The organism is Rhizobium sp. B21/90, assembly GCF_019355815.1.
Taxonomy (GTDB): domain Bacteria; phylum Pseudomonadota; class Alphaproteobacteria; order Rhizobiales; family Rhizobiaceae; genus Rhizobium; species Rhizobium rhododendri.
In genome coordinates this window covers 1,917,336-1,975,006 of the sequence record NZ_CP072162.1, presented here as the reverse complement: position 1 = coordinate 1,975,006, position 57,671 = coordinate 1,917,336, and the positions used below count along the sequence as shown (strand labels likewise).

Annotated in this window: 51 protein-coding genes, 3 tRNA genes and 1 pseudogene (2 of these 55 cut by a window edge); 19 read left to right on the top strand and 36 right to left on the bottom strand. The window is 61.4% G+C overall.

Annotated features, from left to right (window positions below):
* The 6 genes from phaC to sthA all read left to right on the top strand — a co-directional run.
* On the top strand, positions 1-1,586 hold the 3' portion of the coding sequence (phaC, locus tag J5278_RS09360; protein ID WP_209183925.1) for a class I poly(R)-hydroxyalkanoic acid synthase. Its footprint begins 259 nt before the window's first position; 1,586 of the gene's 1,845 nt are visible here — the last part of the coding sequence; its start codon lies beyond the left edge, outside the window; the stop codon is at positions 1,584-1,586.
* A 56-nt stretch (positions 1,587-1,642) separates the two neighbouring features.
* A complete protein-coding gene (gene sfsA / locus J5278_RS09355; RefSeq protein ID WP_209183926.1) occupies positions 1,643-2,386 on the top strand; it encodes a DNA/RNA nuclease SfsA in 744 nt (247 codons plus the stop codon).
* Between the two features lie 9 nt (positions 2,387-2,395).
* Positions 2,396-3,232: a type I methionyl aminopeptidase gene (gene map, locus J5278_RS09350; protein ID WP_111221770.1), complete on the top strand. Its 837-nt coding sequence runs from the start codon at positions 2,396-2,398 to the stop codon at positions 3,230-3,232.
* A 3-nt stretch (positions 3,233-3,235) separates the two neighbouring features.
* Entirely contained in the window at positions 3,236-4,078 is an 843-nt protein-coding gene (gene radC / locus J5278_RS09345) for a DNA repair protein RadC (protein ID WP_209183927.1), read from the top strand.
* A gap of 197 nt (positions 4,079-4,275) precedes the next feature.
* Positions 4,276-4,878, top strand: a complete 603-nt coding sequence (locus tag J5278_RS09340) for a dual specificity protein phosphatase family protein (protein WP_202617099.1) — start codon at positions 4,276-4,278, stop codon at positions 4,876-4,878.
* A gap of 103 nt (positions 4,879-4,981) precedes the next feature.
* A complete protein-coding gene (gene sthA, locus J5278_RS09335) occupies positions 4,982-6,388 on the top strand; it encodes a Si-specific NAD(P)(+) transhydrogenase (protein WP_142823030.1) in 1,407 nt (468 codons plus the stop codon).
* Between the two features lie 741 nt (positions 6,389-7,129).
* On the opposite strand, the gene tig is transcribed toward sthA, so the two are convergent.
* The 4 genes from tig to J5278_RS09315 all read right to left on the bottom strand — a co-directional run bounded on the left by tig (position 7,130) and on the right by J5278_RS09315 (position 10,742).
* Complete coding sequence (tig, locus tag J5278_RS09330) at positions 7,130-8,623, bottom strand: trigger factor (protein WP_209183928.1); 1,494 nt, start codon at positions 8,621-8,623, stop codon at positions 7,130-7,132.
* 189 nt (positions 8,624-8,812) lie between these two features.
* Positions 8,813-8,897, bottom strand: a tRNA-Leu gene (locus tag J5278_RS09325).
* Positions 8,898-9,039: 142 nt separating this feature from the next.
* Positions 9,040-9,642 (bottom strand): GDYXXLXY domain-containing protein, encoded by a 603-nt coding sequence (locus J5278_RS09320; RefSeq protein WP_209183929.1) that lies wholly within the window; start codon positions 9,640-9,642, stop codon positions 9,040-9,042.
* A complete protein-coding gene (locus J5278_RS09315) occupies positions 9,639-10,742 on the bottom strand; it encodes a DUF2157 domain-containing protein (RefSeq protein WP_209183930.1) in 1,104 nt (367 codons plus the stop codon). The genes J5278_RS09320 and J5278_RS09315 overlap by 4 nt, the downstream gene beginning before the upstream one ends.
* Positions 10,743-11,485: 743 nt before the next feature.
* On the opposite strand from J5278_RS09315, the gene J5278_RS09310 reads away from it, so the two are divergent.
* The 3 genes from J5278_RS09310 (at position 11,486) to trmFO (ending at position 13,637) form a co-directional block, all read left to right on the top strand.
* The gene (locus J5278_RS09310; RefSeq protein WP_111221764.1) at positions 11,486-11,632 is read left to right on the top strand and encodes a DUF1127 domain-containing protein; all 147 of its coding nucleotides are present in this window, start codon (positions 11,486-11,488) and stop codon (positions 11,630-11,632) included.
* Positions 11,633-11,919: 287 nt separating this feature from the next.
* Positions 11,920-12,063 (top strand): DUF1127 domain-containing protein, encoded by a 144-nt coding sequence (locus J5278_RS09305; protein WP_111221763.1) that lies wholly within the window; start codon positions 11,920-11,922, stop codon positions 12,061-12,063.
* A 128-nt stretch (positions 12,064-12,191) separates the two neighbouring features.
* Positions 12,192-13,637: a methylenetetrahydrofolate--tRNA-(uracil(54)-C(5))-methyltransferase (FADH(2)-oxidizing) TrmFO gene (trmFO, locus tag J5278_RS09300; RefSeq protein ID WP_209183931.1), complete on the top strand. Its 1,446-nt coding sequence runs from the start codon at positions 12,192-12,194 to the stop codon at positions 13,635-13,637.
* On the opposite strand, the gene J5278_RS09295 is transcribed toward trmFO, so the two are convergent.
* The 5 genes from J5278_RS09295 to yajC all read right to left on the bottom strand — a co-directional run bounded on the left by J5278_RS09295 (position 13,628) and on the right by yajC (position 18,376).
* On the bottom strand, positions 13,628-14,089 hold the full coding sequence (locus J5278_RS09295; RefSeq protein WP_142823035.1) for a hypothetical protein: 462 nt from the start codon (positions 14,087-14,089) through the stop codon (positions 13,628-13,630). The genes trmFO and J5278_RS09295 overlap by 10 nt on opposite strands.
* 71 nt (positions 14,090-14,160) lie before the next feature.
* Positions 14,161-15,015 (bottom strand): phytoene/squalene synthase family protein, encoded by an 855-nt coding sequence (locus J5278_RS09290; RefSeq protein WP_209183932.1) that lies wholly within the window; start codon positions 15,013-15,015, stop codon positions 14,161-14,163.
* A gap of 9 nt (positions 15,016-15,024) precedes the next feature.
* On the bottom strand, positions 15,025-15,414 hold the full coding sequence (locus J5278_RS09285; RefSeq protein ID WP_209183933.1) for an Mth938-like domain-containing protein: 390 nt from the start codon (positions 15,412-15,414) through the stop codon (positions 15,025-15,027).
* Positions 15,414-17,963: a protein translocase subunit SecDF gene (secDF, locus tag J5278_RS09280; RefSeq protein WP_209183934.1), complete on the bottom strand. Its 2,550-nt coding sequence runs from the start codon at positions 17,961-17,963 to the stop codon at positions 15,414-15,416. The genes J5278_RS09285 and secDF overlap by 1 nt, the downstream gene beginning before the upstream one ends.
* A gap of 62 nt (positions 17,964-18,025) precedes the next feature.
* Positions 18,026-18,376 carry a preprotein translocase subunit YajC gene (yajC, locus tag J5278_RS09275; protein ID WP_142823038.1) on the bottom strand — a complete coding sequence of 117 codons (351 nt, stop codon included), beginning with the start codon at positions 18,374-18,376 and terminating at the stop codon, positions 18,026-18,028.
* A 203-nt stretch (positions 18,377-18,579) separates the two neighbouring features.
* Here yajC and J5278_RS09270 point away from each other — a divergent pair, with 203 nt between their 5' ends.
* Complete coding sequence (locus tag J5278_RS09270) at positions 18,580-19,452, top strand: ATP-binding protein (RefSeq protein ID WP_209184126.1); 873 nt, start codon at positions 18,580-18,582, stop codon at positions 19,450-19,452.
* A 214-nt stretch (positions 19,453-19,666) separates the two neighbouring features.
* A complete protein-coding gene (locus J5278_RS09265; RefSeq protein WP_209183935.1) occupies positions 19,667-21,214 on the top strand; it encodes a bifunctional diguanylate cyclase/phosphodiesterase in 1,548 nt (515 codons plus the stop codon).
* Positions 21,215-21,348: 134 nt separating this feature from the next.
* Here the strand turns inward: J5278_RS09265 and J5278_RS09260 are convergent, their stop codons facing one another.
* The 15 genes and pseudogenes from J5278_RS09260 to J5278_RS09190 form a co-directional block, all read right to left on the bottom strand.
* The gene (locus J5278_RS09260) at positions 21,349-21,897 is read right to left on the bottom strand and encodes a TetR/AcrR family transcriptional regulator (RefSeq protein ID WP_209184127.1); all 549 of its coding nucleotides are present in this window, start codon (positions 21,895-21,897) and stop codon (positions 21,349-21,351) included.
* 7 nt (positions 21,898-21,904) lie between these two features.
* A complete protein-coding gene (locus J5278_RS09255; protein ID WP_209183936.1) occupies positions 21,905-22,366 on the bottom strand; it encodes a nuclear transport factor 2 family protein in 462 nt (153 codons plus the stop codon).
* 155 nt (positions 22,367-22,521) lie between these two features.
* Positions 22,522-24,129: a LysM peptidoglycan-binding domain-containing M23 family metallopeptidase gene (locus J5278_RS09250; RefSeq protein ID WP_209183937.1), complete on the bottom strand. Its 1,608-nt coding sequence runs from the start codon at positions 24,127-24,129 to the stop codon at positions 22,522-22,524.
* A gap of 167 nt (positions 24,130-24,296) precedes the next feature.
* The gene (locus tag J5278_RS09245; protein ID WP_142823042.1) at positions 24,297-24,950 is read right to left on the bottom strand and encodes a protein-L-isoaspartate(D-aspartate) O-methyltransferase; all 654 of its coding nucleotides are present in this window, start codon (positions 24,948-24,950) and stop codon (positions 24,297-24,299) included.
* A gap of 216 nt (positions 24,951-25,166) precedes the next feature.
* On the bottom strand, positions 25,167-26,450 hold the full coding sequence (serS, locus tag J5278_RS09240; protein ID WP_209183938.1) for a serine--tRNA ligase: 1,284 nt from the start codon (positions 26,448-26,450) through the stop codon (positions 25,167-25,169).
* A 101-nt stretch (positions 26,451-26,551) separates the two neighbouring features.
* Positions 26,552-27,379: a twin-arginine translocase subunit TatC gene (gene tatC, locus J5278_RS09235; RefSeq protein WP_209183939.1), complete on the bottom strand. Its 828-nt coding sequence runs from the start codon at positions 27,377-27,379 to the stop codon at positions 26,552-26,554.
* Between the two features lie 293 nt (positions 27,380-27,672).
* Positions 27,673-28,245, bottom strand: a pseudogene (gene tatB, locus J5278_RS09230) (Sec-independent protein translocase protein TatB); the annotation flags it as partial.
* Between the two features lie 54 nt (positions 28,246-28,299).
* Positions 28,300-28,533: a twin-arginine translocase TatA/TatE family subunit gene (locus J5278_RS09225; RefSeq protein ID WP_111221750.1), complete on the bottom strand. Its 234-nt coding sequence runs from the start codon at positions 28,531-28,533 to the stop codon at positions 28,300-28,302.
* Between the two features lie 187 nt (positions 28,534-28,720).
* Positions 28,721-29,398, bottom strand: coding sequence for an SMC-Scp complex subunit ScpB (scpB, locus tag J5278_RS09220; protein ID WP_209183941.1), 678 nt, complete (start codon positions 29,396-29,398; stop codon positions 28,721-28,723).
* A gap of 35 nt (positions 29,399-29,433) precedes the next feature.
* Positions 29,434-30,231: a ScpA family protein gene (locus tag J5278_RS09215; protein WP_374108280.1), complete on the bottom strand. Its 798-nt coding sequence runs from the start codon at positions 30,229-30,231 to the stop codon at positions 29,434-29,436.
* A 73-nt stretch (positions 30,232-30,304) separates the two neighbouring features.
* Positions 30,305-31,318 (bottom strand): beta-N-acetylhexosaminidase, encoded by a 1,014-nt coding sequence (gene nagZ / locus J5278_RS09210; protein ID WP_209183943.1) that lies wholly within the window; start codon positions 31,316-31,318, stop codon positions 30,305-30,307.
* A gap of 113 nt (positions 31,319-31,431) precedes the next feature.
* Positions 31,432-34,479: an SPOR domain-containing protein gene (locus J5278_RS09205; RefSeq protein WP_209183944.1), complete on the bottom strand. Its 3,048-nt coding sequence runs from the start codon at positions 34,477-34,479 to the stop codon at positions 31,432-31,434.
* Positions 34,480-34,539: 60 nt separating this feature from the next.
* The gene (gene argS, locus J5278_RS09200) at positions 34,540-36,300 is read right to left on the bottom strand and encodes an arginine--tRNA ligase (RefSeq protein ID WP_209183945.1); all 1,761 of its coding nucleotides are present in this window, start codon (positions 36,298-36,300) and stop codon (positions 34,540-34,542) included.
* Positions 36,301-36,354: 54 nt separating this feature from the next.
* Entirely contained in the window at positions 36,355-37,572 is a 1,218-nt protein-coding gene (locus J5278_RS09195; RefSeq protein ID WP_209183946.1) for a deoxyguanosinetriphosphate triphosphohydrolase, read from the bottom strand.
* The gene (locus J5278_RS09190) at positions 37,569-37,733 is read right to left on the bottom strand and encodes a hypothetical protein (RefSeq protein ID WP_153816507.1); all 165 of its coding nucleotides are present in this window, start codon (positions 37,731-37,733) and stop codon (positions 37,569-37,571) included. Before J5278_RS09190 ends, J5278_RS09195 begins: the two co-directional genes overlap by 4 nt.
* 45 nt (positions 37,734-37,778) lie before the next feature.
* Here J5278_RS09190 and erpA point away from each other — a divergent pair, with 45 nt between their 5' ends.
* Together erpA and xth are read left to right on the top strand one after the other, a co-directional pair.
* Positions 37,779-38,111: an iron-sulfur cluster insertion protein ErpA gene (gene erpA, locus J5278_RS09185; RefSeq protein WP_209183947.1), complete on the top strand. Its 333-nt coding sequence runs from the start codon at positions 37,779-37,781 to the stop codon at positions 38,109-38,111.
* A gap of 125 nt (positions 38,112-38,236) precedes the next feature.
* Positions 38,237-39,028 (top strand): exodeoxyribonuclease III, encoded by a 792-nt coding sequence (xth, locus tag J5278_RS09180; protein WP_209183948.1) that lies wholly within the window; start codon positions 38,237-38,239, stop codon positions 39,026-39,028.
* A 22-nt stretch (positions 39,029-39,050) separates the two neighbouring features.
* Here the strand turns inward: xth and exoR are convergent, their stop codons facing one another.
* The 8 genes from exoR to J5278_RS09140 all read right to left on the bottom strand — a co-directional run bounded on the left by exoR (position 39,051) and on the right by J5278_RS09140 (position 48,092).
* The gene (gene exoR, locus J5278_RS09175; RefSeq protein WP_209183949.1) at positions 39,051-39,854 is read right to left on the bottom strand and encodes an exopolysaccharide production regulator ExoR; all 804 of its coding nucleotides are present in this window, start codon (positions 39,852-39,854) and stop codon (positions 39,051-39,053) included.
* Positions 39,847-40,155: a hypothetical protein gene (locus tag J5278_RS09170; protein WP_209183950.1), complete on the bottom strand. Its 309-nt coding sequence runs from the start codon at positions 40,153-40,155 to the stop codon at positions 39,847-39,849. The genes exoR and J5278_RS09170 overlap by 8 nt, the downstream gene beginning before the upstream one ends.
* A 366-nt stretch (positions 40,156-40,521) precedes the next feature.
* Complete coding sequence (locus J5278_RS09165) at positions 40,522-41,790, bottom strand: OmpP1/FadL family transporter (RefSeq protein WP_209183951.1); 1,269 nt, start codon at positions 41,788-41,790, stop codon at positions 40,522-40,524.
* A gap of 402 nt (positions 41,791-42,192) precedes the next feature.
* Positions 42,193-45,120: a valine--tRNA ligase gene (locus J5278_RS09160; protein WP_209183952.1), complete on the bottom strand. Its 2,928-nt coding sequence runs from the start codon at positions 45,118-45,120 to the stop codon at positions 42,193-42,195.
* A gap of 118 nt (positions 45,121-45,238) precedes the next feature.
* Positions 45,239-46,192: a DUF2497 domain-containing protein gene (locus J5278_RS09155; RefSeq protein WP_209183953.1), complete on the bottom strand. Its 954-nt coding sequence runs from the start codon at positions 46,190-46,192 to the stop codon at positions 45,239-45,241.
* A gap of 240 nt (positions 46,193-46,432) precedes the next feature.
* Positions 46,433-47,104 carry a protein-L-isoaspartate O-methyltransferase gene (locus J5278_RS09150; protein WP_209183954.1) on the bottom strand — a complete coding sequence of 224 codons (672 nt, stop codon included), beginning with the start codon at positions 47,102-47,104 and terminating at the stop codon, positions 46,433-46,435.
* Between the two features lie 438 nt (positions 47,105-47,542).
* Positions 47,543-47,616, bottom strand: a tRNA-Cys gene (locus tag J5278_RS09145).
* Positions 47,617-47,774: 158 nt separating this feature from the next.
* Complete coding sequence (locus J5278_RS09140) at positions 47,775-48,092, bottom strand: hypothetical protein (protein ID WP_209183955.1); 318 nt, start codon at positions 48,090-48,092, stop codon at positions 47,775-47,777.
* A 117-nt stretch (positions 48,093-48,209) separates the two neighbouring features.
* Here J5278_RS09140 and J5278_RS09135 point away from each other — a divergent pair.
* The 5 genes from J5278_RS09135 to J5278_RS09115 all read left to right on the top strand — a co-directional run bounded on the left by J5278_RS09135 (position 48,210) and on the right by J5278_RS09115 (position 52,883).
* A tRNA-Asn gene (locus J5278_RS09135) sits at positions 48,210-48,284 on the top strand.
* A 251-nt stretch (positions 48,285-48,535) separates the two neighbouring features.
* Complete coding sequence (locus J5278_RS09130; RefSeq protein WP_209183956.1) at positions 48,536-48,826, top strand: hypothetical protein; 291 nt, start codon at positions 48,536-48,538, stop codon at positions 48,824-48,826.
* 141 nt (positions 48,827-48,967) lie between these two features.
* A complete protein-coding gene (locus J5278_RS09125; RefSeq protein WP_247749104.1) occupies positions 48,968-49,459 on the top strand; it encodes a hypothetical protein in 492 nt (163 codons plus the stop codon).
* A gap of 127 nt (positions 49,460-49,586) precedes the next feature.
* The gene (uvrB, locus tag J5278_RS09120; protein ID WP_209183957.1) at positions 49,587-52,541 is read left to right on the top strand and encodes an excinuclease ABC subunit UvrB; all 2,955 of its coding nucleotides are present in this window, start codon (positions 49,587-49,589) and stop codon (positions 52,539-52,541) included.
* Positions 52,542-52,679: 138 nt separating this feature from the next.
* The gene (locus J5278_RS09115; protein WP_142823061.1) at positions 52,680-52,883 is read left to right on the top strand and encodes a hypothetical protein; all 204 of its coding nucleotides are present in this window, start codon (positions 52,680-52,682) and stop codon (positions 52,881-52,883) included.
* Positions 52,884-52,982: 99 nt separating this feature from the next.
* Here J5278_RS09115 and J5278_RS09110 read toward each other — a convergent pair whose 3' ends face one another.
* From J5278_RS09110 to J5278_RS09100, 3 genes are all read right to left on the bottom strand, one after another.
* Positions 52,983-53,564, bottom strand: a complete 582-nt coding sequence (locus J5278_RS09110) for an SH3 domain-containing protein (protein ID WP_247749105.1) — start codon at positions 53,562-53,564, stop codon at positions 52,983-52,985.
* 8 nt (positions 53,565-53,572) lie between these two features.
* A complete protein-coding gene (locus J5278_RS09105; RefSeq protein WP_209183958.1) occupies positions 53,573-54,067 on the bottom strand; it encodes an invasion associated locus B family protein in 495 nt (164 codons plus the stop codon).
* 953 nt (positions 54,068-55,020) lie between these two features.
* Positions 55,021-55,602, bottom strand: coding sequence for a DnaJ domain-containing protein (locus J5278_RS09100; RefSeq protein WP_111223034.1), 582 nt, complete (start codon positions 55,600-55,602; stop codon positions 55,021-55,023).
* A 676-nt stretch (positions 55,603-56,278) separates the two neighbouring features.
* On the opposite strand from J5278_RS09100, the gene J5278_RS09095 reads away from it, so the two are divergent.
* On the top strand, positions 56,279-56,491 hold the full coding sequence (locus J5278_RS09095; RefSeq protein ID WP_111223035.1) for a cold-shock protein: 213 nt from the start codon (positions 56,279-56,281) through the stop codon (positions 56,489-56,491).
* A 319-nt stretch (positions 56,492-56,810) separates the two neighbouring features.
* On the opposite strand, the gene dusA is transcribed toward J5278_RS09095, so the two are convergent.
* Positions 56,811-57,671, bottom strand: partial view of a tRNA dihydrouridine(20/20a) synthase DusA gene (gene dusA, locus J5278_RS09090; protein WP_247749140.1) — the 3' portion only. 105 nt of this gene lie beyond the right edge of the window; only the last 861 of its 966 coding nucleotides appear in the window; its start codon lies off the right edge, out of view; its stop codon occupies positions 56,811-56,813.

Below are 57,671 nucleotides of genomic sequence, written 5' to 3'. Positions count from 1 at the left end.
AGCGCAGCTTCGAGGCGCAGACCAAGCTGCTGTCCGGCTATTTCGGCCTCTGGACGCAATCGATGCAGCGGCTGTCGGAACCGCCGAGCGAACCGCCGCCGCAGGCGCCGATCAAGGACAAGCGGCTCTCCGGCGACGACTGGCAGAGCAATCCCTTCTTCGACTTCCTGCGCCAGACCTACCTCGTGACTTCCGACTGGGCGGACACGCTGGTGACTGAGGCCGAGGGGCTCGACGCCCATACACGCCACAAGGCATCGTTCTATGTCAGGCAGATCATGGCGGCGATTTCGCCCGCCAATTTCATCGCCACCAACCCGCAGCTCTATCGCGAGACCGTCGCCTCGAATGCGGAGAACCTTGTGCGTGGCATGAAGATGCTGGCCGAGGACATCGGTGCCGGCGGCGGCGACCTGAAGCTGCGCCAGACCGATCTCAGCCACTTCGCCATCGGCCGCAACCTGGCGATGACACCAGGCAAGGTGGTGGCCGAGAGCGAGCTCTGCCAGATCGTCCAGTACGAGCCGGCAACCGAGACGGTCTTCAAACGTCCACTGCTGATCTGCCCGCCCTGGATCAACAAGTTCTACATCCTCGACCTCAACCCGGAAAAGTCCTTCATCAAGTGGTGCGTCGACCAGGGCCACACGGTTTTCGTCATTTCCTGGGTCAACCCGGATGCCCGCCATGCGGAGAAGGATTGGGCAGACTACATTCACGAAGGTATAGACTTCGCACTGGACGCGATCGAAGATGCGACCGGCGAAACCGAGGTGAACGCGATCGGCTATTGTGTCGGCGGCACGCTGCTGTCGTCGGCACTGGCGCTGCATGCGGCTGAAGGCATCGAGCGCGTCAAATCCCTGACGCTGCTGACCTCGCAGGTCGACTTCACCCATGCCGGCGATCTCAAGGTCTTCGTCGACGAGGAGCAGTTGCAGGCGCTGGAGCGACAGATGAGCCTATCCGGCTATCTCGACGGCTCGAAGATGGCGACGGCCTTCAACATGCTGCGCGCCTCGGAGCTGATCTGGCCCTATTTCGTCAACAACTACCTGAAGGGCCAGGAACCCCTGCCCTTCGACCTGCTCTACTGGAACGGCGATTCGACCCGCATGGCAGCGGCCAATCACCTGTTCTACCTGCGCAATTGCTACCTCGACAACACTTTGAGCCAAGGTCGCATGGTGATCGATGGCAAGACGCTGTCGCTCAACGACGTCACCATCCCCGTCTACAATCTCGCCACCCGAGACGATCACATAGCGCCGGCGAAATCGGTTTACCTGGGCGGCTCGTTCTTCGGCGGCCCGGTCGACTTCGTGGTCGCCGGCTCCGGCCATATCGCCGGCATCGTCAATCCGCCGGAAAGGCGCAAGTATCAGTTCTGGTCCGAGGGTCCTTCGGGCGAAGACTTCGACGGCTGGATGGCCGGCGCCAGGGAGACCGCCGGCTCCTGGTGGCCGCACTGGCAGACGTGGATCGAGACACTCGATGCGACAAGGGCCGCCCCCCGCATCCCCGGCAGCCATTCGCCGGTCCCGCTCGAGCCGGCGCCCGGCTCGTTCGTGATGCAGAAGACCTGACTGGCCCGAATAACAAGACCTGACGGCCAGGACCAATCTCCCCACAGAGTATCGCAATGCTGTTCGAACGCCCCCTCGTGCCGGCCCGGCTCATTGCCCGCTACAAGCGCTTTCTCTTCGACGCCGAGCTGGAGAGCGGCGGCATCGTCACCGGTTTCTGCCCCAACACCGGCTCGATGCGCGGCCTGACGACGCCGGGGTCGCGCATCTGGCTCTCCGAGCACGACAGCCAGACGCGTAAATACCGTTATGTCTTCGAGTTGATCGAGGCTGACGGTACGCGGGTGGGCGTCAACACCGCGTTGCCCAACCGGCTGGCCGAAGAGGCCATCCGCGCCGGACTGGTCGCCGATCTCGGCACCTATCCCGATCTGCGCCGCGAGCAGAAATACGGGCGCAACTCGCGTATCGACATGCTGTTGGCCGGTCCCGGCAAGCCACCAGCTTATGTCGAGGTCAAGAACGTCCACTTCGCCCGCACGCCCGGCCTCGCCGAGTTTCCGGATTCGGTGACTTCCAGGGGTGCAAAGCACCTAGAGGAACTCGGTGACATGGTGGAACTGGGTCACCGGGCGGTGATGCTCTACGTCATCCAGCGCGACGATTGCAGCCGCTTCCGGATCTGCGATGACCTCGATCCGCAGTACGGCCGCGCCTATCTCAGGGCCCGGCAGCGCGGCGTCGAGGCCTTCGCGCTCAAATGCTCGATATCGCCGCTCGAAATCACGGCCGCAGGATTGATCCCCATGGACGAACCCGGCATAGCTGCACTACAAACTCAAACGGCAATTCTAGACTGAAGGCATATCATGGTGAACTATATCGAAGCAGCGACGGCATCGCCGAAGAATACCGGCGCGATCCGTCTCTACGGAGACGATGCTTTCGCCGGCATGCGCAAGGCCTGCCAGCTGACGGCACGCTGCCTCGACGAAATGGCTGCCCTTGTCGTTCCGGGCGTCGCCACCGACGTGCTCGACCGCTTCGTCTTCGAATTCGGCATGGACCACGGCGCCTACCCGGCGACGCTGAACTATCGCGGCTATACCAAGTCGAGCTGCACCTCGATCAACCACGTCGTCTGCCACGGCATTCCCAACGACAAGGGCCTGCGCGAAGGCGATATCGTCAACATCGACGTCACCTACGTGCTCGATGGCTGGCATGGCGATTCCAGCCGCATGTACCCGGTCGGTGTCATCAAGCGTTCGGCCGAACGGCTGCTGGAGGTCACCTATCACTCGCTGATGCTCGGCATCGCGGCGGTCAAGCCGGGCGCCCGCATCGGCGCCATCGGCGAGGCGATCCAGACCTATGCCGAGGGTGAGCGCTGCTCGGTGGTGCGCGATTTCTGCGGCCACGGCGTCGGCAGTCTGTTTCACGATTCGCCCAACATCCTGCATTACGGCCGTGCCAGCGACGGCCCCGAGATGCGCGAAGGCATGATATTCACCATCGAGCCGATGATCAATCTCGGCAAGCCGCACGTCAAGGTGCTTGCCGATGGCTGGACAGCCGTGACGCGCGACCGCTCACTTTCGGCCCAGTACGAACACACCGTCGGCGTTACCTCGACCGGCTGCGAGATCTTTACGCTGTCGCCCGCCGGGCTCGATCGGCCGGGCCTTCCTCCTTATCAAGGGTGAACCATGGCCAAGCGCCCCGGTCCGGAAAACGGACATGGCGAGAGATCACCAGACAGCGAGGCCATACCGGGCGATAGCGAACCGGCGCTGTTCGACGAACGGATGTTCTTTGCCGAGCAGCCGGCCAAGACAGCCCAGATGCGAAAACCCATCGAGCTTCAAAAGCCCGACCCCATGGCCCATGTCCATGGTCATCGCGAACGGCTGCGGACCCGCTACCGGGAAAATGGCGATGCGGCGCTGGCCGACTACGAAATCCTCGAACTGCTGCTGTTCCGGCTGATTCCGCGCCGCGACACGAAGCCCATCGCCAAGGCGCTGATCGACCGCTTCCAGACGCTGGGCGGCGTCATGGGAGCGCCGATTGCGCTGCTGCAGGAGGTCAATGGCATCGGCGAGGCGGTGGCGCTTGATCTCAAGCTGATGGCCTCGGTCGCCCAACGGATGCTGAAAAGCGAGATCCGCGGCAAGAAGGTGCTGGCCTCCTGGTCTTCCGTCATCGACTACTGCCACAGCGCCATGGCCTACGAAACCCGGGAGCAATTCCGCATCCTGTTCCTCGACAAGCGCAACACGCTGATCGCCGACGAGGTGCAGGGACGCGGTACCGTCGACCACACGCCGGTCTATCCGCGCGAGGTCGTCAAGCGGGCGCTGGAGCTGTCGGCGACGGCAATCATCCTCGTGCATAATCACCCCTCCGGCGACCCGACCCCGTCGCGCGCCGACATCGACATGACCAAGACCATCGTCGATACCGCCAAGCCGCTCGGCATCGTCGTCCACGACCACATCATCATCGGCAAGGACGGCCATGCGAGCTTCAAGGGGCTGCGGCTGATCTGAGGCGGAAATACCCGGCTTGTTGACGCCCGGTGGCATCGGGCGCAGTCACGATTTCATCACAGTTTCTTCAGGTGGCTGTCAGTCTGGTCTGGCAGAACGGCGATACTGCAGATCGCGGCATCTCCGGATGCTCGAGACGTGCGGGAGTTCGATCGCTTTACCCCGCCAGGCCGCTCCGGCCGGCGCCCGGAGATACCATGCTGACAGCAGCTTCGCCGCGCCGTTTTTCATCGCTTCGCCTGATGGCGCGGGGATTTTTCATGTATGGGGTCCTGCCCCTGCTCGCCCTGATCGGCGGCTTCTATGCTCATATGATCGCCACCACGAATTTCCATCCGGTCATTTCAGGCGAACTCTACCGTTCGTCGCAGCCTTCCGCCGCCACGATTGCCGCACTGCAGAAGCAGTATGGCATCAAGACGATCATCAACCTGCGCGGCGAGAATGCTGGCCATGGCTGGTACGATGCCGAAGTCGCCGAAGCCAAAGAACTCGGTATCAACCACATCGACTTCCGCATGTCCTCGCGCCACGAGCTGACGCAGGAGCAGGCGGCAACACTGGTGCAGCTGATGCGCGATGCACCGAAGCCGCTTCTGATCCATTGCCAGGCCGGCGCCGACCGCACGGGTCTCGCCACCGCGCTCTATCTTGCAGCGATCGACAAGACCACGGAGAAGGTCGCCGAGGGCCAGATGTCGATCATCTACGGCCACGTCTCGCTGCCGATCAGCGCCGCCTACCCGATGGACGAAACCTTCGAAAAGCTCGAACCCTGGCTCGGCCTCTCCAATTCGTAATTGTCCGCCGTTAGACAATCTGTAACACTGCTCCGGTACCGATTGAACTGCGTATATTGTGCGACGCACCACTGATTCGCATTCAATCCTGCGGGGCCATTCGATGTACCAATACGATCTTATTGTTGTCGGCAGCGGTCCGGCTGGCCGCAGGGGCGCCATTCAGGCTGCCAAGCTCGGCAAGACGGTTCTGGTCATCGAGCAGGGCAAGCGCGTTGGCGGCGTCTCCGTCCACACCGGCACCATCCCTTCGAAGACACTGCGCGAAACGGCGCTCAACCTGTCCGGCTGGCGGGAACGCGGCTTCTACGGCCGCGCCTACCGCGTCAAGCAGCAGATCAGCGCCGAAGACCTGCGCCGCCGCCTGCTGATCACCCTCGACCACGAGGTCGAGGTGCTCGAGCACCAGTTCGCCCGCAATCACGTCCAGCACGTTCGCGGCAAGGCCAGCTTCGTCGATCCGCGCACGATCGAAATCACCAAGGACGACGGCGAGGTCGTGCGGGCGACCGCGACCAGCATCCTGCTTGCCGTCGGCACAAAACCTTTCCGCCCGAGCTATATGCCGTTCGACCACCAGACCGTGCTCGACAGCGACGAAATCCTCGAGATGGAAACGCTGCCGCGCTCGCTGATCGTCATCGGCGCCGGCGTCATCGGCATCGAATACGCGACGATCTTCTCATCCCTCGACACGCAGGTCACTCTTCTCGATCCGAAATCGACGATGCTCGACTTCATCGACAAGGAGATCGTCGAGGATTTCACCTACCAGCTTCGCGACCGCAACATGAAGCTGCTGCTCGGCCAAAAAGCCGACAAGGTGGAGAAGCTCGAAAACGGCAAGGTCGAGGTCACCCTCGGCAGCGGCCGCCGCCTGGTGACCGACATGGTGCTGTTTGCCGCCGGGCGCATGGGCGCCACCGACGAGCTCAATCTGCCGGCCGCAGGCCTAGAGGCTGACAGCCGCGGCCGCCTCTCGGTCAACCCGGAAACCTTTGCCACCAGCGTGCCGCACATCTTTGCCGCCGGCGACGTCATCGGCTTTCCGAGCCTCGCCTCGACCTCGATGGAACAGGGCCGCATCGCTGCCCGCGTCGCCGTCGGCGCCATCGCCAAGGAGCCGCAGAAATATTTCCCCTACGGCATCTACGCCGTCCCGGAAATCTCCACCTGCGGCCTCACCGAGGAAGAGGTCAAGGAACGCGGCATCCCTTACGAATGCGGCATCGCCCGCTTCCGCGAAACCTCGCGCGGCCACATCATGGGGCTGGATACCGGCCTGCTGAAGATGATCTTCTCCTTGAAAACCCGGCGCCTGCTCGGCGTCCACATTGTCGGCGAAGGCGCCACCGAGCTGGTCCATATCGGCCAGGCCGTGCTCAACCTGAAGGGCACCGTAGAGTATTTCGTCGAGAACACCTTCAACTACCCGACGCTGGCCGAAGCCTACAAGATCGCAGGTCTGGATGCCGGCAACCGCATGGGCGACATCAAGTCGGAGCTTTGAGGGTTTTCAACCGGCTGAAAACCGGCGGAGCGTAACCATCGCGGAAAAAACCACGCGATGGGAGCCATCGGTGGGATCGAGCGAAAAGTCCGGAACAGGCGCTGAAAGCTGCCTCGCAGTGGTAGTGGGTAGTTCAATCTCTAAGTGACACCTCTCAGCGCCTCCCGTCCGGCCTGACACCGCCGGGTGGGACCCTCCACACCCGCCAGCCGCTCCCATTCGACCGGCTGACAGGTGCGTCTGCATCGCTGCATACAAGAGGTCCGTCGTAGCCCATTCGCCACGCTTTTCCCCTGGAGGTGACCGTACCTGCGGTCGGAAAAGCAGCCTGCGTCCTGCCCCATCCCCAAACCGGCCCCGCTGAAACTGCCACGCCTGACAGCCACATCGGGACAAATGGAATATATTCCTATTCCTGGGAAATGGGAAGAGAAATTTTACCGGGTGCAAGATTGACGTCGGTTAGGCCCTGCGCCAGCACGCCCCCCTCTGTCACTGCGTGACATCTCCCCCACAAGGGGGGGAGATCGGCCCGGGCAACTTTCTATCGCAAAACCCGCACCGAACTCACAACGCCCTTCTGGTAAAACCGCGACCTATCGGCTGATCTCCCCCCTTGTGGGGGAGATGTCACGCAGTGACAGAGGGCGCGCCACACCCCATGCAACCCGCCGCCCCAAACGCAAAAAGGCCCCGCCGCGAACGGCAGGGCCTTCAAAACTTGCAGAGAGTTCCGAAGAATTACTCGACGGTGTCGTCGGTGGCCTTCTTCTTCGAAGCGGCCTTCTTCTTCGGAGCGGCTTCTTCGGCTTCGGCTTCGGAAGCCTCAGACTTGGAAGCTTCTGCCTTGGCAGACTTCTTCTTCGGCGCCTTCTTGCCTTCGCTCTTCTCGGTGCTGTCGTCGTCTTCGGCGAGCAGCGCTTCCTTGGTGACCGTCTTGTCCGTCACGTCGACTTCGGAGAGCAGGTGGTCGATGACCTTTTCTTCGAAGATCGGCGCGCGCAGGTTGGCGGATGCGCCCGGCGTGTTACGGAAGAATTCCAGGATTTCCTTTTCCTGGCCCGGGAACTGGCGGAGCTGTTCGTAGAGGGCGCGCTGCAGCTCGTCTTCGCTGACTTCGATGCCGGCTTTTTCGCCGATTTCGGAGAGAACGAGGCCGAGGCGGACGCGGCGTTCGGCGAGCTTCAGATACTCGGCGCGGGCTGCTTCTTCGGTCGTGTCTTCGTCTTCGAAGGTCTTGCCGCTCTCACCGAGATCGGTCTGGATCTGGCGCCAGATGCTTTCGAATTCAGCTTCGACGAGCTTCTGCGGGGTGTCGAACTGGTACATTTCGTCGAGCTGGTCGAGGATCTGACGCTTGACCTTCTGACGCGTGACCGAGCCGTACTGGCTTTCGATCTGGCCGCGAACGATTTCCTTCAGGCGATCGGCCGATTCGAGGCCGAGCTTGGTTGCCAGTTCGTCGTTGATCTCGGTTGCGGCAGCAGAGGCCACGTCCTTGATCGTCAGGTCGAAGGTGGCTTCCTTGCCAGCCAGGTTCTTGGCTGGGTATTCGCTCGGGAAGGTGACGGTGATGACCTTCTCGTCGCCGGCCTTGACGCCGACGAGCTGCTCTTCGAAGCCGGGGATGAAACGGTTCGAGCCGATGATCAGCTCGGCGTTCTCGTCCTTGCCGCCTTCGAAGGCTTCGCCGTCGACCTTGCCGAGGTAATCGAGGGTAACGCGGTCGCCATCGGCAGCAGCGCCTTCCTTGGTCTCGTAGGTGCGGGCGCTCTCGGCGATCTTCATGATCTGCTCGGTCACTTCGTCTTCACCGATTTCGGCGACTTCGCGGATGACCTTGATGCCGTTGACCGGCTTAAGTTCGATCGCAGGGATGACTTCGTAGGACAGCGTGAATTCGAAGTCGGCTTCGGCAGCGAGGATCTTCTCGGCTTCGTCCTTGTCTTCGGTCATGGCGATTTCAGGCTGGGTGGCAGACTTTTCGCCGCGGCCGGTGAGGATCTGCGCCGGCTGGTCGCGAACGATCTCGTTGACGAGATCGGCCATGATCGACTTGCCGTACATCTTCTTCAGGTGCGCTGGCGGGACCTTGCCGGGACGGAAGCCGTTGATCTTGACCTTGTCCTTAACCTCTGCAAGGCGCTCGTTCATGCGGCCTTCCATGTCCTTGGCCGGAATTACGACCTTGATTTCGCGCTTCAGCCCTTCAGCCAGCGTTTCGATAACCTGCATTTTCTCAACCTTCATTTCGTAGCGGCGGTGCCCAGACAGCCGTTCGTTTCAATGAGCACGACGCCGGACCGACGACCGGGCGTGGCTTTTCATGCAATTCTCAAACATTTTGCAGGAGGCAAAATGGCGCGTCTTCTCGCAAGCCTTCGGATGAGACTGTATCAGCCTCCCCCGGCAGCAAAGCAGCCTTGGTGCGGGTAGAGAGACTTGAACTCCCACGCCTTGCGGCACCAGAACCTAAATCTGGCGTGTCTACCAATTTCACCATACCCGCGTCCCTAAAACCGCATAGCAATGCCTACGCATGAGGCCTTCCGGAGCGCGGCGTCTCTATATCACCCGTTTCAAACCGCGCAAAGGAAAAATGACAGTTGTGCGGACAGGATCGGGCAATCCCCGATTTTGTTCGAAAAGCCTCAGTATAGCGGCTCTTCATACACAGGCTTGTTGTCGAGAAGCAGGGCTTTGATCTGTGCCGTGCCAGCCGGCGATACGCGGGCGGAGATGGCCATCCGGCCGCCCAGCGGCGCCTGCTCGAGCCTATGCCCCTCGCCTTCCGGCACGTAATAGCTCTCGATCCCGTAATCGACCCGGATCGTCGCGGTATCTGCCGTCGGGCGATAATCGAAGGGCTTGCTGGCAAGCACGACGGTGCCGTCCTTTGGCGCCAGCGGCACGAAGGATGATTCGGCGATGCCCCAGTAGCCATCGGCCTGCTTTGTCAGCCGCACCGAAAGCGTCTGCTCGCCCGCGACGGCAGGCCGCTCGCCCACCAGCGTCGACACCGGCACATTCGAGATATCGTAATTGAGGATGACGTAGTCGCCGCGCAGGAGATCGCGCGGATCGACCGGCGATGCCTTCAGCAGCACCTCGGAGCCGTTTCGCAGGATCGTCGCGCGGCTGACGATCATGGTGCCGATCACAACGGTCTGCAGCAACGCCAAGGCGATGGCGGCGATATAGGCGCGGCGGGCGAACGGCCGGCTCTCGCTGGCGGCGTCGATCAGAAAGCTCATGGCGTGACCTCCGGCGATGGGCTTGCAAAACGGCGTTCCACGCGGATCACCAGCCAGGCGACGACCGCAACCAGGAGCCCGGCCACCAGGAAGAAGCCCGACGTCCCGATGATCGAGCCGATGGTTTCGGAAGCGAGAAACAGGATCTCGCCGGCAAACACCAGATAACCGGTGTAGCGCACCGCGCCGTTGTCCCGCCCGCAAAGAGTAATTGCGCCGACCGCGATCGCAAGCGTCGCAAGACCGAGCGCAATGAGGCGCGGTCCGCTGACGATCTCCACATGCAGCAGCAGAAGGCCGATGGCGACGATGCAGAATGTGTAGAAGGCTGGCGTCGGCCCGGCAGTCCGCAGCATCCCCGCGAGCGGCGGAAGCGGAACGGCGACGCACAGGAAGGCGACAAGCCCGATGGCTGTGTAGAGCACCGCCATCCCCAACCCGTCGTTCAGGGAATAGATCCAGGTCAGCCAGCCAATCAACAGCAGGTAGACCAGATGCCGCGCTCGTGTGGCGCCGGTATAATAGATCAGCGCCAGCACGATGGAAGCCATCAGCGGCGGCGCATAGGGCGACCAGCCGATCCAGTTCGAAAGATTATTTTCGAGATAGAGCGCGAAATAGCCCCAGGCGAGAAAGCCGGCAACCACGACCTGGCTGCCGGAGCGAAACATCAGCGCCGAGAGGCAGGCAAGCCCGAACCACATCAACACCATGGTCATCTCGTCGCCCGAGAGATGGTACATCTGCGCCACCAGCGACACGGCGCCGCCAAAGCTCAGCGTTGCCAGCAGCAGCATGGCAGCAGCCAGCGACGGCTGGTTGCGCGACGTGAAGGCGGCACCGGAGAGATAGAAGCCCCAGATCAGCACCAGGCATCCGCCGACCCGAACCAACCGCGGAATGGCCTCCCAGTTGGAAGCCACCAGCAGCAGGATGGCTGCGGCCACCAACAGCGCTGCCAGCACCGACAGAACCCGGCCGAGGCTGAAGCTCGCCGGACGGCTGTCGTAATCGGCCATGATGGCAGCTGCCTGGTCGCTTTCGAGCAAGCCCTTTTCCACCCAGCCGCCGAGATCTCTCTGAAGTCTGCCGCGATACATTACTGCCTCATGCTGCACCCGGCGCCATCCGCCTCGCCATTCTCTATAGCGACCGAATATGGCAGGTGGCAAATGCTGGCAAGCCTCGCTTTTCCGCTGCACGACATCCGGAGGCGTGGGAATTTAACGCTCCGTTAGGATCACTACATTATACTCGGCTAATGGAGTGCGGATTTGAGCAATCAGATATGCAACAGCGGCATGCCTGACACTCGATTGTAGCACGGTAAGGCCGGAGATCATGTCCGCTAAAGTGTCCCGCGTGGACAACTAGAACCGGCCATCCGATAGAACGCTGACTGATACGCAGACCTAGTTCCTGACGTTTCGGAGCCGCTCGTCCTCCCCGGTTGCTCCGATTGATCGGCAATCCTCCCCCATCCCTTGCTGATCCTCGCAAACAATGCCCACAGCTCCTCCCGCTGCGGGCATTGTCTTTTCAGTTACGAGGCCGGCCTCCGGGCATCCGTGACAAGGTCCAGGCAGCCGACGCCGAGCGAATCGCCAATAGCGACCCACTCCCGCTGCACCCACGCACCCCGCGCTTCTGGCAATGCGACAATTGCGCACATTTTATAACCAATCATGGTGCAAATAATGGCAAGCAATGCGCCTTGCGCATGGGTGGCATGATGCATTGACGCTTTTGGTTTTCGCGGCATGCGTTATATTCAGCCTCAGTAGAAAGAAGCCAGCACAAACGATTGTTGCTGGCGGATCAAACCCTCGGAAAGGGGATTACTATGAACATCACCCGCTCTTACAACAACTGGCGCAAGTATCGTCAGACCGTTACCGAACTCGGCCGCATGAGCACACGCGAACTGCACGACCTCGGCATCGACCGTTCTGACATCCACCGCGTTGCCCGCGAAGCCACCGGTCGCTAAGCAGACCCTGGCATCGCCATCAGCGATCGCCTTACAACGCCCGTTGCGGATCCCGCGGCGGGCGTTCTTTTTTGTCTTTTATCAACCCGCGCGGAGACATTCAAACCCCGCTCTTTTGTCGCCTAAATTTTAAGTCGCGACTGTTATTTATGCGGCGTAGTGCACAAACGCATAGCAGTAGCCTTTTAATTGCACTGCACATTTTTCGGTCTATCGCCTATATAGAGGTCAATCGATGACACGGCAATCAAGCCTGTCTCAAACCTGATAGAACCGAGGATACCACCATGAACCCGATCCGCATTGCCAAGAGCTGGATTTCCTACCGCCGCACACTGAGCGAACTCGGCAGCCTGTCGAACCAGACTCTCTCCGACATCGGCATCAGCCGCTACGAAATCCGCAACATCGCCAACCGCTCGTTCCGTTAATCGTCTACGGAACGTTCTTATAAAAACGGCGCCCTGGTGGCGCCGTTTTTGATTCTGAAGTTTCTCATGCTAGCGTTTTTGAGCCCAGGTGATTGGAAGCGGCGAGCCATCGTGCTATTCAGCCGCCCATGAAAACAACCCTATCTCCCATCCACGTCATCGGCGGCGGCCTTGCAGGCTCGGAAGCTGCCTGGCAGATCGCAGCCTCCGGTATCCCGGTCATCCTGCACGAAATGCGCGGCGTTCGCGGCACCGATGCTCATAAGGGCGACGACCTCGCAGAACTCGTCTGCTCCAATTCATTCCGCTCCGACGATGCCACCAGCAATGCCGTCGGCGTCATCCATGCGGAAATGCGGCTGGCCGGTTCGCTGATCATGGCCTGCGCCGATCGCAACCAGGTGCCGGCCGGCGGCGCACTCGCCGTCGATCGTGACGGCTTTGCAGCCGATGTCACCCGGGAGATCGAAAGCAACCCGCTGATTACCGTCGTCCGAGAGGAAATCACCGGCCTGCCGCCCAAGGAGTGGGATCAGGCGATCATCGCCACGGGACCGCTGACCGCGCCGGGCCTTGCTGCCGCAATCCAGGAAGAAACCGGTGCCGATGCGCTGGCCTTCTTCGATGCAATTGCGCCGATCGTCTATCGCGACAGCATCGACATGGATATCTGCTGGTTCCAGTCGCGCTACGACAAGGTCGGTCCCGGCGGTGACGGCAAGGACTACATCAACTGTCCGATGGACGAAGCCCAGTACAATGCCTTCATCGATGCGCTGATCGGAGGCGATGCCGTCGGCTTCAAGGAATGGGAAGGCACACCTTATTTCGACGGATGCCTGCCGATCGAGGTGATGGCCGAACGCGGCCGCGAGACGCTTCGTCACGGGCCGATGAAGCCGATGGGGCTGACAAACGCCCATAACCCGACCGTCAAGGCCTATGCCGTCGTCCAGCTTCGCCAGGACAATGCGCTGGGTTCGCTCTACAACATGGTCGGCTTCCAGACGAAACTGAAATACGGCGCGCAGGCGGATATCTTCCGCATGATCCCGGGCCTGCAGAATGCCGAGTTTGCCCGCCTCGGCGGCCTCCACCGCAATACCTACATCCACTCGCCGGTGCTGCTCGATCACTCGCTGGCGCTGAAGTCGCGGCCCGGCCTGCGCTTCGCCGGCCAGATCACCGGCTGCGAGGGTTATGTCGAAAGTGCCAGCATCGGGCTTCTCGCCGGACGGTTCGCAGCTGCCGAACGCCACGGAAACACGCCGAGCCTGCCGCCAGCCACCACTGCGCTCGGCGCACTTCTCAACCACATTACCGGTGGCCATATCGTCAGTGACGAGGAGCCCGGCAAGCGCTCGTTCCAGCCGATGAACATCAATTTCGGATTGTTCCCGGAACTCGAACCCGGTTCGATCGTCAAGCCGGAAGGCATCAAGCGCTTTCGCGGCAAGGACAAGACGATCATGAAGCGCCAGCTGGTGGCAAAGAGAGCGCTGGCGGATTGCGCTCAATGGCTCGGTCTTGAGCCGGCTGCCGAACCAGTCGAGGCCATGGCCGCTCAGGGCTGATTGGCAGCTGTCTTTTCCGGCAACACGAGATCATCGGTCGCGACATAATTGCCGAGCAACCACAGCGACACCTCGGCGGCCTCTTTTGCCGAGGTGAACTCATAGGTGCCGTTGTGATGCGGCACGTCGAGGAAATCGATAGTGATGCGGCGCTGGTCGGCCGCATCCCGCACACGCGCCCTGCCCGGCTCGATCACGTGGCAGGCGAAATGCTTGCCGAGATCCTTCATGAAGCCGGCCTTGTTGTCGTGCAGGCGGACGAACAGCGCCTTTCCATCCCTCGTCTTCTGCAACTGGCGGATCGCTTCGGTCGGGAAGGCCCGGCCGAATTCCAGGATCGCCAGACCGAGGTCATTGAGGCTCTCCTCCTTGTCCTGCGCCACCATGCGGGTTGCGTAAAACCCGAAACCGACGACAGCAACAAAGATCGCCAACCAGATGAACATTGCCATGGCGATTCTCCCTTCAGGACGAGTGCGTTAAAGCCGCATAACGCGCGAGACTTGCGCGAGTTTGACCGGTGTCAAAATTTTCCGCGCATTGCGGCAACGGCCATGCTGAGCTGGCGACGCCATTGCGAGGCCTGTATCGGCCGATCGAGGATGCCCGCACCGAGTTTCTGCGCCTTGCGCAGGATAGGCCCTGTGAGCGCCACAGGCAAGAATGCCGGCATGAGGCCGGGTGCGACGGGCCCTGAGGCGCGGGCCTTGGCCAGATGCTCCTGCCCGAGACCTGCAAATGCATCGATGGCAGCGGTGACCCGGGGGATATCCGTGCCCGCGAGGAAACTGTCACGGTCGAGGCCGACGGCGGAGAGGATTTCCAGCGGCAGGTAGAGCTGGCCACGATGGCGATGCAGCGGCATCAGCAGCAGACAGCCGGCAATCGCCTGGGCGACGCCTGCGTGGCCGGCAGCATCGGTCGAGCGGACGGCATCGGACGGCGACAGCACCAGACCGGCCAGCTGGATCAGCGCCGATGCGGTCTCGCCGGCATAGCCTTCGAGCACATTTCGGTTTTCCATCGGGTCGTCATAGAGATCGAAGATCCGGGCGTCGATCATGTTGACCAGCGTGGCGCGTGGCAGCCTGTGTGCCTCGATTGCCTGCAACAACTCCGACGCCAGAGGATTGGCCTCGGTCGACCCGTGCGACTGGCCTTCGAGCAGGTCGCGCCAGTATTGCAGGCGCACCTCGCCGGGCAGCGGCTCGTGGACGAGATCGCGGATGCGGGCAAGTTCGGCATGAAAACCATAGAGCGCGGTCAGCGGGCGGCGCTTGTCCTCCGGCGACAGCAGGCATGCGAGATAACGGTCGCGATCGGTGTCGCGAAGGGTGGCGAGGCAGATCTCCTCGTTGCTGCGAAGCGCTGCCGCCATTTTGGGCCCCTAGTCGACGGCGATCAGGGCGCAGGCAACCGCCCGCGATTCGGACAGCATGATGTTGAAGGTCCGCACCGCCGCTCCCGTATTCATCGGATCCGACGACATGCCGGCATCCCGAAACGCCGTCTTCAGCGCCTGCGGCAAGAGCCGCATGTCGTCACCGGTGCCGACCAGCAGGAATTCGATCTCGGCAGCCTCGTCGATGACCTTCTGGAAGCGATCAGGCGTCAGGGCATCGGCGGCCGTCATGTCCCAGCCGTAGATGCCAGACGGCAGGCAGAGGATCGAGCCGCGATGCGACATGTCGGCAAAACGAAAGCCGCCATTGCCATAAACGTCGATCGGCGCGCGGCCGGGAAAATGGGCGGAGCGGATCTCTATGCCACGGGCCATCAAGCCACCGCCTTGCCGGCTGGCGGCACATCCGGATGCGGACCGGGCTGCACCCCGCGCGGCCGAAGCTTGAAGGCGATCAGCACCGGTGCTGCGATGTAGATCGACGAGAAGGTACCGACAGCAACCCCGAAGAACATCACGAAGGTGAACGAGCGGATGACCTCGCCGCCGAAGATCGACAGCGCCAGCAGCGCCAGCAATGTGGTTGCCGCCGTCAGCACGGTGCGCGACAGGGTCTGGTTGATCGACGCATCGATGAGGATGGGCAACGGCATCTGCTTGTAGTGCCTGAGGTTTTCACGCATCCGGTCGTAGACGACGACGGTATCGTTGAGCGAATAGCCGATGATCGTCAGCACCGCTGCGATGCTCGTCAGGTTGAATTCGATACCGGTGACAACGAACAGGCCGAAGGTCAGGATGATATCGTGCAGCGTCGCGATGATCGCCCCCAGCGCATACTGCCAGGCAAACCGCACCCAGATATAGATGAAGATCGCCGCCAGGGAGGCCATCACGCCAAACGTACCCGCCCGCGTCAGTTGGCCCGATATCGCCGGACCCACTACCTCGACGCGGCGGAACTCGTACTTGTCCTGCAATTCGCCACGCACCAGCGTTACCGCCGACTGCTCGGCATTTTCGCCGCCATCCTGCGACTGCAGGCGGATCAGCGCACCGGTCGCGTTGCTGATCGGCTGCGCCTGGACATCGCCGATATTCAGCTGCCCGAGGCGCGTCTTGATATCCGGGATATCGACTTTGCCCTGCTTGGCACGAACCTCGATCAGCGAGCCGCCTGTGAAATCGACACCGAGATGCATGCCGAACGAAAAGAAACCAATCATCGACAGGACCGAAAGCACGGCCGAGATCGTGAAAGTATAGCGGCGGATGCCCATGAAGCGGATATTGGCGCCGTCGAAGACAGCAGTCCGCACGCCCTTCGGCAAATGCTTCGGCCGGCGGCGCTTGATCCAGATGGCAATCAGCCAGCGGGTCAGCGTGAAAGCCGTAAACAGCGATGCGATGATGCCGATCCCGAGTGTCACGGCAAAGCCGCGCACGGGACCGCTCCCCATGGAGAACAGGATGGCAGCGGCGATCAGCGTCGTCACATTGGCGTCGATGATGGTCGTGTAGGCGCGCGCAAATCCGCTTTCGCAAGCCTGCACGAACGGCGTCCCACCCTTCAGCTTTTCGCGGATACGCTCATAGATCAGCACGTTCGAATCCACCGCCAGACCCATCGTGAAGATGATGCCGGCGATACCTGGCAAGGTCAGCGTCGCCTGGAAAAGGCTGAGGATCGCCATGATGAGAATGATGTTGAAGACCAGCGCCGCGGTGGCGAAACCGCCGAGCGAACCATAGAAGAACACCATGAAAGCAACCACGGCAAAGGCACCGACGATGCCGGCGATGATGCTCGCGCGGGTCGAATCGGCGCCGAGACCGGGCTCGACTGTACGCTCCTCGACCACCGTCAGCGTTGCCGGCAGCGAGCCGGAGCGCAGAAGGATGACGAGGTCGGCAGCCCCCTCGAGCGAAAAGTTGCCGGCCAGCATGCCCTTGCCATCGGTCACGGGCTGCTTGATCAGCGGCGCCGAGATCACCTGGTCGTCGAGCACGGCGACATAGGACTTACCGACGTTCTTCGCCGTCGCCTGCGCGAATGCCTGGGTGGCCTTTGCGTCGAGCTGGAAAGTGACGACGTTCTGCTTGGTCTGGGTATCCAGCATCGGCTCGGCGGCGATGATGCTCTGGTCATTGGCAACGGGCCGCTTGAAGACGAGGTAGCTGTCCGGCGGATCGTCCTGCGAATACAGCACTTCGGAATTGGCCGGTGGCTGCGTGTCGATCGCCGTCTGCACCGGCATGCTCGTATCCAGCATGTTGAAGGTCAGCTTGGCCGGCTGGTTCAGCAGCGTCTTCAGCCGCTGGGGATCGGTCAGGCCCGGCACCTCGACGATGAGCCGGTCGCTGCCCTGCCGCTGGATCAGCGGCTCGCGGCGGCCGACCTGCTTGACGCGGCTGCGAACCACTTCGATCGACTGGTCCAGCGCCTCTGCGGTACGGAAGGCGATGCCTTCGTTTGTCAGTGCCACGGTGATCAGGCCGCCATCGCCGGGGACGACGGTAGCCTCGCGGATTGAACCGCCGGTGGCCGAGCTTCCGACGCTGTCGGTTAAAGGCTTGAGTGCATCGGTCGCCGCCGCCATCTGGCCGACGTCGGTCAGGTGCATGGTGATGGTCTGGACGGTACCGGAAAGATCGACGGTGGGAATTTTGGCATCACGCAGCCGGCGCGCGACATCGTTGATCGTCGATTGCAGCCGGGCTGCGACGATCTCGTCACGCTCGATCTTCAGCGAGATCCGCGAGCCGCCCTGGAGGTCTAGACCGAGGATTGCCTTGTGGTGCGGCAGCCAGCTCGGGAAACGCTCGAGCTGGCGGTCGCTGAACAGGTTGGGAAGTGCGACGAGGACGCTGGCAACGACGGCAAGCCAAACGAGGATTGTCTTCCAGCGGGAGAATTGCAGCATGGCGTTCTCGACTTTACTATTCGTCGCGACGCGGCCGGACGGCCGGCCGCCCGTTATCGATGCTAGGCTGCGTCCGCCTTGACCGGTTCACCCTTGACGCGGACTTCCGAGATCGCCGTGCGGACGACGCGGACCTTGACGCCTTCGGCAATCTCGACTTCCAGTTCCTTGTCGTCGACGACCTTGACGACCTTGCCGACGATGCCGCCGCCCGTGACGATCTGGTCGCCGCGACGGATATTCTTCAACACGTCGTCACGCTTGCGAGCCTGGGCGCGCTGCGGCCGGATAAGGAGAAAATACCAGACGACCATCAGCGGAACGAAGAGGAAAACCATCTCCATGCCGGAACCGCCAAACACGCCCATGGCGGTATCGGTGGCGCTCTGGGCGTATGCGTTGGTGATAAACATCGGGAACTCCTCAAAATCCAGGCGGGAAACAACCCGTTACACCGCGCGAGATATCATTGTGATCGTGGCAAATGCAACAAAAACAGCCGATAACCGTACCGTTTTCTCAGCCTCTTAACCTTTCGGCCGGGGAAAGGCCATGCTAACCGGCAGCGAAATGAACTTTTGCCGCTGCGTCCCATAACCCATCCGGAGGAAACATGGTGACCGAAGATCAAAACACACTGATCCTTGCCGAACTCCGCCGTCTGGCATCGGCGGTCGAAAGATTGGCCGGGCCGGCCCCTGCCGTCAATGACTGGGATGCTGCGGACTGCTTCGTCTGGAGCCCTGCCCGCGAGCACCTGCAGCCCGTGCCCCGTCCGAACCGGGTGGCAATCGGCCTTATCCGGGGTGTCGATCATGTGCGCGACATCCTGCACGAAAACACGCTGCGCTTCGCCGAGGGATTTGCTGCCAACAACGTGCTGCTCTGGGGCGCACGCGGCATGGGCAAATCCTCGCTGGTAAAAGCCGTGCACGCCGACATCATCCGCTCTACCGGCGTCGCATTGAAACTGGTGGAGGTCCATCGGGAGGATATCTCGACGCTCCCCCTGCTGCTCGACATCGTCAAGGCGGCCCCGCTGCGCGTCATCGTCTTCTCCGACGACCTCTCCTTCGATCATGATGACACAGCCTATAAATCGCTGAAAGCAGCGCTCGACGGCGGTGTCGAAGGTCGACCCGACAATGTCCTCTTCTACGCCACGTCCAACCGGCGTCACCTCCTGCCGCGCAACATGATGGAAAACGAGCAGTCGACGGCGATCAATCCGTCCGAGGCCGTCGAGGAGAAAGTATCGCTCTCCGACCGTTTCGGCCTCTGGCTCGGCTTCCACAAATGCAGCCAGGACGACTACCTGCTGATGATCGATGGTTACGCCAAGCACTTCAACCTCGCTCTCGATCGCGACGAGATGCACCGGGAGGCGCTGGCGTGGTCCACGACCCGGGGGGCGCGCTCCGGACGCGTTGCCTGGCAGTACATCCAGGATCTGGCCGGCCGACAACGGATCGAGCTGCCGCGCGACTGACTTTTCCCGGCCCGGGCGAGGAATTGCGACCGTATGCCAGCATTAAACTTGGGGGCTCAAGAAATACTTTGGAAACCCAAAGTATATGAATAAAACCTCATTTTCACTTTGAATTTGCTAATTAAGATTTACTTTATGATGCCGCGATATGTTTGGGCTGAGGAAAATGAGTGACCTCTGAGAAGGCTATGACAGCCATCGCCTGGGAGATGTCATGCCTTTTTTTCGCAGCAAAGCTGGCCACGAAGCGATATTCTTGGGAGTCTTCGGCACAGTCATCTGGGCGCTCGGAAGCCAATTCCAGGCGTTCGAGGCTGTAACCGCATTCGTGCTACGCAATGACGACTATCAGCTCGACGATCTGGCGCTTGCGATCACCGTCACCGGGTTGGTCAGCCTCATCTATTCCATCCTTCGCCTGCGCGATCTCAGCCGGGAAGTCGGCCGCCGCGAGATTGCCGAGCAGGGTGTGAAGTGGATCTCCGGTCACGACGAAACGACAGCGCTCCCCAACCGCCGCTCTCTCGACGAACGCATGGCCTGCCCGCCACCAAGCGGAGAGGACAAGCTTGGCGTCTTCGCCGTCCAGCTCGACGGCTTTAAAAAGATCAAGGACCTGTTCGACCACAAGACGGCAGACGACGTGCTGCGGGTGATGGCGGAGCGTCTCAAGGCGATCTTCCCGCCTGACGATATCTTCAGGACCGGTGGACGGGACTTTGTTGCATTCATCGCCGGAGCGGATCACGCTGAGATCGCCGAACAGGTAGCAGCCGCAATCGCTAGACCGGTTGGCGTCAAGGGACAGGCGGTCGAAGTTGGCGTGACGATCGGCTACGCGGTTCTTCCCGTCGATGGAACTGATATGGCAAGCGCCGTGCGCTGCGCCGAAGTCGCCATGGAGGCGGCAAAGAACGATCCGGCACGAAAAATCCGTGCTTTCGAACCAACGATGCGCGAGCGGTGGCAGGAAAGCTCCGAGCTAGAGAAACAGCTTCGTCATGCGGTGAGAAAAAATACGATAAAGCCCTATTACCAGCCGATCGTCGACCTCCATACGGGCAGGATCAACGGCTTCGAAGCGCTCGCCCGCTGGGAACAGGAACCCGGCAAGTTCGTGCCGCCCACCGTCTTCATCGATCTAGCCGAACGGACCGGCCTGATCGGCGAGCTGACGGTCAAGCTTTTCAGAATGGCCTGCGCCGATGCCGCCACCTGGTCGAACGGCGTCATCCTCTCCTTCAACCTGTCGCCGACCCAGCTGCATGACGGGCTGCTGGCAATTCGCATCCTGACGATCCTGTCCGAAGCCGGACTGCCTCCCTCGCGCCTCGAGATCGAGATTACCGAATCGGCCCTCATCCAGGATCTGGTCGCAGCCGAGCGCATCATCGCGGATCTCAAGAATGCCGGCATACGCATCGCGCTCGACGACTTCGGTACGGGCTATTCGAGCCTTGGCCAGCTCTCGAGGTTCAGCTTCGACAAGATCAAGATCGACCGGATGTTCGTCTCGGAAGCCGCCGACGGCAAGAAAAACGAGAAGATCCTGAGAACGATCATCGGTCTCGGCAAGGGGCTGGATATCCTGACGACGGCGGAAGGCATCGAGACCGAGGAGCAGCTCCAGGCACTGATCCGGATGGGATGCAATCTCGGCCAGGGCTACCTCTTCGGCAAAGCCGTCCCCGCCGCCGAAGCATCCCGCCTCCTCGAACGCGATTTCAAACTGGTGGAAACCTCGGAGATGATGGTCGCCTGAGGCTATTGGCAAGGTCACCTGTATAGCAACTTGCTGGCGACGCGCCGGCTTGAGTCCCTGAAACGCGCGCGAGGGAAAGCCAGCGACAAACACGACGCAACTGGTTTGCGCGCGATTTGCCCGTTTCAGCTGGATTAGCGATATACGGCGCGCATATTTTCAACGGCACGCCGAAAGACTTCGGTGTCATCCAGGGCTCGAGCCAGTACAATTCCGCCTTGGATCGTCATCACCATGCGCTCCGCTTCGATATCAGCCAGATCCACTGGTTGTCCCGCCCTGCGAAGAGCATCCGATAGCGCCGCGATCCAACGTCTAAAGTAGCTCGCGATCGACGCGCCAAAGGTGTCGCGCGTTGCAACCATGGCAAACGTTCCTACCAGACAGATGCGGCTGCCAGACCGGAAGTAGATCACGACGTTGTCTAACATCGCGGCAATCGCCGCATTTGGCTCACCCCTGCGCAGCGGTTCGTAGATCTCCCGCTCAAACCACGCATCGACGTCTGCAAGCACTGCGGCCGCCATCTCCTCCTTCCCTCCGGGAAAGAAATGGTAGAGGCTTCCCTTTCCTACCCCGATGCGCTCCGTGATGCTGTTTAGGGTCGTGCCGTCATAGCCGAGATCACGAAAGACTTCGGCTAGCAACCGCACAACGTCTTGCCGTTCGAATACCGCTTTCACATCGACCTCAAAATCCGAAATCTGACAGACCGGGGTGGTCATCAGGTCGCCTGCCCAGTGGCCAGAAATACCGGCGCTCGTGCTCGTGTATGGGCTTGTCATTGATGCAAGCAAAGCGTCGCTGCATCAGTCCGTCGGCATCGAATTCCCAGTTTTCGTTCCCGAAGGAGCGAAACCAGTTTTGGCTATCATCGTGCCACTCATAGGCAAAACGGACCGCGATGCGGTTTTCCGAAAACGCCCAGAGCTCCTTGATGAGGCGGTAATCCAGTTCCTTTTCCCACTTTCTCGTCAGGAAGGAAATGATCGCGGGACGGCCGTTTACAAACTCGGCCCGGTTTCGCCATTCGCTGTCTGGCGTGTACGCCAGCGCTACCCTCTCCGGATTGCGGCTATTCCAGCCATCTTCAGCCGCCCTGACTTTCAGGGTGGCGGTTTCAACCGAGAACGGGGGAATCAGGGAAACCACGAGCAAACTCCTGTTTTTACCAATTCGCCTATTCTGTACCAAAAGGTACAGACATGTCAATCGACGAACAGCTACTGAATCACCGTCGTATCGTCCAAAACGACAAAAAGCCCGGCATGACCGGGCTTTTTGCATAACTCCTCGAGACGCACTATCTATTCAAGGAAGGTCATTGGGTTAACCGGCGAGGCATTCTTGCGGACCTCGAAGTGCATCTGCGGCTGCTTGGCATTGCCGCTCATGCCTGAAGTTGCGAGTGTCTGGCCGCGTTGTACTTTCTGTCCGCGCGTGACGCTCAGAGTGTCGGCGTGGCCGTATACGGTGACCGTGCCGTCGTCGTGGCGTACCAGCACCGTGTTGCCGAGCGCCTTGAGACCATTGCCGGCATAGATGACGACGCCGTTTTCGGCGGCCTTGATCGGCGTGCCCGATGGCACCGAGATGTCGATACCGTCGTTGCGGCTGCCTTCGACATTGGCGCCGTAGGCGGCGATGACTGCGCCGCGCACAGGCCAGCGATACTTGCCGATGCCGGTCGATTCCGGCGCAGCCGAGCCGGCGTCCGATTTCTGGGCGTCGTTAACAGACTGGGTCGGCAGCGAGGCGACCTTGGTCGGCTCCTCGGCAGCGACGGGTGCAGCTGCCTTGACCGGTGCCTTTTCAGGCGCGATCGAAGCCGTCTTCATATCGTCGGCAGCCGGTGCTGCGCCAGCCTGCGGCAGCTTCAGCGTCTGTCCGACCTGAATGCCGTTCTTGCCGATGCCGTTGGCTGCCTTCAGCGCGTCGATATGAGTTCCGGTGGCCTTGGCGATCTTGGCGAGCGAATCGCCCGGCTTGACCACGTAGCTGCCCGGTGTCGGGCCCTTGCCTGCCCCTGCCGAAAGTTTGCCGGAGCCGTTCTCGGCGCTCAGCTGCTGCTTGTCGCGGGCCGTATTGCCGTTTGGAAGAACAGCGGCATCCTGTTCGGGCGCCTTCGACGGGATCGGCTGCTTGCCACCCTTGTCGAGATCGGCGGCCTGCGACGAGGCCTTTACGACATTGGCGCCGCCGTTCATGGTCGGAATGATGATGGAGCGGCCCGGTTGGGCGGACGCGGAGCTCTTCAGGCCATTGACGCGCAGGATTTCCTTTTCCGGAACGCCGTAGCGGCTGGCAAGCGTCTTCGTCGTCTCGCCGGGGCGCAGAGTAACGGTTGGCGCGTTGTCGCCGGTCCAGGCAGACGGCTTGCCGGGCGTGGTGCCGGTCGCCATGCGATCTGGGGCCTCGCGCGGTGGGGCCAGCGAATGCGGAGCAGATCCGCGGTTCGGCGCGGCATCTGGATAGGGCTGCGCAAGAGCCTGCTGCTCTTCGCGGGGCGGCCGTGTCGACAGGTGGTCGGATGTGGCGATACCGGCAGGCGCGGCGAGCTGCGAACGCTGGACCGACGGAGCGGCAGCAATCCGTGCGCTGGAATAGGCCGGCTTGTAGGTCTGCGGCTGCGACGGATAGGGCTGGCTCATGGCAGCATTACCATTGCCGTTGCCGTAATCCGATTGACCGGAGGCCACGTTTGCGGGCGGGACAGGATCGCGGTCGAGACCGCTCAGCTGCCGTCGCGGGATGGAACCCGTCGTCATGGTGTCGGAGCTCGAACCGGAGCTTGCGAACATCCCCGAGAAACGAGAGGCATCCGAACTGCAGCCTGTCGCGGCGCTCGCGAGAAATGCTGCAACCAGGACCTTGCCTGTCGTCGTGCTGATATGTAACGGAAAGCTGAAACGCATGACTCGACCCACTTAAGACGCAACCCATTTGTGAGTTCCATTAAAGCGCGTTAATCTTACCATGCGGTTAAGGCGCTGGAGTCATGTGGATTTTTTTGAGAAATTGCTAACCATAGTCCACAGCCCCGTGGCTGCAGCGTGCCGAAACGCTTCAATCCCGCCAAGCGTCAGAGATAGGCTGCGAGCTTGGGGATGATCGGCAGGTAGGGAACTTCGAACAGTTCCTCGCGCTCGAAACGGCTGCCGGTCTTGGTCAGGCGCACCATGCGGCAAACGGTATCCGTTATCATCACAGGCGTGATCATCGAGCCGCCGGAGACCAGCTGGTCGGCATAGAAGCGCGGCATGGTCGGGAAGGCGCCGGTCACCAGAATGCGGTCGAACGTGCCCTCGCCCGGCATGCCGGCGCTGCCGTCCGCCTGGCGCACGATGACGTTGCGCATTGCCAGTGTCTCGATGCGCTTCTGTGCAGCAATCGTCAGCGTCTTGTAGCGATCGACCGTCAGGACCCGTTCTCCGAGCCGGCCCATGACGGCAGCTGTGAATCCCGTGCCGGTGCCGACTTCGAGTACCCGGTGGCCCGGCCGGACCTTCAGATGGTGGAGAAGCCTGATGACAAGATCGATGCCTTCCATAAAGGATCCGCATTCGATCGGGATCGTCCGACTGGAATAGGCATCTGACACCGCCTGCGCCGGCACGAACAGCGAGCGCGGCGTCTGCTCCACGGCGGTCAATAGGTCGATGTCGGAAATGCCTTCGGCACGCAGCCGCAGCACGACGGCCGCAAAACCTTCCCTCTCAAGAAGTCGAGCTGTCAAACCGCTACTCCGTGACCAACCGCCCGCAATGTGCCGGACTGAGCCGCATAATTGGCGTGATCGGGTTTCAAAGAAGTTACCGGCAGCTGTTTTTGCTGTGAAGCGCGCATATCCGCACCCTCACCCGACAGGAAACAGGCAGCGATCCGCGCAGCAAATGGCCGCGAGGTCGCGAAGGTTTGGTCGGTCTTCGTCGATAACACTGGCACCGTCCTGCTATGCTGCCCGCTCGATGGTCTTCAATCCAGCCATATAGGGCACCAGAACTTCAGGCACAGTCACGGAGCCGTCCTCGTTCAGATAATTCTCGAGCACGGCGATCAGGCAACGACCGACGGCCGTGCCGGAGCCATTCAGCGTATGCACGAAGGTGGTGGCCTTGTCGTCCTTGCCACGGTAGCGGGCATTCATCCGCCGGCCCTGGAAGTCACCGCAGACGGAGCACGAGGAGATTTCGCGATAGGCATCCTGGCCGGGCAGCCAGACCTCGATATCGTAGGTCTTGCGGGCGCCGAACCCCATATCGCCGGTGCACAGCATCATCGTGCGGAAATGCAGCCCCAGACGCTTCAGCACTTCCTCGGCGCAGGCGGTCATCCGCTCGTGCTCGGCAACGGCGCTGTCTGCATCGGTGATCGATACCAGCTCGCACTTCCAGAACTGGTGCTGGCGCAGCATGCCCCGCGTGTCGCGTCCGGCCGAACCTGCTTCCGAACGGAACGATGGCGTCAGCGCGGTAAAGCGCAGAGGCAGCTTGTCCTGCTCGAGGATCTCGCCCGAGACGAGGTTGGTGAGCGGCACCTCGGCAGTCGGGATCAGCCAGCGGCCATCGGTGGTGCGGAACAGGTCCTCGGAAAACTTCGGCAGCTGGCCGGTCCCGTACATCGCTTCATCGCGCACCATCAGCGGTGCGCTGACTTCGGTATAGCCGTGTTCGCCGGTGTGCAGGTCGAGCATGAACTGGCCGAGCGCCCGCTCGAGGCGCGCCAGCGGCCCCGTCAGCACGGTAAAGCGCGAGCCGGAAATCTTGGCGGCACGCTCGAAATCCATGTAGCCGAGCGCTTCGCCGATCTCGAAGTGTTCCTTCGGCGGATGGTTCCACCGCGGCTTTTCACCGACCACGCGGGCAACGACATTGTCGTGCTCGTCCTTGCCGACCGGTACGTCGTCGAAGGGAATGTTCGGCAGGCGCGACAGGGCATCCGTCAGCGCCGCCGTCAGCTCGCGCTCCTCGGCCTCGGCGGCCGGCATGGCGACCTTGATCTCGGCCACCTCCGCCTTCAGTGTCTCGGCAAGCGCACTGTTCTTCTGGGCCATAGCCGCGCCGATATCCTTGGAGGCGGCATTGCGACGAGACTGCATGTCCTGCAGCGCCTGGACGACGGAGCGGCGCTTTTCGTCGAGTGCGATGATGCTTTGCGCCTGCGGCTCGGCACTGCGCTTGGCAAGCGCGGCATCGAGGGCTTCGGCATTGTCACGGATCCATCTGATATCGAGCATCGTCGTTCCCGGTCGCTTCGTGAAAACAGCTCCGGCCGGGGCCTGACCAAGCCTCCAGCCGGAGTTAAAGGGCGATACCGCAGGGATGCGGCGTTAAAAAATCAGTCTTCGTCGCGCGGTACGATGGCCGAAGAGGACGCTGTCTCTTCCTCACCCTGTCGCTTGCGGCTGCGCTCCACCATGCGTGCAGCGTAGATCGAAATCTCGTAGAGAAGGATGGTTGGAACGGCAAGGCCGATCTGCGACATCGGGTCCGGCGGCGTCAGTATGGCAGCGGCGATGAAGGCAAGCACGATTGCGAACTTGCGCTTCTCCGCAAGCCATGTCGAGGTCAGCAATCCGACCCGGGCAAGCAGCGTGGTGATGACCGGAAGCTGGAAGACGAGGCCGAACGAAAACACCAGCGTCATGATCAGGCTGAGATATTCCGACACCTTCGGCATCAGCGAGATGGCAATTTCACCATCGGCTGGCGATTGCTGCATCTTCAGGAAGAACCACATCACCATCGGGCAGAAGAAGAAATACACCAGCGCCGCGCCCATCAGGAACAGCACTGGAGAGGCGATCAGGAACGGCAGGAAAGCGTTGCGCTCGTTCTTGTAGAGGCCGGGGGCTACGAATTTGTAGATCTGTGCCGCGATGATCGGGAAGGCGATGACCAAGGCGCCGAACATCGCCACCTTGACCTGCGTGAAAAAGAATTCCTGTGGCGCCGTATAGATCAGCTGCGATTTGGCAACATCGAGATGGGCCCAGATCACCGCCCATTTATACGGATAGACGAGATAGTTGAACAGTTGCTTGGCGAAGGCGAAGCACACCATGAAGGCGATAAAGAACGCGGTGATGGACCACATCAGCCGCGTCCGCAATTCCATGAGATGTTCGATAAGCGGCTGCGGCTTATCGCCGATATCACTGGTCATGCATCGTCTTCCTTGGTGGCAGGCGTGTTCGAGGTGCCATCCGCCTGCTGTGGAGCAGCGTTATCGACAGCAGGCTTCGGCGCGGCCGGCTTGCGCGCCCGCTTCGGCTTGTCGACAGCGGGCAGCCCGACCTGGGCCGGCTCGACGACGGAAGGCCCTTCCAAATCGGCAGCCTGCGCCTTGACGCGGGGCCGACGGACTGGCGTCGACGGGGAGAGAACTTCCTTGACGACGGGTACCGACGTCACGACGGGAGCCGACGCCTGCACGTCGAGCGCTTCAGCCCGCACGCGAGGCTTGCGCGCAGCCTTTGGCGCCGTGATCGCTTCAACCGTCGTCTCGGGGGTCGGCACCTCGGTGGCGATCAGCTCCGGCTTGGCGCGCGGCTTGCGCACCGCCTTGGGCTTTACGGCCGTCTCGGCTACCACGGCAGCGGCCTCCGCAATCGCGGCAGGTGCGGGAGCGACGACCGGTGCCGGAGCTTCGGCTACAACAGGAGCCGTCGGCTCCGGCGCAACGCCATCAGTGTGCGGCAGCATCTGCGGTTCCGCTGGACGTTCGACTGTCGTCGAGCGCTGCAGGTCGGCCTTGATGTCGTTGCCCATCTGCCGCAACGGGTTCATTGCCTCACGCAGGCTATGCGCCGGGTTTAGCTTCTGAGCATCGGCAATCGTCTGGCGGACATCGTCCAGGTCGGCCTCTCGCAAGGCATCGTCGAATTGCGCCCTGAAGTCACCGGCCACCTTGCGAAAACGCGTCATCATCTTGCCGAAAGTTCGCAGCATGGGCGGCAAGTCTTTCGGGCCGACGACAACGATCAAAACAACCGCTATGACGAGCAGTTCGCTCCAACCAATATCGAACATCAAAGGCTCCTGGGTGGGCACGGCACGAGAAGGCCGCCATGCACCCCATTCTGGTTATTTCGTTTCGTCGGCCTTGTGATCGACGGTGCGGCCCATTTCCGGACGAATGGGATCGCCACGGGGCTGATCGCGCGGCGCAGCCGTTTCGTCCTCGTCGGTCATGCCCTTCTTGAAACTCTTGATGCCCTTGGCGACGTCGCCCATCAGTTCCGGGATCTTGCCGCGGCCGAACAACAACAGCACAATGGCCAGAACGATCAGCCAGTGCCACATACTAAAAGAACCCATGACGATACCCCTTGTGTTATGTCCCTAGGATGTAAGCGGTTTGACAAGCTTTTTCAAACACCAAAATCGCCCGGTCGCTAAGACTTGATACCACCATCCATCGCCGCCCGCTTTCGCTATCCATAATCATCTCACGCTGTGGCGGAACAAAGACGGGTTGTCGATGCAATCGTCACCGCAACCGGCGTCAATCCGGTGCACCCGTCGGCGCCAGCAATCCCAGCTCCTCCAGGTCGAGCTGGGTGATCGGATCCTCGTCCTCGGTCAGTTCGTCGCTCATCACAGGCGAGGGCATGGCGAAATTGGCGGGGATACGCCCGGTGAGAAGCCCTGCCCCCTTCAGCTCTTCGAGACCCGGCAGGTCGCGCAGTTCCTCCAGCCCGAAATGATCGAGAAAATCCCGTGTCGTGCCCAGCGTGACCGGCCTTCCCGGTGTACGCCGGCGTCCCCGGAAGCGGACCCAGCCCGCCTCCATCAACACGTCCAGCGTTCCCTTCGATGTCTGCACGCCGCGAATATCCTCGATCTCGGCCCGGGTAACCGGCTGGTGGTAGGCAACGATCGACAGTACCTCGAGCGCGGCGCGCGACAGTTTGCGGACCTCGTGCTCATCCCGCCGGATGATGAAGGAAAGATCGGCAGCCGTCCGGAATGCCCAGGCATCGTCGACCTGGACGAGATTGACGCCCCGCCCCGCATAATCCTCGCGCAGCCGCAGCATCATCGCGCGCACGTCGATGCCATCGGCAATCCGGTCTCGGATATAGGCTTCGGAAACCGGCATCGCCGAAGCGAAGATCAACGCCTCTGTGATGCGCTCGGCCTCGCGCAACCGCGCCGCATCCGCTGCGCCCTCGCACGTCATCTCAGTCTCTGCCTGCCCTTCCGACACAGCCACTCCTATTCCGCCGCGTCGAGGATGGCATGTTTCGGGCCACGGCGCATATAGAGCGGCTGGAAGGCGCCTTCCTGGCGGATTTCCATCTTACCCTCGCGCACCAGTTCCAGCGACGCCGCAAACGCGCTGGCGATGGCGGTCACCCGCTCGCTCGGGCTCGTCATGTAGCGCAGCAGGTAATGTTCGAGCGCCGTCCATTCCGGCACGTCGCCGATCATCCGTGTCAGGATGGCGCGCGCCTCGACGAGCGACCACACGGTCCGCCGTTCGATCGTCACCTGTGTGATCGCCTGGCGCTGACGCAGACCTGCATAGGCATTGAGAAGATCGTAGAGGCTGGCGTCGAAGGCCGACTGCCGCTGGTCCGGAATATGCTCCGGCGCCCCCCGGGCGAACACATCGCGGCCGAGCCGGTTGCGGTTGACGAGGCTGGCGGCGGCATCCCGCATCGCCTCGAGCCGCTTCAGCCGGAAGGCCAGCGCCTCGGCCATTTCCTCGCCGCTCGGCCCGTCATCCTTGTTCTGCTGTGGAATGAGCAGCTTCGATTTGAGAAATGCAAGCCACGCCGCCATGACCAGGTAGTCGGCGGCAAGCTCGATGCGGACCCGACGCGCGGTTTCGACGAAGACCAGATATTGCTCGGCCAGCGCCAGCACCGAAATCCGCGCCAGATCGACCTTCTGGTTGCGCGCAAGATGCAGCAGCAGGTCGAGCGGCCCTTCGAACCCGGCGATGTCTATCACCAGTGCCGGCTCCTGCGGATCGCGATCGACGGTAGCTTCCTGCCACAGCCGATCCATCGGCGTGGCCGCCGCTTTGGTCAGATCCGTGGCCTTGCCGTTATCCAATCTCGCCCCTCGCAGATCGCCCTTTTCAGGCGATCGACAGCATCCCGTCGAACTCGGCGCGAATGGCTTCCTCGTCGGCACCATCGCCGTGCCCGAAGGCCGCCTCGACAGCCCTGGTCCGCGCAAGCGCTTCGCCCGAAAGCACCGGCACTGCGCGCACCACCTGCTTCATTTCGTTCATAATGCCATTGCAATGCAACACGATATCGCAGCCGCCGGCAATGATATTTGCAGCCCGCTCGCCAATCGTGCCGGCAAGCGCATTCATCGAGGTGTCGTCGGAGATCAGAAGCCCCTTGAAGCCGATGAAGTCGCGAATGACTTCGTCGATGACGATCTTCGATGTCGTTGCCGGGTTGTCGGGATCGATGGCGGTGAAGACGACGTGGCAGGTCATCGCCATCAGCTCGTCCCTCAAAGCCATGAAGGGCGGGAAATCATGAGCTTCGAGCTCTGCCCGGGACACGGATACCACCGGCAGTTCGTGATGCGAGTCGGCAAAACCCCGGCCATGGCCCGGCATATGCTTCATGACAGGCAGCACGCCGCCGGCCTTCAGGCCTTCCGATGCGGCGCGGCCCATCTCGGTCACGGTTACCGGGTCGCCGCCATAGGCGCGGTTGCCGATGACGTTGCTGCTGCCCTCGACGGGGACGTCGAGCACCGGCAGGCAATCGATGTTGATACCGAATTTCAGGAGATCGAAGGCATGCAGCCGTGACATCAGCCAAGCCGCGCGCAGGCCCGCATAGCGGTCGCGGCGGTAGATATCTCCGAGCGCCTGGCCTGACGGATAGTGCTGCAGGATCGGCGGACGGATACGCTGCACCCGGCCGCCCTCCTGGTCGATCATGACGGGCACATCGGCACCGACGCTGTCGCGAAGGGCGGCAACGAGGTCGGCGATCTGCGCCGGCTCGCCAATGTTGCGGCCAAACAGGATGAAACCCCACGGCCGCTCGCCGGCATAGAAGGCGCGCTCTTCGGGAGTGATGGACAGGCCGCTACAGCCCAGGATCATTGCTTTCGATTCGGTCATGGCAAAATCATAGGGGTGGCAGGGCTCGATGACGAGCGTAGGCGGCCACTCGTGCACAAAAAAGAACGGCGGACCGAGGTCCGCCGTTCACTGTCTGGGATAGCTGGGATCGCTTATTTCGAGATCAGGCAGGTGCCGCCAGCAGCCCGGAACTTGACGCAGAGCGCTGCGGCATCGTCCTTGGAGCCGACCGCGACACGGACGCGGTAGTAGGTACCCTTGCCGGCGATGTCGACCTTGCGGACCTCCATCGGATGGCCACCGATGACGCTGGCATATTTCGCCGCCATGTTGGCCTGCGAGCGCTTGGCTTCCTGCTCGGAAGGCAGCGACGCGATCTGCATGCCATAGCCGCCGGCCGAGGCCGAGGCCGTGGCTGCAGGTGCAGCCTTGACGGGCTGTGCTGCCTGCGTGGCCGAAGCCACACGAACGGGCTGAGGAGCAACCGGAGGCTTGGCGGCGGCCGGCGTCGCCGATGCGGTTTGCGTCGGACGGGCCGTCGGCACCGGTGCTGCGTCGGTGGAGCCGGCAGCAGGCGTGTTGACTGGCGGCTGCGCAGCAGCGGGTGCGTTGGCAATCTGCGTCGTCTTCACCGTGCGGATCGGAGCGCTGTCGGCACTCGGCGCGTCGCCATCATCGGCCGATGCCATCTGGCTGTTGTCGGCAGCAGGCGTCGTCGGTGCCGCAGCCGCAGCGGGGGCGGATGGAGTAGCGCTGTCATCTGCGGGAGCCGCTTCTTCACGAGCTACCAGCGAGCCGTCAGGCTTGACGATCATGGTGCGAACGCGCCGCGCCGCAACACCGGAATTGCCGTCCTGGCTGGTGGCAGCAGGGTTGCCCTGGCCTGGCAGCAGGCGCGGATCTTCCGTTTCGCCGACGGGTGTCGACAGATTGGCTTCTCCGCTGCCGTCATTGTCATCGGGAAGGCTGTTTTCGGGGATCAGCGTCTTCTGGACGACGTCGACCGGCTGCTCGTCCGAAGTCACGAGTTCCTTCTGCTTTGGCGGCTGGGTGGCCGCGCCGGCAACACGGTCGTAGACCGCCTTGTCCTGGTTCGGCACCACCTTGCCACCCGGATCGGTCGGAACGACCTTCACGGGATCCTTGTCGGCGGTGATGACGCGTGGCTCACCCGAGGCAAAGCTGATCGGCGACCCGTTATGGGAGACCCAGCGGTACATGCCGTAGGCACCGCCACCGAGCACAACGACAGCGGCAGCAGCAATGGCGATGCCGCGCATGGAACGCGCCCGCCAGCGGTCGTTGGCCGTGTGCGACGATTCGAACATCATCGGCGAGACGTTTTCAGGCCGGCTGGGCGTTTCGCGGAAGCTTTGGCGGAAATCTTCCTCCAGTGCCCGTTCGAACTCGTCGAGGCCTCCGCCGGTCTTCTGCTGCATCGTCACGCCGCGAACGGGAACAGACGTTGCCACTCCCGGCGCGAATGCCGCTTCCGTCATGGATGGCGCCGAAGCTGGCTCGGGCGAAGTATCTGCCGGCGCACTGAACAGGCTCGCCATCTCCGCATCGATGTCGAAATCGTAGTCGGGTGCGGCAACGACTGGCTCGTCCGGTTCTGCCGGCGGTAGTGCCGGAACGTGGATATCCTCGAATGTCTCGACCCGATCTTCCGTCTCCGAAATCTCATTGGGATCGAATGGCAGTTCCTGGTAGCTGTCGACGACGGGTTCAGCCTCGTGGATGGCGGCGCGCGGTTCGGCAGGCGCAGCAGCACTGGCATAAGTTGGCGCAGCGGCGCTGGCATAGGTAGAGGCAGCTGCAGCGGCATAACTCGGAGAGCGCTGGACGGCGGCCAAAGGCTCCGGTTGCCTCCAGTCGGTTGCCGGCTCAGCAGCCTTTGCAGGCTTTTCGACCTCTGCGAGCGACTTCGGGTCGGCAAAATCAAGTTCGGCCAGTTCCAGTTCGATATCGGCAAGGTCGAGGTCGAAGTCATGCTCGTCGAAGCCATCGAAGTCTTCGTCCGCAGCAGCAACGACTGGCTCGGGGTCAGGCAGCTTTACCGGTTCAGGCTGGGCCATGACAGGCGTGGCCATCGACGGGCGCGGTGCTGCCGGATTGACGAGTGATGGATCGATGCGCGCGGCGATCTGTTCGCGCGACGGCACGGGATAACGCGATACGTCGGCCAGGAGATCGTCGATATCGAGACCCTGGTAGCTGCTCGCAGCCGATACAGGCGCAGGTTCCGGCACGACGGTAGCGGCCGCAACCTCTTCGGCGCGGGCTGCGGGTGGGAGATCGACGCCAGCAAGCGGCGCTTCTTCTTCCACATGCACATCCCCCACAACGGGATCGGGATCGGAAACGACTGGCGTCTCTGCCTGCACCGCTTCGGCACGGTCCATTTCGACAGGATAGGAAGGCTGCTTGTGCGCCACGAATTCTGCGACGGGTTCGGGTACAACGGTCGCGACTTCCGGCGGCGCAGCGGGAGCAACAGGCTCTATGGTGGGCACAGGCTCGACAGCGCCGAAGGCATCCATCGTCGGCTCGCGGCGCGGCGCATTGAAATTCGCAAGCGGCAACCGGATGGTGGCTGCAGCCCACTGCTGCGTTCTCGGCGCGGTCGGCTGGACGTCCGGCGCAGATATTGACATTTCCAGTTCATCGACCAGATCGCGGTTGGCAACCTCGGGCGCAGAAGCCAGTTCTTCCAGCTCTTCGGCAGCAACCGGCATGGTGGTCGGCTCGACGACCGCTTCCCAGCTCTCTTCAGCCGGTTCGAAATGCGAGGCATCGACGACCGGCGGCTCAGCATGAACCGGCTCTTCCGGCTGCCGCACGTGTTCTGCTGCCGGCGCATCGTATGCGGCCTGCACTTCGGACTGCGGTTCCGGCGCATGCGTCGGTTCGACGGCGGCGAAATCGTTTGCCGGCGTGCCGTTGCCGTACACCGGCTCGGAATAGACGGCAGGGTTGGGCTGCGATGCCTGGGGGCTGCGCGGCGCGTCGTAACGCTCGAACTCGCGGAGCAATTCGTCCTCGAGGTCGAAGGCCGGCTCCTGCCGCTGGTTTGCAGCGACAGGTGTGGATGGCCGCTTGTCGTATCCGACGATGCGGGCGAGTTCGGCGAGCGGATCGTCGTCCGCGAAGAACTCATCTTTTCCGCCTGCGCGGTACGCCAACTGTTTTTCAGCCATTACTTCATCCACCCGCAACTGCTACGCTATTGCCAGCGCAATGTGGGTAAATGGTGACGTTTATCGCATTTCAGCCGGTGCTGCGGTCCCGGTAATACCGAGACCAGATTTCAAAACCGACGCGACAGCGTGCACCAGCCCAAGTCTGGCAATGCTCAATTCTCGGTTTTTATCGTTAACAAATCGTAATTCCGGAAAATCTTTACCTTTATTCCAGTGTCCGTGGAAGAAACTCGCCAGGTCATACAGGTAAAATGCGATGCGATGCGGCTCCTGAGCCAAGGCCGCACTCTCGATGATTCGCGGAAACTCCGCCAGTTTGGCAACCAGCGCTAGCTCCGCCGGATCGACAATCGCACCATGGACGGCAGCCGCCATTTCCTCGACTGATACTTCCAGACCCGGGAACGCTTCCTTCGCCTGGCGGAAGATCGACATGCAGCGCGCGTGGGCATACTGCACGTAGAACACAGGATTGTCCTTCGACTGCTCCGTCACCTTGGCGAAGTCGAAATCGAGCGGCTCGGAGCTCTTTCTGTAGAGCATCATGAAGCGCACGGAGTCGCGGCCGACTTCCTCGACCACATCGCGCAGCGTCACGAAGTCGCCCGAGCGCTTCGACATCTTCACCGGCTCGCCGTTGCGAAACAGTTTGACCAGCTGGCAGAGCAGCACCGTCAGCTTGGCCTGACCGTCCGAGACGGCGCGGGCGACCGCTTCCAGCCGCTTGACGTAGCCGCCATGGTCGGCACCGAGGACGTAGATCATCTCGTTGAAGCCGCGGTCATACTTGTTCTTGAAGTAGGCAACGTCGGCCGCAAAGTAGGTGTAGGAGCCATCCGACTTGATCAGTGGCCGGTCGATGTCGTCGCCGATCTCGGTCGAGCGGAACAATGTCTGCTCGCGATCTTCCCAGTCCTCCGCCACCTGACCCTTGGGCGGCGGCAGGGTTCCCTTGTAGACGAAGCCCTTGAAGGTGAGGTCGTTGATCGCAGTCCGGATCGGCGCAGCACCGTTGGCGTGCAGCGTGCGCTCGGACAGGAACACGTCATGCCTGACGTTCAGTGCTGCAAGATCCTCGCGGATCATCGCCATCATCGCATCGATGGCCTTGTCCTTGACGACAGGCATCCACTGGTCTTCCGGCATGCTGCGCAGCTTGGTACCGAACTCCTCGGCAAGCTGCTGGCCGACCGGCACGAGATAGTCGCCGGGATAGAGCCCTGCCGGAATATCGCCGATCTGCTCGCCGAGCGCCTCGCGGTACCGCAGGAACACCGAGCGCGCCAGGACGTCGATCTGCGAGCCGGCGTCGTTGATGTAATATTCCTTGGTTACGCCGTATCCGGCAAACTCCAGCAGGTTGGCCAGCGTGTCGCCGACCACGGCGCCACGGCAATGGCCGACATGCATCGGTCCGGTCGGATTGGCCGACACGTATTCGACGTTGACCTTGACGCCGTCCCCGACGGTCGACCTGCCGAACGTCTCGCCACCGGCAATCACGCCGGAGAGCAGGCGCTGCCAGTAGCCGACGGCCAGGCGGATGTTGATGAAGCCCGGACCGGCGACGGAAACTTCTGCGATATCCGCATCTTCTCTCAGCCGGACACAGATGGCATCGGCCAGCACGCGCGGGTTTGTGCCCACGGCTTTCGCCAGCACCATCGCCGCGTTGGTCGCCACATCGCCATGACTAGGATCGCGCGGCGGCTCGACAGCGACGCGGCGAAAGTCCAGCTCGGATCGCTTTTCTTTGATGATATCAATATCTTCAAGGGCGAGCTTAACTCTGGCTTCGAAGTCTGTGAATAGGTTCATAATCAGTTCCAAGCATGGGCGGTTTCAGTCAGCCATCCGTCGGCGACCCGGTGCCTAACGTAAATCGGGAGTCTGGTCAAACAATCGCCTGTGGGCACTTATGGCATAGGTATCGGTCATTCCCGCCAGATAATCGCCGACATGCCGGGCCTTGGCGGCATCGGCGAGGCCGGAGATATGATCTACCCAGTAGTGGCTCTGCATCTCGCGCGGATCGGCCATATAGGCGTGGAAAAGATCGGTGACGATCTGCGCGGCGCCCGCGCGGATGCGCATGATATCGGGATGCCGGTAGATGCGCTTGAACAGCATAGCCTTGATCTGCCTGTCGGTCTCGGCCATGTCGGGCGAGAAGGCGGCGACCACGCGGCCGGCACTGCGGATATCATCCGCGCTCGTCGGCCGGATCGAGGCAAGATTTTCCTGCGCCACCGAAATCACGTTCTCGACCATGCGAGTGATCTGCCGGCGCATGATCTCGTGGGTGAAACGGCTGGCTTCCAGATTGGGGTAGCGCGCCCTCACCTCGGCCATCAGCCCGGCCAGGAACGGAATATCTTCCAGCATCTCGAAGCTCAGATAGCCTGAGCGCAGGCCATCGTCGATATCGTGCGTGTTATAGGCGATATCGTCGGCAATCGCCGCCGCCTGCGCCTCGAGGCTGGCATAGCTGCCGATCTCGAGATCGTGCAGCTCGCAATAGTCGAGGATCGGCTGTGGCACCGGCCCGTGCGTGCCTTTGCCGTCAGGCGCAAGTAGCGGGCCATTGTGCTTCACCAGTCCCTCGAGCGTCTCCCATGTCAGGTTCAGCCCGTCGAACTCGGCATAGCGCCGCTCGAGCTTGGTGACGATGCGCAGCGACTGGGCATTGTGGTCGAAGCCGCCATAGGGCTGCAGCATCTCGTGCAGCGCATCCTCGCCGGTATGGCCGAACGGCGTATGGCCGAAATCATGGACCAGCGCCACGCCCTCGGCCAGGTCCTCGTCGAGCCGCAACGCCCGGGCCAGCGCCCTTGCCACCTGCGCCACCTCGATCGTATGCGTCAGCCGCGTGCGATAGTGATCGCCGTCCTGGGCGATGAAAACCTGGGTCTTGTGCTTCAGCCGCCGGAAGGCGGTGGTGTGCACGATACGGTCGCGGTCGCGCTGGAAATCGGACCGGGTCGGGCTGGAGGATTCGTCATAGAGCCGGCCGCGCGTTGTCCAGGGGTCTGCCGCATAGATCGCCCGTTCGCCCGTGCCGAAACCCAATGCATGCCTGTCGATCGTCATAATCCATCCATCTCGGCCGCTGGCCATTGACGCCGCGTTCCGGCCTTCATACCTACAGTTTCAAGGAACGGCAAAGCAGTCCGGCAAAAACTCCCAACTGCTGCTGTCGCCGCCAGAACTTTGGTGATAGCCTTGTTCGATATCAGGCGTTTGAACGCCATCCTCAACTCATTCTCTCCGGGCCTTGACCCCGGCAGGAGGACATCATGACCGAAACAACTGTAACCCTTTCGGATTCCGCCGCCAAGCGCATAGCGGCAATCGTCAGTGCCGAAACCGGCAAGAGCGCGCTGCGCGTCGCCGTCGAAGGCGGTGGCTGCTCGGGCTTCTCCTACAAGTTCGACCTGGTGGACGCCCCCGCCGAAGATGACATCGTCGTTGCCAAGGGCGACGCCACGGTCTTCATCGACAAGCTATCGCTGATCTACATGGCAGGCTCGCAGATCGATTTCGTCGACAACCTGCTCGGCCAGTCCTTCCAGATCAACAATCCGAACGCGGTTGCCAGTTGCGGCTGCGGCACCAGCTTCTCCGTCTGAGCCGACAAGCAGCATTCCAGAACCGGTCGACGGCACTGCCGCCGGCCGGTTTTCTTTTGTCCGGAAGCCAATGGCCAAGCGGCGGTCGTGACGATAAAAGGGGCAATCCAAGGAGTCCCTCGCCCATGAAAATCGCCACCTGGAACATTAACGGCATCAAGGCCCGCATCGACAACCTTTGCCAGTGGCTGAAGGATTCCAGCCCAGATATCGCCTGCCTGCAGGAAATCAAATCCGTCGATGAGAGCTTTCCGAGGCTGCAGCTCGAGGAGCTCGGATATCATGTCGAGACCCACGGCCAGAAGGGCTTCAACGGCGTCGCGATCCTGTCCAAGCAGAAGCCGGATGCGGTGATCCGTGGCCTGCCGGGCGACGACACCGACGAGCAGTCGCGCTTCATCGAAGCCTCCTTCTCCATCGCCGACGACCGGACGCTGAGGGTCGGCTGCATCTATCTTCCGAATGGAAATCCGGTCGATACTGAAAAATATCCCTACAAGCTCGCCTGGATGGAGCGCCTGCAGGTCTTTGCAGCCAGCCGCCTGGCGCTCGAGGAGCCGCTGATCCTTGCTGGCGACTACAATGTCATCCCGGAGCCGCACGACTGCTTCGATCCAAGGGTCTGGGCGAATGACGCATTGTTCCTGCCGCAGACGCGCCAGGCATTTCGAAGACTGGAAAATCTCGGCCTCACCGACGCCCTGAGGGCGACAAGCGATCAGTCAAAGCTCTATACGTTCTGGGACTATCAGGCCGGTGCCTGGCAAAAAAACAACGGTATCCGCATCGATCACCTGATGCTGTCGCCCGAAGCTGCCGACAAAATGACCTCGGCGACAGTTGAGAAACACGTTCGCGCCTGGGAAAAGCCGTCCGACCACGTCCCCGTCGTTGCCCATTTCGATTTTGCGGCCTAAGCGGCAATAACCGTCCGCCCCATCACTCCGGAGCGGTCACGTCGAGCTTGTGGGCCATGACGACGGCGTTGCGGCGGTCGTTCTCGTTGGCGACGGAGAAAGCCTGCTCCTGCAGGTCTTCCATCCACGGACAATCCTTCGGCTTGCACTTGTCGAGAGCCGCAGTCATGAACGCCAGGCCGCGTGTCGACTGGCCTTCCTGGAACAGGATGTTGCCGAACACCGCCATGGCGCCGGGATGGCCGCTCTTGCGAGCCTGATTGAGCCACTTCTTCGCCTGCTGGACATTCGGCGTGCCGCCCTCGCCCGACAGCATCATCTTCGCCAGCTGGAACTGCGCCTCGGCGATACCAAAGGTCGATGCGACCTGGAAATACAGCTGGCGGGCCTGATTGAGATCCGTCTTGACGGGCGTGTTCGGAATTCCGCTCTTGTAATAGTTGGCGAGAGAAAGCAGCGCATTGATGAAGAAACCGGTGTCTTCGGACCCGGGCTCGACGCCTTGCTGGGCGATCTCGTTGTAGATCTTGAAGGCCTCGAAGTCGTCCTGTGCAACGCCGTCGCCATCGGCATACATGTTCGCAAGTGCCCAGCGCGAGCCGGTATGGCCCTTCTCGGCCGCATATTTGTAAGCCTCGACGGCTTCTTCCTTCTGGCCGTTCTTGTAGGCCTTGAAGCCGAACTTGAAGAGGTCGAAGGGTCCCGATTCCTTTGAGACGCCGGCATTGATATCAAAGGCCAAGGCAGGTGCCGCAACGGCAGCCGGCACGATCAACGCCATGCCAAGCCACATAACTCGTACTGATGGAAACTCGGATCTAAGCATCACAGTCGATTTCTTTCGCTCTATCCGGATACGCCACGATCAACCCCTCGTCACCGTTCAGCGCCGGATAAACTCCCACAAGCCGCATACACCGGCCCGCATTCCATTCCGACCGGACCTTGAGAACGCCCCCGCTCCAGGATCCACTCGCCGCTTGTCCTTGCGCTGCGGCAAGCCGTTTCCAAACTTCGGAAACATTTGCCGCCTCGCCATTCGTCACATTTTCAACCGTATCGCGAAATTGTGACCAAACCAGCGTAGGCACGTCCAACGAAGCATTTTTTGGCTCTTCAAACGCCAAATAATTCCTCGCTCAGGATCGATAGGCAGACTCTCGAATATTCAAAAAGTGCCATGGCAACAAAACGTTACACCCATTAGCTCGAAGTCACTCGAACCTCAGTCATGACACCTGTCCCACACTCTCCGAAATTAGCCTGAAGATCCGCACTGCACGTTTTCAGACGGGCTCGCCCTGAGCCCGCACTGATCGGTGCGCTCTATTTGTGGCGGGAAATGGACAGATTTCCCGCAGGAGCGGGCAACGTAAACGGTTGCAAACGAGTGTTGCGATTTCGTCACAAAATGGCGCGACGGCGCGAAACGTACCCGCACGGCGCAACTGCACGGAGCGCGTACATCCAGGCGCAAACGGTGGTTGAGACAGCTAGAATTTGACCTTGACCGACGTCGAAAGGGCGCCGACGAAATCGTTGCCGTAGCGATAGGTAACATCGTCGCCGTAGGTCACGCCACCGGAGGTAACGGTCCCGGACTTGCCTGAAGTCAGCAGACCGACAGCGCCGGCAAGCCGGTACTCGACATGCTCGGTCGGCGAGAAGGAAAGGCCTGCCCCGAGCATCCAAGTATCGGACGACAGGCCATAGCCCTGGCTCGTGCCCTGGTCCCAGGTGAGGCTGACGGCGCCGCTCCACTGGGCATTGAACTTGTGGCCGATGCCGCCGCTCAACGTCCATCCGTCCTTGTAGAGGAGATCGAGGGAGGTCAGTTCCACGGCGCTGCCCGGCCTGCAGGCAACCAGTCCGCGCGTCGATTTCGGACAGAATGCGATACTCTGCAGCGTGCTCCAGTTGGTCCACTTGGCAGAACCGAACGCCAGCCAGTCGGGCGCGATGCCGGTCTGCAGCTTCAGCTCCAGCGAATCCGGCGCCGTGGCCGATCCATAGACGGGCGTGACCGTGCCCACCGCCGGATTGCCCGGGACTGCAATCTTCGGCACGGATGTCAGATCCACCGTGCCGGACAGATTGTCGTACTTGACCTGGCTGTTATAGACGAGGCTGGCGCGCATGGCATATTCGGGGATCTCGTAGGCAACGCCGGAGCGCCAGCCCCAGCCGCTGTCGCTGATATCGAGACGGCCCATGCCGCTGTAGAGGGACGAAAGCGACGCCGGCAGGGGCACCACCAACTCTTCCTTGAATCCACCGACCTCCTGGTAGAAGCCACCGCCGATCAGCCGCAACTGGCCCGGACCTGCATCGAACTTGTAGGAGCAGGTCAGGCCGTAGTTGTGGCTGTATATCTTTTCGTCGCTGTTATAGTTGGCACCGGCCCAGTTTGTCCCGGGATTGGAATGGGCGCCGAACGGCTCGGAGTAGTCGCCCAGGCAATCGACATCGTCAGTGATACCGATCTTGATGCCCACGGAAGGCACGCCAAAATTGGGACCGTCGCTGACGGACTGCGGGCGATTGTTGAGGTTTCCATCACGTGGATTGATGTCACGTGCAATGGTCAACTTGCGCTCCGGCATCACGAACGTGACGCCGCCCTCGAAAGCATAGCGTGACTTATCGAACAGCAGATCTATGTCATAACCCGCGCGCTCGATGCCTCCGGCCGCTGCGGAGCTGACGAAGCTACAGCCGGCAAGCAGCACGAGGGCGGCCTTGGCCACTGCACGATGTCTCATTACACTTCCCCGATACCCAACTGCGGCAATCTTACGGTCATCGCAAGAATAGGCAACGTAACGATAAGCCCGTGGTATCAATACTGGAGCGCGCTCCATGAGAAGTAGCGGCATCCTATCGCGTGAATATCACGAAGCGCAAAATTTTCTTCCCGAGAATGTATCGTTTAGTGCTTGAACTAGATTCTCTTTCTCTCTCTTGCGCGCGATGTATCAAACGGATCACAGCAGCGAAATATAAACACCCCCTTAAAATGAGGGGTTTGATATTCAACCCGAGACTATACTTTGAATGCAACCAATCCACCTGAAGTCGAATTTTCCATGGATTCAAGAAGGGCGCACCGCTTTCGTGGCACGCCCTTTGTAATTCCACCGAACGATTCTCAGAGGTCGTGGCAATCAGCCGACTTCGCTGAGCCTTGTCAGGGCGACCTTGAGGCTGGCGAGCTGGCTCTGCAGCTCCTCCAGCCGTTCGCGTTCCGCAGCCACGACTTCGGGGTTGGCGTTGGCAACGAACCGTTCGTTCGACAATTTCCCGACAATGCGATCCGCCTCGGCCTGTGCCTTGGCGACAGCCTTTTCAAGCCGGCTCCGTTCGGCGTCGATGTCGATCAATGTGCCCAGCGGCAGGCATGCAGTCGCCTCGCCGATGACGATCTGTGCCGAGCCCTTCGGCGCAGCTTCGGCGAGCGAGATCGCCTCGACGCGGGCAAGCCGCTTGATCGCTGCATCGTGGCGGAACAGCCGCTCGCGGGTGACGCCATTGGCATCGACGAACACCAGCGGCGCCGTGGCTGCCGGCGGCACGTTCATTTCCGAGCGCACGGAACGGATGCCCGAGACCAGGTCGATCAGCCAGTTGATCTCTGCTGCCGCGACATCGTCCGCATAGGACGGCACCGGCCAGTCCGCGTGGCAGATCAATCCGTCGCGCTCCTTGCCCTCGCCAGCTGTGTGGGCCCAGAGCTCCTCCGTCATGAACGGCATGAACGGATGCAGAAGCTTGTAGATCTCTTCCAGCACGTAGGCGCTGCAGCCCTGCGCTTCGACCTTGTCAGCCTCTTCCTCGCCCATGAAGACGGGCTTCAGCAGTTCCAGGTACCAGTCGCAGAACTGGTTCCAGACAAAGCGATAGAGAGCGCCGGCCGCGTCGTTGAACCGGTAAGCCTCCAGGGCCTCCGTGACATCACGGGTGGTGCGCGCCAGTTCCGTCAGGATCCAGCGGTTGACCGTCAGTTCGGCCGCCTCGGGCACGAAATGCGCGCCGCTGGCAGCGCCGTTCATCTCCGCGAAACGCGTCGCATTCCACAGCTTGGTGCCGAAGTTGCGGTAGCCGGCGATGCGCGCCGGATCGAGTTTCACGTCGCGGCCCTGCGCTGCCATGATGGCCAGCGTGAAACGCAGCGAGTCGGCGCCGTACTCGTCGATCAGTTCCAGCGGATCGATGACGTTGCCTTTCGACTTCGACATCTTCTGGCCGCTCTTGTCGCGAACCAGCGCATGAACATAGACCGTGTTGAACGGCTCGACCCCGTTGCCGGCGTCGTCCTTCATGAAGTGCAGGCCCATCATCATCATCCGGGCGACCCAGAAGAAGATGATGTCGAAACCGGTGACCAGCACGTTGGTCGGATAGTAGCGGGCAAGCTCCGGCGTCTGCTCAGGCCAGCCGAGCGTCGAAAACGGCCAGAGAGCAGACGAGAACCAGGTGTCGAGCACATCCTCGTCGCGGATGAGGATTTCACCCGGCTTGAAGTTCTCCAGCTTCTCCTCGACCCAGGCCTTCCAGACACCTTCGTGAGACAGGTAATGCTGGATCGCCGCCTGCAGCGCCTCTTCCTCGGTCTTTTCGACGAAGACCTGACCATCCGGGCCGTACCAGGCCGGGATCTGGTGACCCCACCAGAGCTGGCGCGAAATGCACCAGGGCTGGATGTTGTCCATCCACTCGTAATAGGTCTTGTCCCAGTTCTTCGGCACGAAATTGGTGCGGCCTTCGCGCACGGAGGCGATGGCCGGCCCTGCCAGCGTCTTCGCATCGACGAACCACTGGTCCGTCAGCATTGGCTCGATGACGACGTTCGAGCGGTCGCCGAACGGCTGCATGATCTTCTTGGCTTCGACGTAGGGAATATCGTTGCCTTCGGCATCCTTGACGGTAACTGCCAGGCCCTCGGCGTTAATCGCATCGACGATGCGTTTGCGGGCGACGAGCCGGTCGAGGCCGCGATATTCTTCCGGTACGAGGTTGATGTCGTCGATTTCGGATTCCGTCGGCATGTCGCCGCCGCGGGCAATCGCCTGCGCCTGGGCAGCGCAGACTGCGTAGGGCTCGCCGTCATCGCGCATTTCGGCACGGCCGTTCATCAGCCGGTAGAGCGGAATGTCGTTGCGCTTGGCGACCTGGTAGTCGTTGAAATCATGGGCGCCAGTGATTTTCACGGCGCCGGAGCCGAAGTCCGGTTCCGGATATTCGTCGGTGATGATCGGGATCAGGCGGCGATGCTCCTTAGGCCCGACGGGGATTTCACAGAGCTTCCCGACGATCGGCGCATAACGTGTATCCGAGGGGTGAACGGCCACGGCACCATCTCCCAGCATCGTCTCCGGCCGGGTCGTCGCAATCGAGATGTAGTCGCGCTCCTCCTGGAAGGTGACGTTACCGTCGGCATCCTTCTCGACATAGGTGTATGTCTCGCCGCCGGCCAGGCGGTACTTAAAGTGCCACATATGGCCGTTGACTTCGCGGCTTTCGACCTCGATGTCGGAGATTGCTGTTTCGAATTGCGGGTCCCAGTTGACCAGCCGCTTGCCGCGATAGATCAGGCCCTCCTTGTAAAGAGACACGAAGACCTTGAGGACGGCTTCCGAGAGCCCTTCGTCCATGGTGAAGCGCTCGCGCGACCAGTCGCAGGAAGCGCCAAGGCGCTTCAGCTGATTGAAGATCAGGCCGCCCGATTCGTCCTTCCACTCCCAGACCTTGTCGATAAAGGCTTCGCGGCCCATGGCGACACGGCCGGGCAGCTGCAATTCCTTCAGCTTGCGCTCGACGACCATCTGCGTGGCGATGCCGGCATGGTCCATGCCTGGCTGCCAGAGCACGTCCTTGCCGCGCATGCGCTCGAAACGCACCATGATGTCCTGCAGCGTGTTGTTGAGCGCATGGCCCATGTGCAGCGAACCGGTGACGTTCGGCGGCGGAATGACGATGGTGAACGTCTCGGCTCCCGGCTTGGCATTGGCACCAGCGCGAAACGCGTCGGCCTCGTCCCATTTCTGGGCGATTTTCGGCTCAACAGCGGCAGAATCATAGGTCTTTTCGAGCATTTTGGGACCGGATCTAGAGTTCGATGATGCCGGTTGGTAAACAGGATGGCCGTCGGCAAGTCAATAAAAAAGCCGCCCCATGCCCGGAGCGGCAGTTGTCGCCAGGTGTCGGGAAAAACTAGCGGCGGGGGCCGCGGGCGACCCGCTCGATCTCCTCGCGTACCAGCTTTTCAACCAGCGTCGGCAGGTTGTCGTCCAGCCATTCCTGCAGCATCGGACGCAGCATGTCCTGGGCGATGTCGTCGAGCGAGCGGCGCTCGGCGCCAAGCGCTGCGGCAAGCTCGTCGAAAGAGCGGGCAACCTGTTCACCGGTGGCCTCCGAGACCAGCATCTTCTGGGCCTCTTCATGCAACTGCGGCAGGAACCGGTCGTGCTGCTCGGCAGGCGCTACATAGGCGGCTTCCGGCTCGACCTGAACCGGCTTCGGCGCGGCGGCGCGCTCGGGCTGCGGCTGTGTCCGGACACCGGACGGCATGTCAGGCGACCGAGTCACCTGTTCGACGACCTGCTGCACAGGCTCGACCGGCCTGATGTGCACGACCACGTCGGACATCGCGGCCGCAAAATCCTGCGACACGGCGGCCATCGGTTCGCGTTGCGTATGCCGCACTTCCGCCTCGGCGGCATCGGGCTGCATCGCATGCGAGCCAAGGCGCACCTCGGCGAGACGGGCGGCCATCGCCGGCGGCAATTCGCGAGACGGCGCCGCTTCACGCGACGCGTTCATCTGCATGGAATTGCGATCGGAAGCGGCACGCACGCGGGCTGCGACGTCGGCGAGCGACATGGTGCTGCGCGGCGCCGCATCCGGATCGTGGCCGGCCGAATTGGCGGCAACGAAGCGCGGGTCCTGGGGAGCCGGCATCGGCGGCATGTCGTCGAGCGCGCCTTCGAACTCATCGTCGACAGTCAGATGGATGTCGTTGTCGTCGTTTTCAGCAGCTTCGTAGACCGGCGGCATCGAGGTCGACAGGGAAGGACCACCGCCTGGCTCGTTGCTTTCGATGATCTTGCGGATAGAGGCAAGAATCTCTTCCATCGACGGTTCACGCGCAACATTGGACTGAGCCATTTTCATCCCCGTTATCCTGCAGAAAGGACCGAAATGCCAGCGCGCCAGCCATTCGAATCATAGTTACCTTAGGATACTCTCCGGGGGAAAAAAATCACCGCGAATCGACTAAGTCCGCTGATGCACAGTTTTGTTTACCTTGTCCAGAGCCGCACGCAAAAGCAGCAGCTATGGAAAAACTGCAAATGAAAACGGGCACCCAGGGTGCCCGTCCGAAAGATCGTCAACCGGTGGCCATGCTCAGAAGACGAATTCCTTGACCTTGGCAAAGCCCGGCAGCGCCTTCACGGAAGCGTTGAAAAATGCGTTTTCCGAGATTGCGCCACGTTCGCGCACGAACACCGAAGCCCGCGCCGAATTGCCGAAACCCTTGACGACGACGAGACGGCCATTGTCACGCAACTGCTCGAAAAGATCGGAGGATACTTCTTCGACCGCGCCGTTGACAAAGATCAGATCGTAAGGCGCCCCGGCCGCATAGCCCTTTTCGAGCGCACCCGTCGCTACCGTGACATTGCCATAGCCAAGCGCCGAAAGCGTTTCGCGCGCCTGCGAGGCCAAAGCCCCGTCGCATTCGAGCGCAACGACCAAGCCCGAAAGCAGCGACAGCAGCGCCGAGGTGTAACCGGTCCCGGCACCGACCTCGAGCACGACATCGTCCTTGCCGATTGCCGCAAGCTGCAACAGCTTTGCCAGCGGCGATGCCTGCATCAGGTAACGGGGCGGATTGCCGTCACGAGCAGGACAGATCTCGACGTCATTATCGATATAGGCCAGCACCTTGAGCTTTTCCGGCACGAACGCTTCGCGCGGCACGGCGAGGAAAGCGTTCAGCACGGAGTGCGAGGTGACATCCGTCGTCCTGATCTGGCTTTCCACCATCTTCAGCCGCGCAGTTCCGAAATCCATCATGCTGTCCCGCCCCATCAAAAGCGATTAACCGTGCACCGTCTTAATCGCCACCGCGAAAGCTTTCAAGGCGTGGATGTGGACCGGAGGGAAATTCGTGCGGGAGGCTCAGCTGGCTTAGTTGCTTCAAATAGGCAATTGAAAATACCCATGACGTGCCTTGTCGTTCGGAGCCATCGTCGTCGGGCATCGAATAAAAGGAGACGGCAGCCTCGAAGCAGATCGGCTTAAAATAAGCAATCGCCCGAGAGCGAGAGTTTTGGGCATATCAGTCACGGACGCAAATCTCGTCAAAGCGTCCGAGTTGTCGCTTTTCTCTGCGATATCGCGGTGGAAATGGCCGGAAAGCAAGGGGAACAGCTTGCAACACAAGCGCAACGCGCATCGGCCCAACTAGCCATCGCATTTCAGCTAAATTATTGATTTTATTGATTTAAAAATTGGAGGCCTCGCCCGGAATTGAACCGGGGTACGAGGATTTGCAGTCCTCTGCGTCACCACTCCGCCACGAGGCCATCCGTGTGTGGTCGCGGCGATTTAGACTAGCTCTAGACAGAGCGCAAGACCATTCGCCGCCAACGGGATAATTTTTCGTGCCCTCCGCTGCCCCGATAGGCTGACGTTAGGTAGCCCTGCCGCAGCGAAGCGATGCGGCTTTTCCGGGCATCAGGCACTATTTGTTGTCCGGCTCACGCTTGCGGCCCCACCACACCGACATGCGGCGGCGCCAGCGGCGGACGGTGGCGCTGTCCTGCGAGAGGATGACGAAACCGAGCGGGATCATCCAGAATCCGAGAATCGGCAGGAAGCCGAGGCAACCGCCGCCGATCAGCGCCGTGCCGACCGACATGCGCGCCAGCCGCGATTTCGGCAGCGGCACGTGCACGGAGCCGAGCACCAGCTTGCCGCGTGCGTGATCGACACCAAAACGTTTTTTTGGCGTGGGGCGGCGCGTGGCGTCCGCATGCGATGGGTTCGAAGCGTCATTCATCCACAGGAAATGGGGATATGGGCGATTAATGCAAGCCGATGGGCGATTTTTGAAAAAACCGCTTGGCAAATCGGGAAAGCATTTGTATTAGGCCACTCACACCGCGCCAAGCGGTCTTCCCTGGTAGCTCAGCGGTAGAGCATTCGACTGTTAATCGACAGGTCGCCAGTTCGAATCTGGCCCGGGGAGCCAAATTATAAAAAGCCTTTGCAGCGATGCAGAGGCTTTTTTCTTTTTCGGTGCAATGGTTTCCCGCTGACATTTCACAGGTTTGGTGAAATGTCCGAGAACTGGTATTTCCCAAAAATGAACCGCTGCTGCGCTTCATGGTACATTGTGCTCTGACACTGCACCTGCGACCAGTAGGCTCCGGCCGAACGGGTGACAGGGCGACCTCCGAACGATCGCCAAAAGCCGGTACCGCAACGCCCGAGGAGCGTGAAATGAAACTTGTGCCTTTGCTTTTCGCTGCCGTCTTGCTCTCTCCCGGCCTTTCGCTGGCGGCTCAATGTACGCCGAATAACGGCTCGGCCCGGATTCTGGCATCCCCGAACCCGGACGACATCCATCCGGACTGGAGCGACGGCTCTACTATCGGGTTAAGCTGGACCTTCGAAGGTAAGGAAGTCGGCGACAGCGGCGACTACATGAAGGGAAAGCTGATTTCCCCGCGTGGCGATGTCGCCAATAAGGGTGTCTATATTATTGCCCGCGAATGGGATTGCGCCGAATAGGCCCGACACGTTGCAGAACTGAGCCCGATTTCCCGTTGATCGAACGGAAAAAGCAGTGGAGAATGGCGCCAGTTCGGCGGCCCGCGCCATGACCCGCTGGCGGCGTTTGCAACTGTTCGTGTCCCAGCAGGAATCTATCCCTTGATCCAGACATCCGTCACCCGACTTCGCGCTCTCAGCCTTGCCGTTGGCACCTTCGTCGCTCTTGTGCTGCCGCAAACGGCTGCGATGGCGGCGCCGAGCTGCTGGTCGCTGTTGCAGAGCAAATACGGACCGGGCATCCTGAAGGCCGCCGACGAAGCCGATCCCTGCGCCAAAATTCCGGGCTTCGACAAGAAGGAGCGCTTCAACCTCACCGGCCTCGATCTCTGCACCGCGCCGGATGGCGTGCAGATCAACGCCCAGGCTGACCTTGCCTGCAAATCGAGTTCGCACGGACTTCTCGGCGGCATCGATATGAAGGGCAAGCTGCAGGCATCGATGTCCGTCGATATCGGCGCCTGCAAGGTCACCGACGCCCGTGTCAGCGTCAGTGGCCCCGTCGGCGAATTGCTGAGCTCGGTCGGCGATATCCAGAATCTGGCGCGCAATTTTGCCCAGAGGAAGATCTCCGAGGTCTGCGGGCCCCACTAGCCGCGTGCGCTGAAAAGCGGCGGCCTGTGAATTCAGGCCGCCGCCCCCTGTGGCAAACTGCTGTGCCGTTGCCCTTTTGTACTCATGCCCTCTTCACTTTCCGCCATCGCCGCTCCATATTCCGGGCATGGCAAGATCCCCGAAAAACTCTCCCGCTCGCGATGATCGAAATACCGGTTTCGAGGAGGCGCCGCAGGCGCCGTTCGAAGGCGCGCCGCTGTCAGGCGGGGTTGCCGACTGGGTGAAGCAGCTCGAAGCGGAAGCGGAGATTTCCGGCGTCGAGACGCAGCGCGAGATCGCCTCCAAGGCCGGCAAGCATCGCAAGAAGGTGGAAATCGCCGCCTCCAAATCGGCGCGCGGCACCTCCATGGGCGGTTCGACCGATCCGAAGACGCGGGCTGCCGCCGGGCTCAACCCCGTTTCCGGCATGGATACTTCGCTGGAAGACGCCGCCAATGCGGGAACGGCCGTCACAGCCACCGTCGAGGCGCTGTCGGCGCTGATCGAGAGCGGCAATCCGCTGTTCAAGGACGGCAAGATGTGGACGCCGCATCGCCCTGCCCGGCCGGAAAAATCGGAGGGCGGCATCAGGATCCGCATGCAGTCCGACTATGAGCCCGCCGGCGACCAGCCGACGGCGATCAAGGAACTTGTCGCCGGCATCGAATCCGGCGAGCGCAGCCAGGTGCTGCTCGGCGTCACCGGCTCCGGCAAGACCTTCACCATGGCCAAGGTGATCGAGGCGACGCAGCGGCCTGCCCTCATCCTGGCGCCGAACAAGACGCTGGCGGCTCAGCTCTATTCCGAGTTCAAGAATTTCTTCCCCGACAATGCGGTGGAATACTTCGTCTCCTATTACGATTATTACCAGCCTGAAGCCTATGTGCCGCGCTCCGACACCTTTATCGAGAAGGAATCGTCGATCAACGAGCAGATCGACCGGATGCGCCACTCCGCTACACGCTCGCTGCTGGAGCGTGACGACTGCATCATCGTCGCCTCCGTCTCCTGCATCTACGGTATCGGCTCTGTCGAGACCTACACGGCGATGACCTTCCAGATGACGGTCGGCGACAAGCTCGACCAGCGGCAGTTGCTCGCCGACCTCGTGGCCCAGCAATACAAGCGCCGCGACATGGATTTCCAGCGCGGCTCTTTCCGGGTGCGCGGCGATACGATCGAGCTCTTTCCTGCCCACTTGGAAGATGCGGCCTGGCGGATCTCGATGTTCGGCGACGAGATCGACTCGATCACCGAGTTCGATCCACTGACCGGCCACAAGACCGGCGACCTGAAATCGGTCAAGATCTACGCTAACTCGCACTATGTGACGCCACGCCCGACGCTGAACGGCGCCATCCGCCACATCAAGGAAGAGCTGAAAATGCGGCTGGCCGAGCTCGAAAAGGGCGGCCGCCTGCTGGAAGCCCAGCGGCTGGAACAGCGCACCCGCTACGACATCGAGATGATCGAGGCGACCGGTTCCTGTGCCGGCATCGAAAACTATTCGCGCTATCTCACCGGCCGCAACCCGGGCGAGCCGCCACCCACCCTGTTCGAATATATCCCCGACAATGCCCTGCTGTTCATCGACGAGAGCCACGTCTCCGTCAGCCAGATCGGTGGCATGTACCGGGGCGACTTCAAGCGCAAGGCGACGCTGGCCGAATACGGCTTCCGCCTGCCGTCCTGCATGGACAACCGGCCGCTGCGGTTCGAGGAATGGGACGCCATGCGCCCCAACACCATCGCCGTGTCGGCGACGCCCGGAAACTGGGAAATGGAGCAATCCGGCGGCGTCTTTGCGGAGCAGGTCATCCGCCCGACCGGGCTGATCGATCCGCCCGTCGAGGTGCGCTCCGCCCGCACTCAGGTCGACGACGTGCTCGGCGAGATCCGCGAGACGGCGGCTGCCGGCTACCGCACGCTGGTCACTGTTCTCACCAAGCGCATGGCCGAGGATTTGACGGAATACCTGCACGAACAGGGCGTGCGTGTGCGCTACATGCACTCCGACATCGACACCCTGGAGCGCATCGAGATCATTCGCGACCTGCGGCTCGGTGCCTTCGACGTGCTCATCGGCATCAACCTTCTGCGTGAGGGCCTCGACATCCCGGAATGCGGCTTCGTCGCCATTCTCGATGCAGACAAGGAAGGTTTCCTGCGCTCCGAGACGTCGCTGGTGCAGACCATCGGCCGCGCGGCGCGTAATGTCGATGGCAAGGTCATCCTTTACGCCGACAACATCACCGGCTCGATGAAGCGGGCGATGGAGGAAACCTCGCGCCGCCGCGAAAAGCAGATGGCCTACAATACCGCCCACGGCATCACGCCGGAATCGGTGAAGGCCCGGATTTCCGACATCCTCGACAGCGTCTACGAGCGTGACCACGTGCGCGCCGATATCTCGGGCGTGTCGGGCAAGGGCTTCGCCGATGGCGGCAACCTGGTTGGCGGCAACCTGCAGGCCCATCTCAACGCGCTGGAAAAGCAGATGCGCGACGCCGCAGCCGATCTCGACTTCGAGAAGGCAGCAAGGCTGCGCGACGAGATCAAGCGCCTCAAGGCCGCCGAACTCGCCGTCATGGACGACCCTATGGCCCGCCAGGAAGCCAGGGCGGTCGAGGGCGACAACGGCAAGCCGAAGGGCAAGCGCCAAACTGCCGTCTCCGCCCTTGCGGGGGAGATGCCGCCGCAGCCCACAGAGGGGCGCGCAACCGCAAATTCCGCGTCATCCACCTCCTACTTCCAGAAACCGTCGCTCGACGACATGGGACCCGGCACCGATACGGCCCGGCCGCTGTTCCGCAAGAACAGCCTCGACGAGATGACGGTCGGGCGGACGGAGAAGCCAGCGGCGGGCAGCCTGCCGGAACGCCCGCCGGAAACGGTGAGCAGCAAGAAGCGCTTCTCGCCGCTGCTCGAAGGCCAGCCGGACAAGGACGGCAGCCCCGCATCCGGCAAGGACGACCCTCGCCCGATCATCCGCGCCAAGGCCGGCGCCGGCTCCTACGAAGACGCCGGCGACGTCAAGCGCCAGAAGCGCACCAAGGGCAAGACGGGACGCCCGGGGCGGTAAAAACAAGGCCGGCCGAGCGCAAAAAGCGAAAAACTTGGGCCCGGCGGCGCTCGTTGATGGGTTGCGGCCGCGCTGTTAAGACTAAGGCAATCTCCGCATGGCAAGCCATATGTCACTTGCCTTAGAGAGGACGAAACCATGGCGCTGATCGGCTTCAAGAATACCCACAACCAGCCCGTCTACGTCAATCCGGCGCAGGTGCTCTATGTCACGACCTTCGAGGAAGACGTGTCGATCATCGCCTTTGCCGTATCCGGCGCCGGCGGCAATCCGCTGACGATTTATGTGCGCGGCAATGTCGACCAGATCCGCCTGAAGATCGACGGGACCGCCCAGCGCTGATGATGCAGAGCGGCGCAAACGGGCGCCTGTCGCAACACTCCGCTGCCTGCGTTCAGACGTAGGCGATGCAGCGAGCGAAGTTCTCGCCAGCCTGCGCCCTCACCCGAACACCTCGCCGGGATAGGCACCCCAGATGGCGGCCTGCCTGATATAGCCGGTGAGCCGCGGCCCGCTCAGATGCACGCGGCACCAGCTGCCGTCGCAGGCCGATAGCCTCAGCAGCACCTTCGGCTGCAGCACCGCGATTGCGCTCGCCTTGGCATTGGCGGCCACCCGCAGCGGCACGTTGGCCGAGAGCCAGGGGCCGACAATGCCGGTCCGCTGGCCCGATAGCAGCGAGCCATACATCCACCCGGACGTGCCGTCGGAATCCCGCACCTGCCGCCAGCGGCCATATTCCTGGATGACCTCGAGCGGCAGGCCGGGCGCGACATAGATGAAGCGCGTCGCATAATCGAGCGAAGGCCCGATGCGCAAGCGCGCCTTGCGCGGCTTCAGCGACACGAAACGCGGCACGGGCAAGCCGCTTTCGCTGCCGCGCGCAAATCCGGGCGCCAGCACCGGAGCCGAAGAACCAGTGCCTGAAAGCAGCGGCGCTGCCGATGGCAGCGGCTGCGAGAGTGGCGATACCAGCAGCACAATGGCCGAAAAACCGGCGACCGCCACAAGGCTGCGGGACAAGGGCGCCCTCACCGGCAGGCCGAGACCTTCTTCAGCGCCGCAGAGATGCCGTCCAGCGAATAGGTATAGCGGGTCGGCGTGCCGCGTTTCGAGGTGGCGCTGACGGTCATGTCGCTGCCGCCGCGCATTGCCGCCACGAGATCCGGCTCCTGCGCCACGTCCCGCACCCAGGCGGCATTGTCCTTGGACACCATGGCGAAGCGCTTGTCGTCGACCGAAACGGTGATCGGCGCCCCCGGCTTCAGCATATAGCCGCGCACCGCCTCGGGCACGAAGCCGCCATCCGCAGACGGCGACACCAGGAAGAAGTTCTTTCCGTGATCGATCCCCGCAGGCTCCATCTTCGTCGGCATCGAAAGCGCATAGCAAACCGTCCCCGACTTCGCCGCATAGGAATAGACGCCCCAGTCATCGAACTGCTGGATCCGGCTAGGCTCGGCAAACGCGGCGGCAGAAGAGACAAGAACGGCAGCGACGGCGAAAATGGGGAGTTTTGCGGGCATGATATTCCAGACAGGTTTCGGACAAACTCAGGCCGGATTTCAGAACATTTCCGGCCACGCGAAGGCCCAATTGGAGCCCGTCGAGGGTTACCGGGAGGTTAATGGGGTGGTTACGATATTGTGATGGGGGGTTGTGAGATCGGATCTACCGCCTGAGGCAAGAACCGGCGCAGGCAACTTCCGGAGCTATTTCCGACTGCGTCTGATAACATCACAAAATACTTCATCATCCGACTGTATATGAGGAGAAAGAACGTCTAGGTAGGATTTGAGCCTAGCTTGCAATGAATCATTTTTCTTTGGAGTTTCTGAATAGTTGGAAATCTGCCGAACTGATTTGATAGAAAGCAACTGCAGCAACACTCGAACGCCCTTTTTATCCGTCAGCCCTACGCTACGGGCGTCATAAGATCCTGGAAACCCAGCCAACTCGGGAAAAAGCTCTCCCTGTAAGGTACGGTTTGTCTTAGTTTGCCTCGCCTCGACATCGCTTAGCATGCGCCTCAAGGCCATTGTTTCAAGCTTCCGCGACTCTGCAATGATTAGATTGGAATGCCTAACTCTCAATTCACGGATAACTTCTTCGTATGTATACTAACCTTTAAGGCCAAGTTCGTGCGAAATACTTCTAAGAGCGCCGCGCAAGTTCATTTCGTCAAACTCCATTGGCACGCAAGACGAATCATAAGATCAAAAGGTGAACTTAAAAACCAAGCCAGTCAAGCATAATACAAAATAGAGTCCGAGCATCACGGCCATATTGGAGTATAAGAAACTGATACAACGGCGCATATATAGAATTGCCACCAAACAGATCAAATCTTGCATGTAGCGTTAAGCTTCGAAATGCGATCGCAGCCGCGTATCGTCACACTCAAAAACTACTCGATTTCTGGAAAAGAAGACAACGGTTAAAGATTTTCCCGTCTATTTTGGCGCCTAAACGAGGTCACTCACTCCGCCGCCCGTAACTCCACCACGTCCATCTCGTACCCATACTCCTCGAGCATCGTATACGCGTGCTCGATCGTCTCCACCTGCGCCTCCGCCTTGCGGATTGCCTCGGCAATCGCCGTTGTCCGCGCGCGGAGCATGGAGCCTAGGACGTCGGCTTCGGGGCGGCGGCCGAGGCGGTCCATGTGTTTGCGGACGCGGGCCCGGTGGCGTTCCAGCTCGAGGATGTGGAAGCGGTTCTTGACCGCCTCGTCCGAGAGTTTTCGGCGCATCGCGGCAACCGGATCGAATGACCCGGGCTCGCGCTCGTCGAGAATGAAATCGTTGACCAGCGCCTCGATCATTGCCGCCCCCTGCAGGTCGCGCGGGTCGGCGAGCTGCGGATCGTAGCCGGTGTCGTCGTAGACCTTGCGGCGGATCGGGTCCTGCAGCAATTCGTACACGGCCTGCAGCCTACCAAAGTGTTCAGCATCGCCGCCGCTGTCGGGATGGGCGGTCTTGGCAGCTTTCCGATAGGCGCTCTTGATCGCATCGAGGCCCGCATCGCGCGCGAGACCGAGCATCGCATAGGGATCCATCATCTTGCTACCTCTTCCGCCTGCCCGCACGCACCCACTCCGACTAGCCTCTTGCACGCCCGGCTTCAACCCCCGCAGCGCGTTGATATCATCGGCCTTGCTCGGGACCAAATTGTGGAAGCCGTCACGATATCCCCGACTTTAAGGCAACCACAACCTTATGGCGACTGGCCGTCGGCCGCATGCCGAAAACCTGTGCCAACGGGCGCGAAAATCACGCCGCCGGGCCATCGGGGCGGAGGCTTTATAGGCGGAATATAACGGACCATGCCGGTGGTCTGCGAGGTCAGAAATGTTCGCCTGAAACTGCCCGAAACCACGTCCGGGAAGAGCCGGAATCCCGATCCGGGACAGCGAAAAATGCATCAACGCAACCTCCCGAAATGGCACAACCGGCTTGCGTGGGGCTTCAAAAACCCTTCAAACCCTTGATTTAAAGGCGCTATGCCGCGCAGGTTGAAACGTGTCAAAATTTTGTCGCTTGCTTTTTTAAAAAAATGCTGCCACGAATTGGTTCTCGGGCATTTACTTGCCGGTGACTGGACAGATGTGGCAAAGCCTGCGTAGACGTTCTTTCCCCGTACGTGACTACTCGACCCGTCTTCCGCGCCGCGCGAAGGCACAACCGTCCGGCTTCGACCACCGGGCAAAATGGACTAGAGGGAAAAGGACTATTTCCATGGCGACCAAGGGCACCGTTAAATTTTTCAACCAGGACAAGGGTTTTGGTTTCATCACGCCAGAAGGCGGCGCGAAGGATGTGTTCGTTCACATCTCCGCTCTCCAGGCTTCCGGCATCCAGTCGCTGCGCGAAGGCCAGCAGGTCACGTTCGACACCGAGCCGGATCGCATGGGCAAGGGCCCGAAGGCCGTCAACATCTCGGCTTTCTGAGACCCGTCCAGTCACGAAGAAATTTTACAAGAACGGCGTGCTGCAGGGCGCGCCGTTTTTTTGTGTTTTGAGCCTGAGTTGATGCTTTGGGAATTGCCTGGGAGGGCCACCTCGTTGGTCGGCGCCCCCCTCTGTCAGCTGCGCTGACATTTCCCCCACAAGTGGGGAGATTATTCTTTTCCCTTGCGGACCTTGGCTTTCGGCTGATCTTCCTCTTGCGGGCTGACCGCTCCCGGCCAATCTCACCCTTGTGGGGGAGATGTCCCACAGGGACAGAGGGGGGCGATCTGGCACCGCAACTTACCTCCCGGCGACCCTGTCAGGCCGAAAGCACCGTCGGCTCGGCGGGCGAGAAATCCACGGCGGCAAAAGCGGCGGCGATGACCTCCGGCCCCGCGCCCGGCTTTGCCACATCGCTCGACAGGATCTGCCGGAACCGCCTCGCCCCGGTCATGCCCGAAAACAGCCCGATCATATGGCGCGTCACCTGCTGCAGCCGTCCGCCAGCGGCGATATGGGCGCCGGCATATGTCATCATCGTATCGCGCAGCGCCAACCAGTCCGGCGCGCGAAAAGGCTTGCCGTAGATGCGGTGGTCGACATCGGCGAGAACCGCCGTATCGCCATATGGAGCCCTGCCCAGCATGACGCCATCCACATGGCGCAAATGCATCTCCGCCTCGTCCAGCGTCTTGATGCCACCGTTGATGCCGATGAACACATCCGGAAAACGCTGCTTCATGCGGTAGACGATGTCGTAGTCCAGCGGCGGGATATCGCGATTTTCCTTCGGCGACAGGCCCTTCAGCCAGGCCTTGCGCGCATGGATCCAGATGGCGTCGGCGCCGGCGTCCAGCACCCGCACCATCAGGTCGGGCAGCGCCACCTCCGGGTCCTGCTCGTCGACGCCGATCCGGCATTTCACCGTCACCGGCAAACCGGTCACCGCCTTCATCGCCGCCACAGCAGAGGCCACCGTATCCGGCGTCAGCATCAGGCAGGCACCAAACGTGCCGGATTGTACCCGGTCCGAAGGGCAGCCGACATTCAGGTTGATCTCGTCATAGCGGTAATCCGCGGTAATCCGCACCGCCTCGGCAAGCTTGCCCGCATCCGAACCGCCGACCTGCAGCGCCACCGGATGCTCCTCGGCATGATGCCCGAGCAGCCTGTCGCGCGG

Excerpts from the sequence above, each read along its gene's own strand:
- sfsA (WP_209183926.1), top strand. The coding sequence starts at position 1,643 with ATGCTGTTCGAACGCCCCCTCGTGCCGGCCCGGCTCATTGCCCGCTAC.
- map (WP_111221770.1), top strand. The coding sequence starts at position 2,396 with ATGGTGAACTATATCGAAGCAGCGACGGCATCGCCGAAGAATACCGGC.
- radC (WP_209183927.1), top strand. The coding sequence starts at position 3,236 with ATGGCCAAGCGCCCCGGTCCGGAAAACGGACATGGCGAGAGATCACCA.
- J5278_RS09340 (WP_202617099.1), top strand. The coding sequence starts at position 4,276 with ATGCTGACAGCAGCTTCGCCGCGCCGTTTTTCATCGCTTCGCCTGATG.
- sthA (WP_142823030.1), top strand. The coding sequence starts at position 4,982 with ATGTACCAATACGATCTTATTGTTGTCGGCAGCGGTCCGGCTGGCCGC.
- tig (WP_209183928.1), bottom strand. The coding sequence starts at position 8,623 with ATGCAGGTTATCGAAACGCTGGCTGAAGGGCTGAAGCGCGAAATCAAG.
- J5278_RS09320 (WP_209183929.1), bottom strand. The coding sequence starts at position 9,642 with ATGAGCTTTCTGATCGACGCCGCCAGCGAGAGCCGGCCGTTCGCCCGC.
- J5278_RS09315 (WP_209183930.1), bottom strand. The coding sequence starts at position 10,742 with ATGTATCGCGGCAGACTTCAGAGAGATCTCGGCGGCTGGGTGGAAAAG.
- J5278_RS09310 (WP_111221764.1), top strand. The coding sequence starts at position 11,486 with ATGAACATCACCCGCTCTTACAACAACTGGCGCAAGTATCGTCAGACC.
- J5278_RS09305 (WP_111221763.1), top strand. The coding sequence starts at position 11,920 with ATGAACCCGATCCGCATTGCCAAGAGCTGGATTTCCTACCGCCGCACA.
- trmFO (WP_209183931.1), top strand. The coding sequence starts at position 12,192 with ATGAAAACAACCCTATCTCCCATCCACGTCATCGGCGGCGGCCTTGCA.
- J5278_RS09295 (WP_142823035.1), bottom strand. The coding sequence starts at position 14,089 with ATGGCAATGTTCATCTGGTTGGCGATCTTTGTTGCTGTCGTCGGTTTC.
- J5278_RS09290 (WP_209183932.1), bottom strand. The coding sequence starts at position 15,015 with ATGGCGGCAGCGCTTCGCAGCAACGAGGAGATCTGCCTCGCCACCCTT.
- J5278_RS09285 (WP_209183933.1), bottom strand. The coding sequence starts at position 15,414 with ATGGCCCGTGGCATAGAGATCCGCTCCGCCCATTTTCCCGGCCGCGCG.
- secDF (WP_209183934.1), bottom strand. The coding sequence starts at position 17,963 with ATGCTGCAATTCTCCCGCTGGAAGACAATCCTCGTTTGGCTTGCCGTC.
- yajC (WP_142823038.1), bottom strand. The coding sequence starts at position 18,376 with ATGTTTATCACCAACGCATACGCCCAGAGCGCCACCGATACCGCCATG.
- J5278_RS09265 (WP_209183935.1), top strand. The coding sequence starts at position 19,667 with ATGCCTTTTTTTCGCAGCAAAGCTGGCCACGAAGCGATATTCTTGGGA.
- J5278_RS09250 (WP_209183937.1), bottom strand. The coding sequence starts at position 24,129 with ATGCGTTTCAGCTTTCCGTTACATATCAGCACGACGACAGGCAAGGTC.
- serS (WP_209183938.1), bottom strand. The coding sequence starts at position 26,450 with ATGCTCGATATCAGATGGATCCGTGACAATGCCGAAGCCCTCGATGCC.
- tatC (WP_209183939.1), bottom strand. The coding sequence starts at position 27,379 with ATGACCAGTGATATCGGCGATAAGCCGCAGCCGCTTATCGAACATCTC.
- J5278_RS09225 (WP_111221750.1), bottom strand. The coding sequence starts at position 28,533 with ATGGGTTCTTTTAGTATGTGGCACTGGCTGATCGTTCTGGCCATTGTG.
- scpB (WP_209183941.1), bottom strand. The coding sequence starts at position 29,398 with ATGACGTGCGAGGGCGCAGCGGATGCGGCGCGGTTGCGCGAGGCCGAG.
- J5278_RS09215 (WP_374108280.1), bottom strand. The coding sequence starts at position 30,231 with ATGGATCGGCTGTGGCAGGAAGCTACCGTCGATCGCGATCCGCAGGAG.
- nagZ (WP_209183943.1), bottom strand. The coding sequence starts at position 31,318 with ATGACCGAATCGAAAGCAATGATCCTGGGCTGTAGCGGCCTGTCCATC.
- J5278_RS09205 (WP_209183944.1), bottom strand. The coding sequence starts at position 34,479 with ATGGCTGAAAAACAGTTGGCGTACCGCGCAGGCGGAAAAGATGAGTTC.
- argS (WP_209183945.1), bottom strand. The coding sequence starts at position 36,300 with ATGAACCTATTCACAGACTTCGAAGCCAGAGTTAAGCTCGCCCTTGAA.
- J5278_RS09195 (WP_209183946.1), bottom strand. The coding sequence starts at position 37,572 with ATGACGATCGACAGGCATGCATTGGGTTTCGGCACGGGCGAACGGGCG.
- J5278_RS09190 (WP_153816507.1), bottom strand. The coding sequence starts at position 37,733 with ATGGCGTTCAAACGCCTGATATCGAACAAGGCTATCACCAAAGTTCTG.
- erpA (WP_209183947.1), top strand. The coding sequence starts at position 37,779 with ATGACCGAAACAACTGTAACCCTTTCGGATTCCGCCGCCAAGCGCATA.
- xth (WP_209183948.1), top strand. The coding sequence starts at position 38,237 with ATGAAAATCGCCACCTGGAACATTAACGGCATCAAGGCCCGCATCGAC.
- exoR (WP_209183949.1), bottom strand. The coding sequence starts at position 39,854 with ATGCTTAGATCCGAGTTTCCATCAGTACGAGTTATGTGGCTTGGCATG.
- J5278_RS09165 (WP_209183951.1), bottom strand. The coding sequence starts at position 41,790 with ATGAGACATCGTGCAGTGGCCAAGGCCGCCCTCGTGCTGCTTGCCGGC.
- J5278_RS09160 (WP_209183952.1), bottom strand. The coding sequence starts at position 45,120 with ATGCTCGAAAAGACCTATGATTCTGCCGCTGTTGAGCCGAAAATCGCC.
- J5278_RS09155 (WP_209183953.1), bottom strand. The coding sequence starts at position 46,192 with ATGGCTCAGTCCAATGTTGCGCGTGAACCGTCGATGGAAGAGATTCTT.
- J5278_RS09150 (WP_209183954.1), bottom strand. The coding sequence starts at position 47,104 with ATGATGGATTTCGGAACTGCGCGGCTGAAGATGGTGGAAAGCCAGATC.
- J5278_RS09140 (WP_209183955.1), bottom strand. The coding sequence starts at position 48,092 with ATGAATGACGCTTCGAACCCATCGCATGCGGACGCCACGCGCCGCCCC.
- J5278_RS09130 (WP_209183956.1), top strand. The coding sequence starts at position 48,536 with ATGAAACTTGTGCCTTTGCTTTTCGCTGCCGTCTTGCTCTCTCCCGGC.
- uvrB (WP_209183957.1), top strand. The coding sequence starts at position 49,587 with ATGGCAAGATCCCCGAAAAACTCTCCCGCTCGCGATGATCGAAATACC.
- J5278_RS09115 (WP_142823061.1), top strand. The coding sequence starts at position 52,680 with ATGGCGCTGATCGGCTTCAAGAATACCCACAACCAGCCCGTCTACGTC.
- J5278_RS09105 (WP_209183958.1), bottom strand. The coding sequence starts at position 54,067 with ATGCCCGCAAAACTCCCCATTTTCGCCGTCGCTGCCGTTCTTGTCTCT.
- J5278_RS09100 (WP_111223034.1), bottom strand. The coding sequence starts at position 55,602 with ATGATGGATCCCTATGCGATGCTCGGTCTCGCGCGCGATGCGGGCCTC.
- J5278_RS09095 (WP_111223035.1), top strand. The coding sequence starts at position 56,279 with ATGGCGACCAAGGGCACCGTTAAATTTTTCAACCAGGACAAGGGTTTT.